Here is a 57,671-nt window from a genome sequence, read left to right on the forward strand (position 1 = left end):
GACCACGTCGTCATCGATTTCAACAAATTGACCTAATAGGGCGAGGTTGGTGCACCCATCAGGGATAACGTTTGGCCGATCGCCAAGTTCACGCGGCATGAATTGCGCGGTACAGTATGGCATCATGGCCGTTGACATGTAAGTGTGAGCTAAGACTTCATCTTTGATGTCCAACATCCCTAAATGATAGAGCAGTTCGGTCATAATTTCATCATCGGTACAGTCCCACATCCGTTTCTTAATGTAGTTCCCGGTATTTTCACCATAGAGGCCGTATCCCCAGCCAACTTCCTCATCGTTAGCTTGGTAAGGGAAGAATGGTTTGTGATGAATTTCAAATGAAAGATCCCAATTTGAATCCTTAAATGTCATCAAACCACCGGTACCAGCTGGACTACCAGACATCGTTTCGATCCGTTTGAAGAATTCAGGATAATCCTTAACGGTTGGGAAGAATGAGATCCACTTGGTTTTATCAATTTGACCAAGGAACTTTTCGGGGTGGCCGAACTTGGCATCTTTGTTAGCAAGGTTCTTCCAAATAGTGAACGTCCCCATATCAGTAGTGTCGCGGTTGGTTTCAGCGACGGTGTGGTTATCACCAAAGGTACTGTTTTCACTGATTGAACCGGTCGTAACGAAGACGAGATCTTGTGGTGCAACGGGAACGTCCGCCTTGATGCCGTTCTGGGAGGCAATAATCGTATTGACGGTGTTGTTGGCATCGTCTAGTTGTAAATCGGTGACCGTGAAGTTATTAACGAACGTTACCCCTTTGTCGGTTAACCAGCGTTCGATTGGCAAAATAATGGCATCGTATTCGTTGTATTTAGTATGAATGAAGCCTTCCAAATATTCGTGACGCGTGATAAAAGTAAATCGTTGCCAGTAACGCCGGCATTCAATGGCGCTGTGGTAATGTTTGAATGCTAATTGACTGTGGAAACAAGTCCAGAAGTTTGTCTTGAAGAAGCCCTCGTCGAAGAAGTCATCGAGACGCTTGTTAGCAAGTTCTTCCTCAGATGAGCTGATAATCTGACGCATCGCTTCAGCGTAGCGTGGTTCCAATTTGTAGTCGTGATAGTGGCTGTCGATTTCGCCTTGGTTGATGATGACCCGGGCTTCACTGTGAATTGGTTCATCACGGTTAAAGTCAACCACGTCATCGAGTACCGTTCGACCCGGATTTTCTAATGATGGAATCTTACTGCACAAATACCATAAGCATTCCATATAAGGTTCGAGTTCGCGTTCAGCACGGCAGAGGTAGCCGGCATTTTGTTTCGTGCCGTCCATCGAGCCACCGACAACTGGTTTCTTTTCATAGATTGTGACGTTGCGAGCGGGCATTTGGGCGTCATCAATTAGAAAAACTGCGGTGGCTAAGCCAGCAATCCCGCCACCAACGATGTTTGCACGGCGATCGTCAATGCCGGCTGGTTTGAGTGGTCGATACATAGTTTGATAAATGTTCATTGTAAAAACCTTCTTCAATTGGATTTCTTGCTTGTCTTTACAATAGGTCGTGCTTGCCGTGAGAACAATTGACAAAAAAAATAAACTGTCAAAATTTTGACAGTTCACAAAAATTGTAAATCTTATTTAGTATAACGTTGAAGTGCTTTTTGAAAATCGCCCTGAATCAAGACACCGGTTTGTTCCACAATGTCTTTGGGATCAGCTTTGAGGCCGCTTTTAAGCCAGTCAAAGATTAACGCAATGAAGGCTAAGCTATAGAAATGAGCGATGAAATCCTTATGTTCTTGGGCAACGTTCAGTCCCTGTGCTTGGCGTTCAACAACGGCGATGATGTACTGATCAAGGACTTGATAGATGTATTTTTCCAATACATCGCGGTAGGCGGACTGGTAGGTGTTGATAACCAAGTATTGATTCTTTTGAATGGTCAACATGACGTTAAGAAAGCCCTGTTGCCAGTTATCGTAATCAGCAACATTAGCTAGTAATCTAGCGGTTGTGCGTTTGGCCGTCCACTCAACGAGTTCGTAGATATCAGCAAAGTGATTATAAAATGTCTGACGAGTTAGGCCGCAATCATCGGCAATGGTTTGAATCGTGATCTTATCGACGGGTGTTTGTTGCAATTCGCGAATTAAAGCGTTCGATAGGTGTTCTTTTGTGTTGATATGCATGAATCAGTAGTCCCCCTCTACAAGGTTAGCTGCAGCTTATTATACAATGATTGGACCGATTGGTGAACACTTTTTGAAGCCACTGGTTAAGGTATTTTGAATGTAATTAAAGCAGTGGTGGCACAAAGATTGGACTGCTATCAGTACACATCCAGCGGGTTATCCCGAATGACCTGTGAATTTTGGGGATAAGTGTTGTGAAAACGGCCTTTTTAGTTATCCACAGGTCGATAACTTTCGTAACTGAGTTGTCCACAGTCGGTTGGTCATGTCCGGCGGTACCCGTGACTGGCCCGGTAGTCGTTGGGGGTCATGTCAACGGCGCGTTTGAAGAGGGCAAAGAAACTACTAATATTTTTGTAGCCCAATTCAACTGAAATTTCTTCAATCGTTTTATTCGATAGGGCAAGCATGCGCTTCGCTAGCTCAATGCGAATGAAGGCTAACTGTTCACTGAAACTTTTGTTGAATAAATTCTGGCATAATCTTGAAAAGTAATTCTTATTATAACCAAAATGTTCAGCGGTACCGTGCAATGTTGCGTCCTGATTATGCAGGACTAAGTAATTAAAAATCAGTCCGGATTGGGTATCGGCGCTGGCGTGGTGAATGTCGGTGCCGGGGAAATCTGAGTCTGAAATGGAGATGGTTTGTTCATGATTGCGTAACAATTCAGTTAGCAAAAGTCCCGCACTCATCTCGCGTTGGTAGTTTAAGAAGACGTCGTTTAAATCTTGCCGTTCAAGTTCGGCTAGTAGGTCAAAATAGCTGTGCTTAATTTGATCCACTTGGTGGCGGTAAACGATGTAGTGTAATTCGTGTTCGCCGGCATTCATGAGGTCGTGGACCATTGGATTGTCCCCCACAATTACCATATTCAAGGGCGTAGGCGCATGGAGACATTCTGAAAAGACACGTAGGTTGGCCGGTGCGGCTAAACTTTTGAGGGTAACGGGATTTTTAGATGACATCATAATCACGTCAAATGGCGCTAAGGAAACGTATTTGCCGTTCAGGTCCAATTCACAGGGAGACAAGCTTTCAATAAAACGAATGTGAAAAGGTTCGCTAATGTTTTCATTTTGTGGGCGAATTTTGAAATTTGTGTCATTGAAATCAGTTGTTTTCAACGTTAATGCGGATGTAATGAGATAGTTTTTAGCCAAAAGTACCCCTCCATTTACATAAAGGTAACATTTTCATAGTAATAAAGTTATTATACACTATCTACTTGCTCACTTTTTAGCTTTATACTGACTTTGGAAATTAAGTTAAGGAGTGAACAAATATGAAAAATACAACAATGAATACTGATGTTTTAGTTGCAGGTACGGGTGGTACCGGCTTAGCGGCTGCGTACGCCGCTGCTGAAAAAGGATTAAAAGTTTTAGTGATTGAAAAACAACCCCAAATTGGTGGGAATACGAAAATCTCAAGTGGCTTTTTCGCAATTGATTCCAAGGAACAACGGGCAGCCGGCATGAAAATGTCGACTAAAACGGCGATCTCGGAATTAGCAAATTATAATCACTACTTGTCCAATGGTGCTTTATTAGCGCGAATCGTCACTCGTTCGGCGGATACGTTAGCTTGGTTGGAAAAGTTGGGTATGGAAATCAAATTAAACCCAACAGCTAAGACGACCCAATTTGCACACCGTAACAATGATTATCGCGGCGGTTCATACCACATGTACCAACATAAAGATGAAAGTTATCAACGGATTCAGCAAACCTTGGAAGACGCCGGCGTTAAGTTCCAGTTTAAGACAACCATGACCGACTTGATCATGGCAGATGGAAAAGTTGCCGGTGTTACCGCAACGACTGATGATGGTGACCAATTAACAATCAATGCGCAAGCAGTAATTGTCGCAACTGGTGGCTACGGTGGCGATGCGAAGAAGGTTGCCAAGACCATGCACACTTCTGACTTGCGGACCTTAGGGGTTCCTAACGATGGTGAAGGCATGAGCGCAATGGTTAAAGCCGGCGCAACGGATATCGATAGTCACGCTTTGATTCATGCAGCCCAATTGGCAAAATCAAAAGTGACCCAGAAGACTTCCGCAAAACATTTGGCTGGCTTCTCATCAAACGCGTTGACGCAGTTATTATTAACGCCACAACTTTGGGTTAACAAAAAAGGTAAGCGTTTTACTAACGAGGATGTTGTTTACGACACCGTTGAATGGGCCAACGCCGCTTGGTCACAAGGTGGGAAGTACTTATTCGTTGTTGATCAAGCCACTTTGGATACTTTTACCGCTGATAAGAACGCGGAAGAGGTTTCCCAAGCTGGTCCCGGCGCGGCAACTGGTCGCGGTGACTTTACCAAACTAGCTGAAGAAGCCATTCAAGGTGAGACGGCTTACCGCGGTGCAACGTTGACTGAATTAGCAACGAAAGCGGGATTCAACGCTGATGACTTTGTTAAGACAGTTGATACTTATAATCAAGCCATTCATGACCAAGATGATCAAGAATTTGGTAAGTCTACCAAATCACTAGCTTACTCGGTTGAAAAGGGCCCATTCTACGCCTTTATTAGTCAGGCGGCCTACCTTGGGACTGTCGGCGGTGTCCGGGTCGATGAGAACCTCGCCGTATTAGATAATAATTTCAAACCAATCCCAGGTCTTTATACGGGTGGTGCTAATGCTGGTGGCTACTACGAAGGCCATAGCTATCCCGCTTTTGAAGGGTTAGCTTCTGGATTTACATGGACTTCTGGCCGAATTGCCGGGACGAGTGCGGCTGACTATGTCAAAGCAGCGACTGCAACGGTGTCGTCACATTAGTTAAGGGGGATTTTGATTATGGACACACCAAGTAAAGCATATATTTCGAAAACTAGAATTGGTGTTTTGGCAGTTAGTACGATGGGGATGGCAGCGTTAGCGATTACGCCATCCTACGCGGCGATTGCGAAAAACTTTGCGCTGAGTAATACCAGCGTTCAAATGCTAACCTCACTACCGAACCTATTTATGATGTTGGCAGGATTAATTATTGGGAAGCTGACTGCCAGCAAAATCAATCTTAAAACGTTGACGATCAGTGCGATTATACTAGTTGTTATCGGGGGATTCTTACCACTCGCTTTTCATACCAGCTTCGCGTTCTTACTCCTTTGTTCATGCTTAGTCGGCTTGGGGCAAGGCGCGTGCACGAACTTATCGCAAGTTTTGATTTCTCAAATGCTGCCTGAAAAGGAACGGCAATCGACGATGGGCTTAACGACCACCTTCACGAATATCGGTGGGATCATCTTCATCATGGGTGGTGGCCAATTAGCCGCGACGAATACGTGGGTCAACAACTATTGGATCTACATTTTCTCACTGTTAGTCTTAATCGTTACACTAGCCTTGGTACCGTTCCACCCAGAAGCAGTTAACCAAGATGATGATAATAGTGGTGAGAAGATCCAACTAAATAAGTACGTGTTCTACAGTGCCTTCTGGGGATTCTGCGTCATGTTATTAAACAACGTCTTAAATAACAACATTTCCTTATTCGTTGTGGAAGAAAAGTTAGGTGCAACGTCACAAGCGGCGTTAACGTCGACGATTTCATTAATTGGCGGGATGTTATGCGGATTGATCGTTGGGGTGATTGGGAAGAAATTCAAATATACCTCGATTTCAATGTCATTTATCATCTACGGCTTATCGTACTTGCTCATTGGCTTTGGCCATTCCTTATTGTTAGCATTTATTGGCAGTTTCTTCGTTGGTGCGGCGATGAGTATCGCAATGGGACAGTTTCCATACTTGATTTCGATTTCCGTGGGTAAGAGCAGTGTGTCAATGGCCTTGGGCGTTTACGTTGCCATCTATTCCATTGGTGGGGTTCTCAGTCCGTTTATTATTAATCCGTTGACCAGTGCCGTAAAGAACATGGGATTAAACGCCTTTTCCGTTAGTGGCATTATTGCTTTGATTTTAGGTATCGCTTGCATTCTATTAAACTTCCAGAAAAAGCTCGTTCAAGATGCGTTAAATTAAATATTTCAGTACTCGTGATGTCTACAAACTTTTGTACGGCGTTACGAGTATTTTTTGCTTCTGGTAAAATGAAATCAACGATTACGAACTTAGAAGTTACGCGAGAAAAACCGGATATGAAAGTAGGGATTAGTCATGAATTATAACTTGATGCCAATGAAGTATTTTGTCGATGTGGTTCAGACCCACGGATTCAGTTCGGCCGCCAAACGGAATTATGTTTCGGAGACGGCAGTTAGTTCCGCTATCAGCAAGTTGGAAAATTCACTAGGCCAACGGTTGCTACATCGTTCCGCGGGGCAGTTTGCGCTGACACCGGTTGGGGAACGGTTCTATCACCGTGCCGTGGATATTTTGAATTCTTATAATGAAATTTGGCGGCATCCGGATACCCATCCTGATCAGTTAGTTCGCATTCACTTTTTGCAAGGCTTAGCAGATGATGCGGCTGAATTGGCGAATCAATTTCCGGCGCGCACGCGGGTTAATTTTGATGAAGAAGACTTTAATCACAGTATTAGCCGCCTGATCAAAGGTGATTATGACATGCTGGTTGGGTTTGAGTTGGCCTTCTTAAATAATGCCAAACTGCGGACCGTGCCGTTTAAGACGATTAATTTTGACCTACTGTTTAATGCCACGGAAGTTGCGACGGCCCCCGACCCGCAAGACTTACCGGCATTAGCCCGGAAATCAACGTTTTATTTACAATATTGGCAGTCGACCGGGATCTCCGATATTCAAGAAGCGATGTTAAAGGCTTACCGCCAAGGCCCGTGGGATTATCAGCAGGTTGCCGGGGTCAATAGCTTTGCGGCTGCCTGTATGAACGTGAATTTCATTGGTGGGCTAACTTTAGTCCCAGAAAACTTTAAAATTCCGGATAATTGTGAAAATATTTACAGATGTACACCTGCGCATTTAAAACAAGCTTTTAAAGTGGTCGTTGCGATGAATAGTACGGCCAATAGTGATGTATTTAAACTATTAACTCAAGCGATAAGTTGAGGTTATCTGTGACAACTTTTATGTGTTGGCCCTAAATTGTGAATCAATATACAATATAGTTATTGAAAGATGAATTCGCATGAAAGGGTGAATTTTAAAATGAAAACGTTATCAACAGCGGTTGTCGTAGTCGGTTCTGGCTCAGCAGGAATTTCAGCGGCTTTTGAATTATACCAACAAAAAGTGCCATTTATTTTATTGGAACGTGGTGACAAGGTTGGTGGTGCCGGCAAGTTTGGTGCTCACGGGGTCTTTGCCGTTAATTCAAAGCAACAGGAAGCCCAAGGGGTTAAATACGGCTATGCAGAGGCATTCAAAGGATTGACCGATTATAATCACTATTTTGTAAACGGGGAATTGCTAGCCCGGTTCTTGAAACTTTCCGGGGCCAATATCGACCGGATGACGGCCATGGGACTGCCCGTTACGGTGGAACAAAGTGAACAAAAAGCGCATTTAAATGATCCGCTTGTCTACCATAAGTTCAACAATTTCAAAGAAAAAATGGCGAACTGGGATCAATTACCCGCTAAATTTATTGCAGCGGGCAATCAGGTCTTGACGGAGACGGCCGCGGTTGATCTGGATTACAGTGACGGGTTAAAAGCCGTCATCGTCGCTGATCAGTCGGGTACGAAGACGCGCATTGAAACCACCAAAGTGATTTTTGCGGACGGTGGTTACTGCGGTGACCCTGATATGATGACGAAAAAATACGCCGATGCCGATGAATTCTTAAATCTAGGCGAACGTAAAGCGGACGGTACGGGGATTAAATTAGCTAAAAAGTTGGGCGCCGATACGACCCATACCCCGGTCCTCTTTGCACATGGTTGCGCGCCAAGCCTTCAAATTAACCCAATGCGGCGAGATAGTAGTGTTGAAACGTTGACCAACTTGCCGATGCTATGGTTGGACAAAACAGCTAACCGGTTTGTCAATGAGGACGTCGTTTACGATTTTGCAATGTGGGCCAACGCGGCGCATAACGTTCAAGGCAAGTACTACGTGCTCCTTGATCAAAAGACGCTTGACCATTTTAAGACGCACGAAGTTCCACTAGAAGATACGTTCGAACGTCAATTTTGTGAAGTTGGGCAGACGCCCCGGACGACCGTTGGCCCGTTGCCAAATATTCAAACGGACTTTGACGCGGCTGTTCAAACGGGTGAAGTCGTTAAAGCCGATTCACTCGCGGACTTGGCAACTAAATTGAACCTCTCACTAGCAGCACTACAGCGGAGTGTTCAATCTTACAACCAGGCTGTTGACCAGCATGAAGATGACGTCTTCTTGAAGCCGAGTGACGAATTGCTATTTGGGGTGACGGACGGTCCGGTGTACGCCATCGTGGAACATTGTGCCATCTTAGGAACCTTGGATGGGGTCAATGTGAACCGCAATTGCGAACCCGTCACGACGGCGGGAGCACCAATTAAGGATTTATACGTTGTTGGTAATAATGTGAATGGCTTGTACTCTGACGGTTATCCGAGTTATGAAGGCATTGCGAATGGTTTTGCCTTTGTCTCTGGTTGGATTGCCGCACAGGAAGCTGTTAAGAGTTTGAAACAAGCGAAAGTGGAGGCATAAGGATGTTAAAAGATAAAGTTGCAATGGTAACGGGTGCTGCACAAGGAATTGGGTTTGCGATTAGTGAAGAATTTGCCAAACAGGGCGCCGATGTCGTGTTGGCTGACTATAATCCAAAAGTCACGGACGCTGCCAAGACGTTGGCTGACAAGTATGACGGTAAAATTGTTGGTCTAGTCATGAACGTGATGGATAACGACAGTATTCAAGCTGGGTTGGACAAAATCATGGCTGACTTTGGTCGCTTGGACTACGTGATGAATAATGCCGGTGGCGGGACCCTCAAACCCTTTGCAGAATTAACGGACAAGGATTTTGATAGCACCATTGACCTCGACTTACGGGGCACCTTCCGTTGCATGCGTGCTGAAATCAACCTGTTTTTGAAACAAGGTTTTGGGTCAATTGTGAACACCGGTGCGCTTGGCAGTGTTTATAATCCAGGCGGTATGGGCGCCTATAACGCTGCTAAAAACGGCATTATGGGGATGACGCAGGCCGCCGCGGTGGACTACGCTGCGGATAATATTCGGGTCAACTGTGTGGCCCCAGGGTTAACGAAGACACCGTTAAATGACGGCGGTTTTCTTGAAAAGATTTTACCAACGGTTCCAATGAAACGGTACGAAACTGCGGCTGAAGTTGCGAAGGTCTTCGTCTTTGTTGCTAGTGAAGCGACCTTCATGACGGGTCAAACGGTTTTGAGTGATGGTGGTGTCTCGGTCGGTTTGAAATAGGGGGACTAAACATGTTTCCAAAACAAAGTCAGTATGATTTAGTGATTGTTGGCGGTGGCTTAGCCGGATTGGCAGCCGCTGTGAGTGCCGGTGAAAAGCACTTAACCACCTTAGTGTTAGAAAAAGGCCGGACGATTGGTGGCGACGGGAATTACGTTGAAGGTGCGATGGGCGTTGACAGCTACTTGCAAAAGCAGGCTGGCGTTCACATTGACCGCACGAAGTTACTCCAATCGGAACTGGAGTACTCGCATTATGAAGCCAGCGCGCCCCATTTGAAGAAATTGATTGATCAAAGCGGGGCCACGATTGATTGGCTACACGACTTAGGCGTTAAGTTCAGTAAGGTCGGCGGTCAGGGTGTAAGTTGGCCAACGATTCATAGTTTTGACGGTGGCGGTCATGCGGCGGTAATGGTCTTGTTTGAGAAGGCACAAGCACTTGGCGTTGAATTTGCAATGAGTACGGGTGCTGAACGGGTCTTAATGGAAAACGGGCAAGTTGCTGGACTGGTCGTCATGAATGAAGCGACTGGTCAGACGCGGGACTTAAAGACTAGCAACGTCATTTTAGCGACCGGTGGGTACGTCGATAATCCCGAATTAATAAAAAAACGCACGCCGTTCTTTAAGCGGTTGCTCTCAGTCAGCGATGGTAAATCGACGGGTGATGGCATGCAGTTAGCCTGGCAAGCTGGTGCGGCTCATTATCAAATGGGTGCGATTCAGTATGGTGGCGGTGCGATTTATGACCGCCAACAACCACCGTTTGTCCACATGGCGTCACAATTAGCGGCGGCGGCAACGCAAGAGGCGATTCTCTGGGTCAACGAACGTGGTGAACGGTTCGTTAACGAGGATGTTAATGACAATATGTGCCATGCCGGCGGAGCCATTTTGACGCAGGCCCGGACCTTCTCCATTTTGGATCAAGCGGCCATTGACCACCTTACCCAAGTTGGGTTATATAAGGAAGTGGGCAACTCGCCAGTTTCACCGGATAAGTTTGACCAATTGCAAACTGAACTTGATCACGATACGGCTAGTGGCGCGAAGTACTTAACTAAGGCCGCTACGATTGAAGAACTGGCGGAAAAGTTGAACCTTGTTCAGTTACCTGAAACGATTGCGCACTATAACAAACTAGTCGCATCTGGCACCGATACGGACTTCGGTAAGGCAGCGCCATACTTGATCGGCTTGAGTCAGGGGCCGTTCTACGCTGTTGAGTTGGGCGTTGGCATGGCGTGTGCCCTAGGCGGCTTACGAGTAGACGAAGACAATGCGGTCTTAAACGATCACGGTTACCCGGTTTCCGGACTATACGCTGCCGGAAACGACGCAGCTGGGATGTTAGTTGGGGACACGTACGCGGTCACGTTACCTGGTAGTACGGCAGGATACGCCGCCTTTTCAGGACGTAACGCGGTCCAACAAATTAAATAAACTACTTGAGATAAAAAAGAATCAGCGACTTGCTGATTCTTTTTTTGAGTTAAAACAAAGTAGCCACTTTCAAGCTGTTCGGTTGGCACTGATTTTTGACATTAATAACAATAGACCAACTGTCTTTAGCGGCGTCAGATAGCTTTGGTGTGCTGTGGTGGTAGTAATTTTAAAGTTATTAATTTTTAGAAATTAATCTGCTGGAAACGACTTAATCAATTGATCAAGCAGTGGCGCCACCTGTTTTTTGTCCCGGGTCAAATAGGTCGCGTAAATGCCCATTTTGGCACTGTCATCGGTGATGGGCAGGGTGACGCGGCCGTCATCGTTGGCTAAAGACTCGTGGTAAGCGGGTTCTAGCGGGGCGAGGTTCGTGCTGAAAAAAGGAAAGTCGGAAAACCGGGTGATCTCAGAAAAGGCGTCGCGCTGTTCTTGATAGAAAAAGTTTGCGTCCGGAATCGCCCTTTGAATAATCTGGCGCCAGGGGCCGATGTCGTTCATCACAATAAAACTGAGATCTTTAAGCTCTGCGAAAGTAATCTTTTCCTGATTCGCTTGGTACATAAATTTGTTGAGGTGGACCGATAGCTTCTCCACGCCAATCATTTTAGAACTAAGATGCGCAGTGTTGATTTCCTGGTTAGAAAAAACGACGGAATAGTGGTGTTGCGTCAATGCAGAACTAATTGTGTCCGCTGGCAAAAGTTGTGAATCGACGGTAACGTGGTCGGAATTAGCGTACGGTGCTAACAAGAGTAGCGGCCCTGGAATGGTTGTGGCCAGTTTTAGCACCCGTTGTGTCTTGTCAAAGTCACGGGTGGTCGTCACTAAGTCGTGATTTGCTTGTAGCAGAGTGACTGCCTTTTTAGCGGCCAATTGACCCGTGGCAGTTAGGCTAACGCGGTTGGGTTGGCGGTCAAAGAGTTGAACGCCCAGGTCGGTTTCTAATTTTTGGAGGCCACGAGTCACCGTTGGTTGGGTGACGTTGAGTTGTTCGGCGGTTTTAGCAAGCGTGCCGGTGGCGGCAAAGGTCACGAGTTCTTGCAGTAAGTAGTTATCTAGCATTTAATTCACCTCAGTATACGTTACTTGTATACTAGCATGCTAAAGTAGTAATTTTCAAACAATCGGGCTGGGGTTAAAGTAATCACAGATAAACAAAAGAAAGCAGGAAAATCAAATGACAACAGTCCCAACGGTAAAATTAAACAATGGTGTCGAAATGCCCCAGCTCGGTTTCGGGGTCTTTCAAGTGCCCGATTTAGCAGAATGTGAAACGGCCGTGACCGAAGCGTTGAACGCCGGCTACCGGCTAATCGACACGGCGACGGCCTATCAAAATGAAGAAGCGGTTGGGAGCGCCATCAAAAAGAGTGGGGTCAAACGCGAAGACTTATTCATCACTTCTAAATTATGGGTTTCAGATTTTACTTATGACCGGGCTAAGAAGGGCATCGATGCTTCACTCGAACGCCTCGGCTTAGACTACCTAGACCTATACTTGTTACACCAACCTTATGGCGATACCATGGGCGCTTGGCGGGCATTGGAAGAGGCGTACCACGCGGGTAAAATTCGGGCAATCGGGGTTTCGAACTTTTACGCGGATCAATTGAAAAATTTGGAACTAACCATGACTGTTAAACCGGTCGTTAATCAAATCGAAGTGAACCCGTGGTACCAACAATCAACCGAAGTCGCTTTTAACCAAGGTGAGGATGTCCGGGTGGAAGCCTGGGCACCGTTTGCGGAAGGCAAGCACGGTATCTTTACGGACCCAACGATTGCTAAAATTGCACAGGCCCACGGCAAGACCGTTGGCCAAGTGATTTTACGGTGGCTATTACAACGCGGTATTACGGTCATTCCAAAGTCCGTGCATCCAGCGCGGATGGTTGAAAATATGTCGGTCTTTGACTTTGAATTAACCGATTCAGAAATGCAAACAATGGCTGACCTTGATCGCCATGAAAGCCAATTCTTTGATCATCGGGATCCCGTAACGATTGAACAAATCTTTGGCTCAAGTCTCAAAAAATTAAAGGAGTAATCAAATGACATCAACAATTAAATTAAACGATGGTAATGCAATTCCAGCAATTGGATTTGGCACGTATCAAATCCCGAGTGACGGCTCAACGTATCAAGCCGTAAGTGAAGCATTGAAATTGGGCTATCGGCATATCGATACCGCTGTGGCCTACTTCAACGAAGCCGAAGTCGGCCAAGCTATTAAGGATAGTGGCATTCCGCGAGAGCAAATTTGGGTGACCAGCAAATTATGGCTGCAAGACTTTGGCTTTGAGGCTGCCACCAAGGCTATCGAGACCTCTTTAACCAAGCTAGGATTGGATTACATGGATCTCTACTTGATCCACCAACCTTACGGCGACGTTCCTGGCGCTTGGCGTGCGATGGAAGCTGCCAAACAAGCCGGTAAAATCAGGTCGATTGGGGTCTCTAATATGACGCCTAAAATTTGGAACAAGTTTGTGCCCCAATTTGCGACGAAACCAGCCGTGAACCAAGTGGAATTCAATCCTTATTTTCAACAAAAGTCATTGCGGCAGTTATTAGCGACGGATGACGTTAAGTTGGAAGCGTGGGCACCATTGGGCCAAGGAAACCAAGCCTTGTTAAATGACCCGGTGATTACGAAACTAGCTGAAAAGTATGGGAAAGACGTGGGCCAAATTATTCTGCGTTTTGAGAATCAAAGTGGTGTCATCGTCTTTCCAAAGTCCGTGCACGTAGCGCGGATCAAGAGTAATCTCGATATCTTTGACTTTGAACTCACACCAACTGAAATGACAGCAATCGAACAGTTGGATACCGGTAAAGGTCGGCATGATCCGGATGCTGCCGGGACGCAGGCAAGGTTATTAGGTGCCTTCGATGTGCACGCAAACGACTAAATCAGAAAAACAAATGCAGGTGACGCTCAAATCGGGGCGTCACCTGCATTTGTTTATTTGGGTAAAGGCAAGTTCAGATTGGCTGAGAGCTGTTTCAAAAACGCATTCGCGGCTGGTGATAAACGTTGATTTTTGACCCAGATTAAACTAATGCCAACGGTGAGCCGTGGTTTGAGGGGCACAAAGGTTAAGTCCGATTGGTTCGTGTTAATAACGCCGTCGATGCAAAGGGCGTAGCCGACACCCGCCGAGACTAGCAGCGATGCGTTATACAGTAAATTATAAGTGGCCACCGTTTTAAACTTGGGGGTGCTATCGCCAAACCAGTCTTGCAGTAAATTATTGACGCCGCTCTGGCGCGAAACAATCAGATTTTGGTGTTCCAAATCAGTGAGCGATAAGTGGTCTCGCTTCGCAAGTGGTGAAGAATTTGGGACCAGCAGTCCCCAGCGACTTTCACCGGGAAGCCGCAGAAAATTATAATCACTTTTATCAACGGGATCCATGACAATTCCAAAATCAAAGTTCCCGGATTTTAGGTGGGTATGAATATCGTTAGCGTTAGCACTATTAATATTAAAAGTAATGTTGGGGTACGTCTCTTGGAGCGTATTGATGGCCTGAGCAATGTTTAAAAAGCTGCGGGATTCGGCGCTACCAATCGTTACCGAGCCACTAATATCCGAGGTCTCGTTAATGTTTTCGACGGTTTTATCCGTTAAATCAAGAATTTGATTGACCCGGTGAGAGAAGTATTCGCCGGCTGCCGTCAACTTGATGGTCCGGTTACCGCGGTCAAATAACGTTACTCCGAGTTCAGCTTCTAACTCACGCAACTGCCGGGAAATCGTCGGCTGGGAAACGTGGAGCTGCTTAGCAGCCCGGCTGATGTTCAGTTCAGTAACGACCGTTTGAAAATAACGTAATACTCTTAATTCCATGAGGAGCCTCCTTGATATAACTAAAAAGCATGATTGTTGATTTAATCTAAGCATTAGACATGGACTGTGTCAAGCCGTATTCTAAGTGCATAGCTTGTTGAAGCAAAAAAGTTACTCAAAATAAATTTAGGGAGTTCATATCAATGATTAAAAATAAAGTTGTTCTGATTACCGGCGCTTCAAGTGGAATTGGTGCCGCCACCGCCATGTTACTTGCAAAGAAAGGTGCCAAGTTAGTTTTAGGCGCCCGGCGCGAAGCAAAACTCCAACACTTGGTTAAAGAAATTGAAGCTGCCGGTGGGACCGCCGTTTACCAAACGCTGGATGTCACTGACGCTGACGCGAATAAGCGGATCGTTCAATTTGCAAAGGACACATTTGGTCGCCTTGACGTTATCTTTCTGAATGCTGGCCTGATGCCAAACTCACCACTCTCAGAATTAAAAACCAATGAATGGAACCAGATGGTCGACGTTAACATCAAGGGTGTCTTAAATGGGATTGCCGCGGTTTTGCCAACCTTCAAAGCGCAAAAGTCAGGCCACGTGATTACCACTTCTTCGGTTGCTGGTCTTAAAGCTTATCCGGGTGGTGCGGTCTACGGTGCAACGAAGTGGGCGGTTCGCGACTTAATGGAAGTTTTACGGATGGAATCGGCACAAGAAAACAGTCATATTCGGACGGCAACCATTTACCCAGCTGCAATTCGAACGGAACTGCTTGAAACGATTACCGATCCCGAATCAGCCAAGGGTATGGCTGCCGTTTACGATCAGTATCAGATTGGACCAGACCGGGTTGCCAACGTCGTTGCGTTTGCCATTGACCAACCAGAAGATACCAACGTTAACGAATTTACGGTTGGACCAACCGACCAGCCATGGTAATGGGTGACTAAACGATGACAAACAAATGGACAGCCGCCCAATTAAAGTGTTTTGCAAGCGCCGATGATTTTCGAGTCTCACCTTTTTACAGTGACGGTAAAACCTATGGGACGCCAACGTGGATTTGGTCGGTCGTTGTGGATCAAGATTTATATATTCGGGCTTGGAACGGCGTTCGGTCACGCTGGTATCGCTCGGCGACGACCCAATGCGCGGGACGGATGTTTCTGGCCAAGGCTAACCATGAAATTTCATTTGAGCCCATTAGGGATGCCAACTTGAATGATCGAATTGACCAGGCTTATCAGCGTAAATATGCGGATAGTCCGTATTTAGGGCCAATGATTCAAGCCGGCCCACGCCAATCAACGTTGAGAGTGGTTCCACGCGAAGATTAATTAAGGTGCAAATAATAATCAGTGGTAATTAAGGAGCGGAAATATGAGTATTAAGAATAAAGTTGTCGTGATTACCGGGGCATCGTCAGGAATTGGGCGTGCAACTGCCCGGTTATTAGTGAAAAAGGGTGCCAAAGTCGTTCTGGGGGCGCGGCGTGTTGAGCGACTTGCAGAAATTGCTGAAGAACTTAAGGATGAAGCTGGCGAGGTTGCTGTCAAAGCAACGGATGTTTCAAAGCGGCAAGAAGTGGCAGCGTTACTTGACGTTGCCATGCAACGATTTGGCCGCATCGATGTTTTGTATAATAATGCGGGTGTGATGCCGCAAGGAATGCTGAGCGACCGGGATTACGATGGCTGGAAGCTTGCGGTTGATACTAATATCATGGGTGTGTTGAATGGAATTGGGGAAGTGCTACCAATTTTTGAAAAACAACAAGATGGGTTAGTAATTGCAACGGATTCAGTGGCCGGGCACGTTGTTTATCCGGGGTCAGCGGTGTACAACGGGACCAAGTATGCGGTACGCGCGATTATGGAAGGACTACGCCAGGAAGAAAATAAGCAGGGCATTCGGTCAACCATTATTTCCCCAGGCGCAGTTAAAACGGAGCTAGTGAACAGTGTTCGGGATGAAAAAATCCAAAAGAACGTCCAAGCGCTGCTTGATTCACCTGAAGAAAGTGGCTTAGCGCTTAATCCTGAAGATGTTGCCAACGCCGTTTTGTATGCGATTGATCAACCAAAACACGTGGCTGTGAGTGAAGTCTTGATTCGACCAGCACAGCAACCGGCATAAAACTGATTAGGTTAGAGGGACGAAATCTGAAATAGGGTTCGTCCTTTTACTTTTACACAAAAACTAGGTATCGGTGTTTTTTCATCAATACCTAGTTTTTCTTGTAATCAAATTAATCGTTACTAGTCATTTTGCGACCACTTTCCCAGTACGTTTTCCTCGGTACGACCATTTGCTGGGACTGGAGGAGTTGAGAGTGCCGTAATTGCAGCGTACGTTTCTTCTGATAGGGTTATTTTTAACGACGCAAGTGCGGGTTGTAGTTGGGACACGTTTCTAGCCCCAATCAACGGTGCCGTGATTGATGGGTTATGCAAAATCCACGCAATGGCGAGTGAAATGGGATCGTAATGCGCTTTTTTAGCAAAACTGGTAAATTCAGCCGCCAGTTGGTAGTCGTTCTGATACCTGGCGTGATTAATTTTATCGGTCGCCAAGTGCCCAGTTTGATCCGCAGTTCCAGTACGGCCGTACTTACCCGTAAGCAAACCGCCGCCTAATGGGCTGAACGGTGTTACTGCCAAATGATGCTTAATGGCCATTGGCAAAATGTCAGCCTCGATTTGACGCTTAGCCAGATTATAAAGTGGCTCGATGACTTTCACTTGCGACCAATGGTTAAGTTTTGAAATGCCAATACTTTCCATAATTTGCCAGGCCGCCCAATTACTAACGCCCAAAGCTAAAATCTTACCGCTCTTTTTCAAATCGTTTAAGGTGTCGATGACTTCTTCGATACTTGTTGCTGTGTCAAAATCGTGAATAAGGTAGACATCAACATAGTCTGTTTGTAATCGTTCAAGACTCTGGTCGATTGCATTTAAAATGTGTTTTCTAGACATTCCAGATTTCTGGGTGTTAGAAAAGAAGCCCTTAGTCTGAATAACAAAATCATCCCGATTGCGTTCATGGATCAATTGGCCTAAAAATTCCTCAGATTTTCCATTACCGTAGATGTCGGCCGTATCAAAATAATTAATACCGGCGTCGACGCTGGCGTTGAAAACTTCTCTAGCAGTATTGAAATCAGAACGTGTCCCAAATGACATCGTACCAAGTGCTAATTTTGATACTTTTATCCCAGTATCGGATAGTGTTGTATATTCCATGTACAAAATCCTCCTAGCTAATGACTTCGATCAGCGCAACGCCCACGAACATCACAATAATTCCGACAATCTGAATTGGAACAATTTTTTTAACAGTTGCGCCAAGCAGGCCAAACTGGTCAACAACCAAACTGCCGAGCATTTGACCTAGTAGAGCAAATACCACAAGTGCGCCAGTTCCGATAATTGGCACAAGGTAGGCGTTACCGAATACAAACAAAGCGCCTAAAAAGCCACCAATCCAGATCCACCAGGGCTTTCCTTGCCCAAATGCCAGCCTAATATCGGTAAGTTTACGTTGAAAAAGGCCCACAATGATTAGGAGAATGATTGAGCCCACGGCAAACGAAATTAAGGCGGCGTGCATTGATGAATGCAACACGAGGCCAAGTTCACCGTTGATTGCCGACTGTGAGGCGACTAACATACCGGCAAGCACGCCCGCAATTTGCCACAGCCAAAGGGATTTAGGCTGGTCTTTGGCTTTGCTCGTGCCAAGTGTTGGGACAACGACAATTAAAATGACACCAACGATTAAGACTAACGCACCGATGATTTTTAAAAAATCGAGGGGTTTTTGAGCGACCCGAAACCAGCCAAAGTTATCAATGAGTAAACTCATTAAAATTTGACCTAAGATGGGCATGATGACGGTTTGGACACTCCCTAAAATGGGAAACAATAGGATATTTGCGGTTAGGCCAATGACGCCAACAACGCCGCCTAACCAAGCCCACCAAGGGATAGTGCTCATCACACGGGATGAAATCAAAAGTGATGAATGGGTCAGTAGGGATGTCAGGACTAAGAATACAGTTGCGATTAAAAATGAGATCATTGACGATAGGTAGGGTGATTTTACGAAAATTCTGAGTTTTGAGTTGACGGCTGTTTGAACGGGCAGAAAAATGCCAATAAGGATTGCTAAAGAAAATGTCATGGCTTTATAAATACCTCCTGAAATGTGTTGTGATTACGACAAGTGATATAATAAAGCCTAAACTATGGTTTAGGGCAAGCGTGAAATGAAGAAAATTAAGCATACATATGCAATCAGTGAAGTTTCACAAAAAATAGGTGTTCCAATTTCCACCATTCGTTACTACGATAAGCACAATTTGATTCCACACCTGAAACGTGATGAAAATAATCAACGCGTTTTTAGTGAAGAGAATATCTATATGCTATTGATGGTCATTGGGTTAAAAGAAGTCGGCGTTAAGCTTAAAGATATCGCTGCGTATGTCAAAGCCGATGAAAGTGATAACGCAACGCTTGATTTTCGGTACGACTTTTTGGTTGAGCAAGAAGCAAGTTTGAAAAAACAAATTACCTCGCTACAGGTGGCACTGGCTTATTTGGAGTTCAAAGAATGGTATTACAAAACTTCGATCGAAGCGAAGGATTATCGGTTGCATTTGCGTGATCACTCAATGGAAATGGATCCACGGACGTTTGATGACTACGTCAAAGAAACCGGAGCCTTTAAGGATACCGAAGCGTTCAAAAAGTACTTATCTGAGCGTAATATTGATGAACAGTTGCGTGAACTTTAATGAATTATTAGGCCTAAATATTAGTAAGAATAATATTTAGCTTTTAAATCGGGGTCAGGCATGGTATGATTGCTTTCATAGGCGTTACCCATGGTCGGGTACGTTCGAAAATCCTGACAATTGCGTTGTGAGGTGGAGAGTCCTCGGATTTTATAATCCGGGGGCTTTTTTGTGGTGTAGTTAGCCGAAACGTACGCAACTGGTTTGCCTTTTGGTGATAACGATTGAATTTTAAGTCAGTCGCTTTACCAACTCCCGTTAAGAGATGATTTAAAATGGTATTTTTCCGGTGGCTTTGTTTTGAAAAGTTAGTTGCTAGTCGTATGTTAACGCTGTTAAGAAAATACAAAGGACTGATTATTTTGAAGACACCGGAGCCAACCGACTGGCAGCAGATTCAGCACCAGGTTGTTAGTAGTTTAAAGACGGCGCGTCGCCGCCTATGGGCGAATGTCGTCGTTTACTTTGCACTGTTCTTAGTAGAGTACTACTATGCGCGGCTTGGACATTCACAAACGTTACGGGCGGATGCGTTTAATAATTTATCTGGAATTGTCTCAACGGGACTCTTATTAACGGGATTATACATTGCAACTGAAACTCACGATGACGATTTATTCGGGGCCCCAATCTCTCCAGCTGAACAGAAATCAATGGGTCCCCGCATACAACAGTCTCGCTTCCGCTTTGAGACGATTTATACCCTGATTACCGGGATTATTATGATGGGACTTGCACTGGAAATTATGTTTCAAAGCGGGCAGACATTGCTAGCCAAGGTACCGCCAAAGACGCCGTTACCGATTGCTGGTTTTGGTGCGGCGTTTTCAGGTCTCACCCTCTTGATCTTGTGGATAGTCAACCACCATTGGAGCCAGAAACTAAAAAATGCCGCTTTAACGGCGGCTAGTCGGGACACCTTTAGTGATGCATTGACGAGTCTAGTGACCGTGGCAACGGTATTTGGAACGACTTGGTTAAAAATTCCGTGGTTGGATAGTGTGGCTAGTATGTTGCTAGGTATTTTTATTTTCCACGCTGGACTGCATATTTTCCAAGAGAGTAGTTTGAATTTAGTCGATTATTTCGACCCATATTTGGAGAAGCGGTATCAAATGCAGATTGAAAGCCTCAAGGCGGTAAAGCGGGTGACCTTCTTACGGGCACATTACGATGGTAATTTGATTCTGTTGGATGTCACAATCGCTGTTGATGGTGAGTCTACGGCGGTTCAAATTTATGAATTAAGCCAAGTAATCAACACGATGATGTGGGCGCAATTCAGTGTTATGGCGACGAATGTTATGACTGTTCCAGCTGATTTAAATCCGGTAGTAAATGATTAGGGTTGATGTGGTTAACATCGCGGCGTGGCTAATAAGGGTAGTGGTTCTAGTTGTTGATATGGCCTTGATTTGTTAAGCTTAGGTTAATGGTGATTGACACAACGGTTAACGGAGGAACGCGATGATTAACGTCTTAGCCAGCGGTTTTCTATTTGTGGGTGGTGCGATAATGATGACGGTAGTCTACTTTGGCAGAATCGTCCCAATTTTGGGCGCTGTTTGTACCGCAATTGGCGCAGGTTGGCTATTATACCAGCTGTTTTTAGAAGATAACTAAGTGGTAATATGAAAAGCCAAGCAGAAATTTTTTTGGGGGGCTGCTGAAAAATTAAACAGTCATTTTAAAATGCCCCACTCAAGCTTAAAAATAGCCAGCAAAGCGGATAAGTTCTCCCACTTTGCTGGCTATTTGACTACCTATTTTGTGAATCTATTTCTAAAAATCTCGGATTTCTGACTTCTTCAGCAGCCTCGAATTCTTCTGGTTGGCTTTTCCTATTACGCTCATTTTTGCGTGGCAATCAAAGAAACCAGTCGCGTAAACGGTCGGTTATACTATCGTGAAATTTATCGTACCAAGACGGATTGGCGGTACTGATTTCGTCGTACAGGCTGTCGTTCATTTTCGTCAAAATTGCGGACAGTTGGTCTAACTCGGTGTCAGTCAAGTTCTTCAAATACTCTGGCACCTTTGCGGATTCCTTGGTGGCACTTTTTCGTCCGGCACTGGTCAGGCGAATGACCGTTTTGCGCCGGTCAGTCGTCGACTTTTCCTTGGTTACTAACCGTTTTTTGACCAGCTTATTCACAAATTCTGCGGTGGACTGTGCCGTCAGATTTAGCTGAGTAGCGAGATCTTTTTGTGAGAGTCCGTCGGTTTTGGATAGGGCCAGCAGGATTTTTCCCTGTCCTTGGAATAACGATTGGTGTTCACCCTTATCCGCGTGGGTGCGGTGATAAATTTCATCAGCCGTGTGTTTGACCATGTTGAATTCGATCAATTTACCGGCTGCGTTTTTTTGTTTGATTAAATTAGGCATTGAATCGCCTCCATACTGCCATTATACCTGACAACGTTTTGAAATGGCATCCAGGATGTTAACGAAAAGATTGACAAATTAATCAGGGGGCCTTATGATGTTTTTTGTTCAGGGGGACCTGATTAAAAATAAAGCGTAAGAGGGAATTAATATGACAACGATTAATGCGATTGAAGTTAGCCATTTAACGAAGCGGTTTGCACAAAAAACGGTCGTTGATGATATTTCATTTAGCGTAAAACCCGGGGAAGTCTTTGGCCTACTTGGCCCAAACGGCGCGGGGAAAACGACGACTTTACGGATGATGACGACGTTACTCAAGGCCGATGCGGGCCAGGTTAAAATTTTCGGTCACGATACGGTTAAAGAGGGGCGGTTAGCACGTTCGATGTTTGGTTTGACCGGCCAATACGCCTCCGTCGATGAAGATATCTCTGCACGGGAGAACTTAATGATTTTTTCCCGGTTAAATGGGCTTTCACGTCAAGATGCCAAGGCACGGACGGCTGAATTACTCGCAGAATTTTCGTTGGAAAATTCCGCGGATAAGGCGTTGAAAAACTTTTCTGGCGGGATGCGGCGCCGGCTGGATTTGGCCGTTAGCTTGATTACCCGACCGGCCCTCATTTTTTTAGACGAACCCACCACGGGACTTGATCCGCGGACCCGCACACAGATGTGGACGACCATCCGCAAGCTAGTGCAAGAAGGTTCTACGATCGTTTTAACGACGCAGTACTTAGACGAAGCGGATCAATTAGCTGATCACTTGGCCGTCATTGACCACGGTAAGGTTGTGAAAATGGGGACCCCGGCTGAACTCAAGCAACAAATCGGCGGGACGAAGCTAGCCTTCACCGTGAACGACCAGGCGCAAGTGGCCCGGGCATTTACGTTACTAGGGACACAAGTGACGAGTGCCGTTCAACAAACGGGTCAGCAACTGAGTGTTAGCTTAAAACAACTGACCCAGCTCACCCCGATTTTAGAGGCGCTCACCCAGGCTAAGATCGCCATCAGCCAATTATCCGTCCAAGAACCGTCACTCGACGACGTCTTTATGAATTTGACCGTCGGCAAGAACTAAGAAAGAGGCATGCAAAATGGAAGTACAAACACACAGTGGTAACGTTTTGATGAATACCGCAACGATGGCTTACCGCAACTTACTCAAAACCGTCCACAATCCGGACCAGTTCATGGACGTGATCGTCCAACCGGTGATGTTTATGTTAATGTTCACCTACCTATTTGGTGGGGCGATTGCCGGTGGGGTGCAGGCTTACCTACCCACGATTGTTCCTGGGATTTTGATTCAGACCATGTTATCCGCGTCTTCTGGTTCGGGCGCACAAATTCGAGAAGACCTTGATTCGGGCGTCTTTGACCGGTTTAAGTCGTTACCGATGGCGCACATTGCGCCGCTTGCGGGGCAACTCTTTGGTGATATCTTGCGCTTGGTGATTGCGACAATCACGTCACTGACAACGGGCTACTTGATTGGTTGGCGCCCGGACGTTAGCTTTGGCTGGATTATCGTGATTGGCCTGTTAGCCATTTTGACGGGCTGGGCGTTGTCGTGGTTGTTTGCGTTGGTCGGGTTACTCGCCAAGAGTGCGGGGACCGTACAAAGCTTTTCGTTGATTACGATGCTGGCGCTGTCCTTTATGTCGAACGCCTTTGTTCCGTTGAAATCGTTAACCAGGCCATTGCGCGTGATTGCGAACTTCAATCCGGTAACTTACGTGATTACGGCTATCCGGCAAATCTTGGCAACCGGAAGCTGGACGCACGAAGCGTTGTTAGTTTTAGGGTTTGATATCCTGATTGTGGCCATTTTTGCCCCGTTAACCGTGTGGGCTTATGACCGCAACTAATGTTGAATGGTCCGTACTTGCTGCCTTAAATCGGAACGCTTTTAAAACTATCCTTAGTAGTATAGGATTGAATTAAAGGTGGCTAATTATGGTAACGAGTGAAAAACAAATTGAGCATATTAGTGTACGGGGCGGCAACGTCCATAACTTAAAAAATATTAATGTCGATATTCCATTGAATCAGTTTGTGGCGATTTCTGGTCCGTCGGGATCGGGGAAAAGTTCTTTAGCCATGGGCATTTTGTACGCGGAAGGGTCGCGGCGCTACTTAGAGGCGCTATCGACTTATACTAGACGACGAATTGGCCAAAGCAAACGGTCGCAGGTGCAGGAAGTCAAACACATTCCGTCCGCAATTGCACTCCGGCAACGGCCAAGCGTTCCTTCTGAACGGTCAACGGTGGGCTCAATGAGTGAGTTATTCAACGTCGTTCGGTTGATTTTCTCACGTTTGGGTTCCATGGTCTGTCCCAACGGGCATCGGATTGCACCTAGTTTAAAGGTGGCCCAAGCGATGGACTTGCCGGGTGGCGTGGACAGTAAGATGGGCTACGTGACTTGCCCAGAGTGCGGGGTCGAATTTATGGCCAAATCCGCGGAAGACTTTGCCTTCAACTCTGGTGGAGCCTGTCCTGAATGCCACGGAACCGGGAAAGTGCGTGAATTAGACGAAGCCAAACTGATTGGTGATGAGAGTTTAAGCCTTGCCGAAGGGGTCGTGGCTTCATGGCACTTGCCAGGCCGGAACTTCATGCCGACAGTGGCGGAAACGCTGGGCGTTCGCATCAATGTGCCGTATAAGGATTTAACGGACCACGAAAAAGACATCGTGCTCAACGGTGCGAAGAAACAGTACCCGGTTGATTTTCGAACTTCGACGGGGCGGGTTTTCCACACCGATAAGACGTTATATGAAAATGCCCACGCAGCCGTTTATGATTCCCTTAAAACGGTTAAAAGTGACCGGGCAATCAATCAAGTTAATCAATTTTTCCACTTCTCAGTATGTCCAACTTGCCACGGGACTCGGTTAAATCCAGAACTATTAACCCAATTAGTTGGTGGCAAAAACATTGCTGAAGTGGCGGACCTTACGCTGGGAACGTTATCCGATTGGGTCTCTAAGTCCAAAGAAAGTTTACCCCAAGAAATGACCGGCATGGCGACCATCCTATTTAAGAACTTAACGGATACGTTACGGCCACTCCTTGAATTAGGGTTGGACTACTTAACGCTATCGCGGAATGGGAATACTTTGTCCACCGGTGAACTTCAGCGGCTGCAACTAGCTAAGACGATTCGCACGGAGACGACCGGGGTCTTATACGTTTTGGATGAACCGTCGATTGGGTTACATCCCGATAACGTCAAGGGGCTCATCCGAATCTTTAGGGAGCTGATTGCGCAGGGCAACTCGTTAGTGGTCGTCGATCATGAAGTCGATATCATTGAAGCAGCGGATTGGGTGATCGAGATTGGTCCCGGTTCGGGGGATGCTGGCGGAAACGTTATTGCTGAAGGCACGCCTCAAGATTTGGTGGGCAATCCGCAATCGCTAATTGGCCCTTATATCTCTGGTAAGGCTGACATTATGCATGAAAAAGTGCCCGTGGCTAAAAAGGCGAGTGACCTTGACACTGATTTCGAAGTTAAGGATTACTTTAACTTACGCGATGTGGCGGTCTCAATTCCTGGAAACGAGATAACGGCGGTGACCGGTTTTTCCGGCGCTGGGAAAACCAGTCTGATTTTAGATAGTCTGGTGCCAGCCATCAAAGCGGTTAACGAAAAGGCGGCTTTGCCGAAACAAGTGACAAAGCTGAAGACCCATTTAACGGACGTGGTGTCCGTGGATGCAAAACCCATTGGGAAAAACACCCGTTCAACGATTGCGACTTACACGACGATTATGGATAATTTGCGCCGGCTGTTTGCGAGTTTACCAGCGGCGAAAGCGAAAAAGTATGGCCTGGCTTATTTTTCATATAACAATAAGCAGGGGGCGTGTGAACAGTGTGGGGGACTAGGGACGATTACCCTGGATATTCAATACTTGCCAGACATGGAAGAAGTCTGCCCTTACTGTCACGGCGCGCGTTACAAGGATGAAATTCAAGCAATCAAGTGGCACGACTATAGCATTGTTGACCTGTTGAATTTGTCGGTTCGCGAGGCGTTGAGTGTCTTTGAAACGGTTCCGAAAATTGAAAAACAGCTACAGTTGCTTGATGAGATGGGATTAGGTTACCTGCACTTAGGTGAAAGTACGCCTAGTTTATCCGGTGGTGAAGCGCAACGTTTAAAGCTCATGAGCCATCTGAACAAGCGCCAAAGCAAGACGTTGTTTATTTTTGACGAACCGTCCGTTGGGTTACACCCGCAAGACGTGCAAACGTTGTTGGGTGTCATCAATAGCTTGAAGGCGAAGGGTGCGACGATTATTATCATCACCCATGACCTTGACCTGATGACGAACGCTGATTATTTGATCGATTTGGGCCCAAAGGGTGGTCAGGCCGGTGGTCAGTTAATGGCTAGTGGTAAACCTGAACAGCTAATTAAAACGAGCAAGAGTTTGACGCTGGACTATTTGAAGGCGCACTTTGAGAAGTTCGATTTAGCGTATTAGCAGTTAAATTGATTTTACCCGCTAAAGTGACTAATTTAAGATAGTCAATAGTATAAATACACACTAAGCCTAGCCCTGCCAAACTGGTGGAGCTAGGCTTAGTGTGTTTTGTGATTCTAATTATGGAACAGGCTGTAGTATCTTTTCTTGCTGTTAATATAAAAATAATAATAAAAATAAGGTTAAACCATTATAAAATTCGGCCGATGTACGAATTACCTGTTAAAATAGTTATGTAGGAACATAAAAATATTATTGTTTGATAAGCAGTGTGGCTATTTTTTGCATTTATCGTTATACTATGAAACTTATATATAAGGTCTGGTTAATTGAGGTCACTGTTTCAATCTGAGCTGTACATAGGACAATGATGATGGCATTAGTCTTTAAACACTAGCTAGTTTGAACGATGTAACGGTAGCGGTACGGCGTGAAGTAGCCAGATGCGGGTTGTGCTTAGGGGTTGCCATATAAATAGTGCGTGAAAACTGAATAAGGGGATTGTAATCATGAATAAAAAAATCACAGCTACGTTAATTATTACTGCGGCGGCGTTAGGATCCGGTACTTTTAAGGCTAAGGCTGATACGGTTAATCAAAGTAGTGCGGGCAAAGCTTCATCCGTTAGTACTGTTACACAAACTAGTAGCGCTAAGACCGCTACTAGTGCGGCGTCTCAAACGCACGCGGCCGTGAGTCAGGCGCAAAAAAACGTTTCTGCTGCTACTAGTAGCGTTTCAACGGCTACTGAAGCTCAGTCGACTGCTCAAGTTGCAGCCAGCAGTGCGGCTCAGGCAGCTTCGGATGAAACCGCTAAGTTAAGTCAACTTTCCCCGGATGAGCTGAATCAAGAAAAAGTTGCTGCGACTAAAGCAGTGACTGACGATACGGTTAAGGTACAAACAACGACCACTGATTTAACTGCGGCTAAGAGCCAAGCAGCTAGTGCGACTTCTAACGTGGCGGGTGCGACGTCAACGGCTACCGTGGCGACCAGTGATTTACAACAAGCTAAGGATACGGCTGGCAGTGCCCAGGTAGCAACGAGTCAGGCGAACGTGGCGGTTAATGCGGCTGAAGATAATGTTAATCAGTTGCAAGAACAGCTGGATGCGCAACCGAAAGTTAAGGTTGACGGTCAAACGTGGAAGAGTCTAAATGCTGAAGAACAGGCTGTTCATCGATTGCCACTGTTGCAACAGTTTGCTGCGGAAAAAGCTTATGAGTCGAAAGCAATAGTATTTATGGACCAAGTTAAAGCCGACAATAGCTATACGGCTTCTGAGGTTGACAAGGCGACTAAGGTTGCTAATTTGAATGCAGTAACTCAGGAACAGTGGGCGGATTTGACCAGGTTTGCCTTGGTTGTGATTAATCAACTGTTGGCACAGTGGAATGGTGACAATAGTCATAATATTACAAGTACACTTGAAGATATAACGTTGGGTCAACAATTTGTGCGTGAATATGGAGGAAATACCTTATTAGAAGATTTACTCAAAAATCTTAGCCAACAATATGATTTCGATTCTGCTACTGATGATAATGTTAATCCTGGTAGTGATTTTACTTTGGCAGATGAAATAAGTGCTGGAACGCTGACGATTGGAAACATGAAAGAAGTAATCTATCGAACTACCATGAAATGGACAGAAGTTCCTGACCTGCCTGATTCAGACATCTTATCCGATAGTTATCTTGCGCTTGGTATTGATGACCATGGCGAAATTCATGAGATCATTCATACGCCGTTCAATACACCTAATTCAGCGAATACCACGTTGATTACACCCGTGGATTTTGCTGCTCAACTAGCGACGGCCAAAGCCGATTTAGCAACCAAGACAGCGGATGCTAAAACAAAAGCTATTGCACTTGACCAAGCCAACGCAGCGGTAGCTGATGCGACGGATCACAATGAGCAGGCCCAAGCAGCATTGCAAGCTGCACAGCAGGAATTGGCGGCCAAGGTGGCTGACGTGCAAACTTTAACGGCACAGTTAACGGCCGCACAGATACAATTAGCTAAGGATCTAGCTTGGCTAGCAAGTCTAAACCAAGCGATTGCAAATTTGAAAGCCGCCATTGCTAAGCAGACTGAAGTGGTGGCCCAGGCTCAGGAAATGGTTGTTGCCACGGGAAAAGCACTCAATGATGCCAATTCGGCGTTAGTTGCTGCTAAAGTGGCCTTACAACGTGCGCAAATGCAATTAACTGCGGCTCAAGCAAACGACGTGAATAATCACCCTAGTCAACCAGTAGTCACAACGCCAGCCAAACCAGTCGATGTTCCTGACGAAGTAGAAAAACCGAGCACTGTTCCCGATAATGGTAGTCAATCAGTGGTCACGGCTCCCACCAAGCCAGTTGATGTTCCTGACAAGGTAGTGACGTCCCCAACGCAACCAAGCGTTGTTCCCACCAACGGAAAGCAGCCGGTGGTGAAGGTCGCAACCAAGCCAATCGGTGTTGCTGATAAGCCAATAACGTTTCCGACGCAGCCAACTAGTGTTTCCAGCAACGGTAGTCATTCGGTGACGATCACTTCAACGCGACCAGTCAGTGTTAATAGTCAGCGCCAACCAGAGACTAACGAGCAAGTAACTCGGCCTGAGAAGAGTGTGGTGCTACCAAGTGGCAAACCGGCTAGAACGTTACGGGTCTTGACGCCAGCGAAGCTTCAATACAAGCACGAGCGGGTGAATATTGGGTCATACCGACCTAATATTGGCGGCACGGTGGTCATGCCAATCCATCAGTCGAATAGTTCGATTCAAGGTGCGACGTTGCCACAAACTAATGAAAAAAATACCGGCAATCAGGGCATATTTGCAGGTGTGCTAGCGTTATTATTGACCACTATTTCGTTATTTGGATTTAAGCGGCAACGATAGCATAGTATTTAGTATTAATGATCCAATCAATATTGATAATGTGCTTTAAAAAGTATGCGAAACTACCTTTTGGCCCACGTTGCGACGATAGCAATAGGAAAAGCCAATCACGGGCGTGCGGGCAGCTTTAAGTCACCCATCAGTTAAAACGAAGCATGACCAGACGGCGACTGCCGCGACACTACCACAGACTAATGAAACGAATATGTCGTGGGTAGCAGGACTAGGCGACTTGTTACTAGCAAGGTTAGCTGCCATTGCTTGGCGAATGCGCCGTAACTAAATCAGCGCAAAATAGAAACGTGCCTGCATAACTGCGGACACGTTTTTTGTATGACGAATTTACAATTGAGTGCGCTAAATTTTTAAAAAGAAGCCCCGTGGCCTCTTGTGACGTCTAAAATCTTAACACTAGTACACTACGTCTGATTCGGCTGGGCTAATGTCAGCAAGTAACAGTAAACGAGGTCGTCCATGTTTTTTAAATTGAAACCACTGCAACGCTCCAATTTTTCAATGCGGTAGAGGAGCGTGTTGCGATGCAAAAATAAGTTCGCCGCGGCTTGGCGGACGTTTCCCTGAGTCTGATAGATCGCGGCAATGAGTTGGCGGTTATCTGGATCAGCTAACCAGTCGGGGGTTACCCCGGTGAGTGCTTGGCGGTGGGTTGTCGCCAAATACGGCAGCATGCTCCGGCTGAGCGTGCCGACCGCCTGTTTATGTGAATGGTGAAAGAGCTGCTGCTCGAACGCGTAGGTGCTTGGCAAGTTGGTCACGGCAGTTTGCCGACTGCCGATGAAGATATGGGTGTTGGTGTAAAAATCGTTATCCAATAAGTCTAATAAACTTGATAAGTCTGGTTGTGACAGGTCGCTGATGGGAACGTTCAGCAGGAGGTAACCGGCATTTTGAGAAGTAAAAGCAGCGTGCAAAACACCGTCGAACAACCCGGTCAGTGCCGTTAACCACTGGCCATGGTGCTGGTTATCATCGGTAAAGCGGACTTGAAAGTGGAGCAGCTGTAATTGTTTAGCCATCGTTTGTGGTGCCGGACTTGCTGCGCCGGTCAAAAATGCGGTCCACGGATCCGCAGGGGATAGTTCTGGCGCGGTTTTCGTTAACATTTCCAAGAGTGCTAGTTCGCGCTGCCCCAGGTCAGTCGTGTCGATCCATAAATAGCTATTGGTGGTTAAAGCAACACACACAACGTTTGCGCGGTCGCAAGGTACTGATTGGACGGTAGCCTGTGGATAAAGCTGTTGTAAGTGTTGTCCATCCATGAAAAAACCTCCCCAAAAGGTTGACGCAGTTAACTCAAAACGTCGGCGGTCGATGCGCGGACCACCAATTTAACGTTAACGATGGTTTGCTCGTTAAACGTATGGTCAGGATTGTTAATTTGGTCTAGTAAAGCTTCAACGGCCTTAGCACCGAGGTTGGCAAAGTCTTGCACGACCGTGGTGAGGGCCGGATTGTTTTTTTCAGCGGCCGGCAGGTTATCAAATCCAATCAATGCTAAGTGTTGCATGATTTTGGGATTGAGTTCCTGGAGCTGGTGCATGGCGCGTAAAGCAATGACGTCATTTTCGGCAATGAGCGCGGTGATGCCCTGCGCGTGGATATAGGCTTGGAGTTGTCCGGCGTCACTACAAGCTTGGAGCGCTTGCGCCCAACGGAGCGGCAAGGTTGGGTCGACTTTGTTAAGTGTCAGTTCGTTGAAGTAGCCCATGAAGCGGTCGCTGACCGTGCCCGTAAAGGTTTGCCAAAAAGGCGTTGCGGGCAGAAAAGCAATCCGCTGATGGCCGAGTGCTTGTAAATGGTCACAGGCACGACTACCGCCGGCGACGTTATCACTAACGACACTGGGGACGGCTAATGCGGACGGTCGCTTGTCGAGTACCACTAGGGGCAGCCGTTGTGCGTGGAGTCCCATTAGAACGGGCATTTCGGTTGCTAAGTTTTGAGGATAATAAATAATCCCGGCGTAACTTTGGGCCAACGTACTCATGTCGAGCTTTAGAAAATCCTCATTGGCCATTAATTTCAATTCCCAGGTGGTGTCTTTGAGGGTCGCGTGAATCCCACTTTGATAGTCCCCAAAGGCGGTTGTCTCCGGAAAAGGAAGGACTAGTAGGATTTGTCGCTGCGTGGTGCTTTTATGGGGCTTAACGTACGTCCCGCCACCCCGAACCCGATAAACGAGGTCAGCGGCGGCCAAGTCATTCAGGGCCCGTTTGGAGGTAATGCGGCTGACGCCGTATTTAATGGCAACGGCGTTTTCACTTGGCAGGCGGTCGTTAGGCGCGTACTCGCCACGTAAAATTGCCATTCGCAATCGTTGATAAAGTATTTCGTATTTAGCCATAAGAATCCTCCAGTTGGTATAGTCTGCCCAATAACTTTTTGTGGTCATTACGCTTTAATGGTTTGATTCTAACCGCTTACATGGTATATTTCAAGTGCAAAAACATACCAGGATGTCTATAAATTAAAGGTTTTTATGTCAAAAAATGAAGGTCACGGACAAGCACTGATAGCGATTGGTCATTTTGATAATTGATGATAGTCAAAACGTGGGATAACTGGCAGTTTACGCTGTCGTTTATCCCACGCTTATCATTATTATTCAGCCTGTAACATCCGGTACTGGGAATCGTAGAGCTCGTAGTATTCGCCGCGCTTTGCGATTAGATCAGCGTGACGCCCGGCCTCAACGATGTGGCCGTCATTAATCACTAAAATTTGATCGGCCTGTTGAATGGTGGATAACCGGTGGGCAACGATGAAACTCGTTCGACCCTTGAGCAGTTCGTTTAAACCAGCCTGTAATAGGGCCTCGGTTTTGGTATCGATGGCTGCGGTGGCTTCGTCTAGGATCAGAATACGGGGATCTGCTAAGAGAACGCGGGCAAACGCTAATAGTTGACGTTGTCCAGCCGACATACTGTCACCGCGTTCTTGGACCTCCGTCTGGTAGCCAGTTTTCAAAGTCCGAATGAAGGTGTCGGCCCGGGCGAGCTTTGCCGCGGCAACGACTTCTGCGTCAGTGGCGTCGAGGCGGCCGTAGCGAATATTATCCATAATAGTTCCGGAAAAGATGAAGGTATCCTGCTGCATGACGCCCATTTGGGTCCGCAATGAATCTAAAGTGACCTGGCTGAGATCGACGTTATCAATCGTAATTTGGCCACTATTAACGTTGTAGAATCGGGACAGAAGGTTGATAATCGTTGACTTACCGGCGCCGGTTGGCCCAACGAGGGCGATTGTTTGGCCGACCTTGGCGTGAAATGAGACGCCGTCGAGGTTTAACGGGCCATCCTCATCGTAACGGAAGCTGACCTGATTGAAGCGGACATCGCCCTTAATTGGCGGCAACGCAAAGGCGTTGGGTGCGTCGGTGACGGTCGGTTGTTCATCCATGGTTTCAAAGATGCGTTCCAAGTAAGTCGTGGCGGTAACCAGTGAGTTGTAGAAGTTACCAATGTTAATGACCGGATTCCAGAAGTTATTAATGTAACCCAGAAAGGCAATCAAAGTCCCCGTACTAACAACCACGCCGAGTTGTTGAATACCGATGAAGTAGATTAAAGCCGTGGTCATGGTCGAAATGTTTTGCACCCCGGGGCTTAGCGCGTATTGGATCTTGACCGCGCGCATGTAGGCGTCACGATTATCGTTGACCACGGAATCAAAGGCGTTGATGGCGTGTTCTTCCTGCGCAAATCCTTGGGTGACCTTGATGCCAGCGATACTTTCGTGAATGAAGGCGTTCAAGTTAGACTGTTTGTTACTGAGGGTGCGAAAAGCGGTCCGTTGTCTTTTTTGAACGTAGTAGGCCCACAACAGTAAAAATGGAATGAGAACCAGGCTATCCAACGTCAGTTTCCAGTTGATGGCGAGCATAAAGATCAGGGTGATGACGAGTGAAATGACGTCGGAAATTAAGTTCACTAACCCGTTTGCCAATAAGTCGCTCAAAGTATTGATGTAGTTAACGACTCGGATCAGAATTTTTCCGTGGGGACGCGAGTCAAAGTAAGCAAAGGGCAACTTTTGCAAGTTTTTGAATAAATCGGTGCGCATGTCGATGAGCAAATTTTGCCCGATTTCGGTAATCGCCCAGATGCGATAACGAAAGCACCCGAAGGCCACGAGCAAGCTCACCAAGAAAATACCGCTCAGTTCCCATAGAAGTTGAAAATTGCGTTGCGGGATGGCTTGGTCAATGGCGACCTTCATCAAGTAGGGGCCTAGAATGATGGCAATGTTCCCGATTAAAATGGAACCGAGGACGACCAACATGCGCCACGTGTATGGCTTGAGGTACTGGCCGAGCCGCGCGTAATCGTGCCAATTGAAATGGGCCTTTAATTGTTCGTCTTCGTTAGACGTGTTCCGTTTCGCCAAGGGGATCAACTCCTTTCGCTTCTTTGAGTAAGCCTAATTGGCGGCGATACGTTTCAGCGTAGTAACCGTCGGCAGCGAGTAGGCCGTCGTGGGTGCCGCGTTCAACGATCCGTCCCTGACGAAGCACGATGATTTGATCCGCGCGGCGCAACGAGGAGGTCCGCGAAGCAATAATGAAGACCGTCTTATCCCGCGTGACCTTGCGCAGTCGCCGTTGAATTGTTGCCTCGGTCTCCATATCGAGGGCGCTCGTCGTATCGTCCAGAATCAGGATACGGGGATCTTTGACGAGGGCGCGGGTCAAAGAGATTCGTTGTTTCTGACCGCCGGAAAGCCCGACGCCGCGCTCGCCAACGACGGTGTGATACCCATCCGGCATCGTGTTGATAAAGTTATTGGCGTCGGCAACGTCGGCCATCTCACGAATGAACTGTTCGGGTGCTTGGCGGTTACCGTAGTTAATGTTGTCGACGATGGAATCGGAAAATAGGAACAGGTCTTGAGTCACAATGGTCGTTTGGTGGCGGAGTTCCTGAGGCGACCAGTCCCGAACGTCTTGGCCATCAATCAAAACGTGGCCGTGCGTTGGGTCGTAGAAGCGGGCAATCAGGTTCATCAGGGTTGATTTACCCGACCCCGTTTCACCTAAAATTCCCAGCGTCTGGCCCGGTTCAACGGTGAAGTTGATGTCGGTGAGGACGTTAACTTCGGGCGCGTCCGGGAAAGCAAAGTCAACGTGTTGAAAGGTGACAGCGCCCTTAATTTTAGGTGCGGCAATGTCGGTCGTTGGTGCAATGACCGGTTGCGTCTCAAGCATGGCTTGAATCTTAATTGTCGCGGCTGAAAACCGTTGAATGTCATTGATTAGCCACCCGCTCATCCGCATGGGCTGGTTCAGCATCCAGAGAAAGCCGTTGAACGAAACGAGCGCGCCCAAGGTCATGTGATGATGAATGACTAGGCTGCTCCCGAAGAGCAAAACGATCACGGAAAGTAGGGACGCGAGGAAATCCAAAGCGGGCAAGTAGCGCCGCGAGACTCTGGCTGAGTCCATGTTCTTTTCACGGTAATCCTGGTTGAGTGTTTCGAACTTATGAACTTCGAAGTCTTCCCTAGCGAACGCCCGAATAACCCGGTTACCGGAAATGTTTTCTTCGACCATCGCGTTTAAGCGGGCAAAGCTTTGCCGAATATTGAAGAAGACGGTGTGGGCTTCGTTGCTCATCCGGGTAGTAAGCCAGGCGATTAGGGGTGTCACAATGACTAGTGCCAGCATCAGTTGCCAGTTAATGCGGGCCATGACGATGACGGCGGTCAAAAACCAGAGCATACATTCTAATGAGTTATAGGAGACCCAACATAGAAAGTGGCGGATGGCATCGGTGTCCCCCGTTAAACGGGCCATGATATCGCCGTTCGTTACGGCATTGAAAAAGGTGTAATCCAACGATTGCAGTTTGGTGAACAGGTCGTGGCGAATATCGAAGAGTGAATTTTGCCCGATGCGTTCAAATAAAATAATGTAGCAGTAACGAATGAGGGTCCGGAAAAGGGTGACGCCAATCATAGTGGCTAGGAGCGGGATTAACAAATTGAGTTGGCGTTGCGTGATGACGCGGTCAACGATGACCCCGCCAAGCAAGGGAACAACGACAACACCAATCGCGTTGATCACAACTAAAATCAGCGCTAACACGAGTTGCCAGCGGCTACGCTTGGCGTATTGCCAGACCCACTGGTAAGGATTCATAACGGGGAGCCTCCTAAGGCGAAATTTGGTGAGTAACGGTTCTTTAGGGTTCTAGTATGCTGGTAAATCCGGATAATCTGAATGGACGATTTTGTCTGAATACATGGCTTTTTTTGCAGGGAGGTGGCCGGATGTTAAATCTGAGCGAGTTAATGCCGGACGTGCTTTACGCTTTTTCGTACCGGAACGAGGAACCTGGGACTTACGTTTATCATGACCATACTTTTTTGGAACTGTCGATTATGTTAGAAGGTTATTCTGATTACAACGTGGAAGGGCGGTGGCGGCGAGTTGATGCTGGGCAAGCCTTGCTATTTAATCCGGGGGTCCACCATCAGGAAACGCAGCCACCAGCCTCCCAAAGTTTGCAACTACACGTTGGTTTTCGGCACGTGGCGTTGCCGGGGCAGACGCCGGACCACTTACCGTTTGCTGACAGTTTGGTCAACCTAGGCCCGTTGCGACCAGAATTCATGGCGTGCGCACAGCGGGTCGTCACCGAAAGTCAGCGGCCTGCTGAGCTGGGTCACGCCGTTTTACTGCAAGCCTTGGTCGTGGAATTGCTCTGCTTATTATTGCGGGCATTACCGGAAAATCCGGTTAGTAGCGACTACTTAGCGTTACAAAGTGAGACGACTGATAAGGAACACGTGGCGTTAGTTAGTGCCGCCACCTATTATTTAGAGGCGCACTACAGTGAGGACTTGACCTTGAGCGATTTGGCGACCAGTCTACACGTGAGTCCGGCCTACTTATCACGGACGTTCAAAGGGGTTCAGGGCGAAAGTCCCATTAACTATTTGACGAAGCTGCGGATGCGCCGGGCGAAGGACTTGTTGCTCAAAGACCAATTAGCGGTGGGCGAAGTGGCCCGGGCGGTCGGGTATCAAGACCCGTATTACTTTAGCAAGTTATTTAAACGTTATTTTGGGACAGCGCCCAGCTTGATCAATAAAGGGGATACTTAAATTATGAAATGAAAACGCTTTTGGCTTAGAAGGCTGATTGGCAGCGGACTTGGTATAAGCGGCGCAACAACTTTAACGGCAATCAAGCGTCCAACCCTCGTCCAAATTTAGTAGGTATGATATATTTCAGGCGGATAAATATATCAGGTTAAACCTTAATTAGTCGAAATGAGGAGGAGCAAATATGATAGAGTGGCGTGGATTGACCGCTGAACAAGTTCAAGCCGTCCAAGTAATCGGATTGGGTGATGACTTAGCGGCGCATGCTTTAAAGGTGACGTGCCAAACGGGTGAGGCGGGAATTGCCATCACGCGAACCGGCCAACAGGTGACCTTAACTTACGGTAGTCAGGTGGATTTGATGCGGGGTGCCGCGTTACTTGCCGGCAAGATTAAGAAGGCTGATGATTTCACCATCGAGCAGAGGCCCCAGTTTAAAGTCATGGCAGCGATGCTCGACGTGGCCCGTAACGGTGTCCCCACGGTGGACATGGTAAAAATGATGATTCGGCGACTTGCTAGTATGGGCTATAACGAACTCTGGTTGTATTTAGAGGATTTATTTGAAATTCCTGAAGAACCCTATTTCGGTCGTCAACGGGGGCGCTATAGTCAAGCCGACTTACACGATATTGCGTTGTATGGGGACCAATTTGGCGTTACCGTGGTGCCCGCTGTTCAGACGTTGGCACACATGCACAACGCACTTAAATGGGATGCCCACAACTCGGTCAGGGATACGGATGATACGCTGCTGGTCGGTGCACCCGCAACGAAGGCTTTTTTAACCAACCTCTTACGGGCTGCGAGTGCCCCGTTCACGACGAATAAGATTCACGTGGGAATGGATGAAGCCTACCAACTTGGGCGAGGAAAGTACTTGGATGATAACGGGTTTACCGACCAGCAAACGCTGATTTTAGATCAACTGAAGCTGGTCGTTGAACTGACTCGGGAGCTTGGACTCAAGGCGTACATGTGGAGTGATCTCTGGTTCACCTTTGCGTCACCAAAACATGAAATGTATGACCCAAATGTGCACTTTGACGCTGACTTCAAGGCCAGCTTACCGCCGGTGGGTCAAGTGTACTGGGACTATTATCATGAAGATGAAGCCACCTACAGGGATCGGTTTGCCCAGCACTTTGAACTGAGTGACGACGTGGTCTTTGCGGGTGGCATCTGGACTTGGAGCGCCCTCGCACCCAATCAAAGCAAGATGTTGGCGACGGTTCGCGCCGGTTTAAATGCGGCCAAGGCCAGTGGGGTCACGCAGGTGGTGGCAACGATGTGGTTTGATGACGGTGCCGAAGTGCCCATCAGCTCAGCTTGGTACGGACTACAAGCTTTTGCGGCGTATCAATACCATCCGGACGTACAGCCACAAACCATCGATGAAGAATATGAATTGACGCAGGGAGAATCACCGGCGTTTTATAAGCTATTGGATCAATTCGATAATTTTACGCAGGCGGTCAACGTGGATGCCGATAACGTCAGTAAAATTGTTCTTTACGAAGACTTATTACTCCAACGGTACCGGGAAAACTTGCAAAGTATCGGGCTTGAAACGCAGTATGAACACTTGATTACGGCCCTCAGTCAGTGCCAAGTTCGACCGGATAATCGATTAACGTTAACCTTTTACCGGCAACTCGCCCAGACGGTATTACTTAAACAGCGGGCGTTACAAGCCGTTGCTAAGTTAGGTACGGCGACAGCCAATGACCAGCAAGCCACGGCAGCGCTAGTTGCAATTGAGACGTGCCAATCGGCGTTACGTCAATTACTTGACCTATTTCGGCAAGTTTGGCATCAGCAGCGGCGGGGCAACGGTTTTGAAATCATCGACGTCCGTCTGGGCGGTCAGATTGCCCGTTGCGAAACGGTTTGCTGGCGAATCAAGGCCTGGCAAGCCGGACAAGACGACTTGCCAGAATTACACGAACCATTGTTACCAATGGACAAACGCAGTAACGGCTTAGTCGGCCACGGCCTCTACAAAGAGATCGTGAGTGCCTGTGATATTTCGTTCTGATTAAGGTGAAAGATTTAAATTCATCAACACTATATCAACAGTAACTAAAGTTTGAAAGCATTAAAATAGGCACAATCAAAGGTTAATGACCAAAAATAGGATGCTTCATCGCTCCGCCGGACAGAATCAGTGGGCTGTGGGGTCGACTACAGCCAAAGTACGGGCTTCCGCCTCGCTTGAAAGCCTAAAGCCCAAGTCTTTCAAGACGCCCCGCCATGTCGCCTGGCATATACTGCCAGGCAACATGGCCGACACTGCCCACTGGTCCTGCCGGCTGCACTAGGATTGGTTAAAAATAAGCTAAATCAATGTTTATAGAAGGATCACCTTAGCTGAAGGTCGACCATGATGAATCTGCCGGGAAAGTGGCGTTGACCGGTGTACTTCCGGTTTACGCCACCGACGTCTTGCGAGACGTGGGCTAGCGGCTTGCAAGCGAGGACTAAGACCGTTTCTCAGGCTTAGTCCGGTCGCCCCGGCAGGTGAAATTATGGGCGGCCGGAAGCGGCAAGTTTACCGACTGCGCTAAAGATAGTTTTACTATTGTTATTTCTGTCGAATATTCAGAAGGTTGGTACGAATGGCCCGGAAAAAGTGTATCTTTTTGCAAGTATTCCGGTTCTGTAACTTAATGTCATCAGCGCCAACCGGAATAACTAGTTTAGACAGCGCTTAAAGCAGTAATGAAAATTAGAATTGGCAATTTAGAAACCAACAACGGCCATCGGTGAACCCCACTGATGGCCGTTGTTGGTTTTTGTACAAAAAATATATCTAATTTTGTTTAAATCTTAAATTTGTTGGTATTTCCCTTAAATTAGTTGATTGTTGGCTATAAAGAAAGCGGTTACTATAGCAAGTGTAATAAATGAAAGGAGGGAGAAACGATGACGCAAGACCCAGCCGTTACAGAAGCAGTGCCATTACCGCCGATTAAGAAAAAGAAGTCCTTTCAGCGTTTTTGGGATAACCGGGTGTACTTATTAATGGTCGCACCTGGTTCACTGTTTTTAATCGTTTTCTTCTACATTCCAGTGTTGGCTAACGTTGTAGCCTTCCAAGATTTCCAATATTCAGAACAAGGATTTATCTACAGTGTGCTCCATAGTCCTTGGGTCGGGTTCCAGAACTTTACTTTCTTCTTCAAGTCCGCGGATTTCTGGCTAGTGATTCGTAACACGATCGGGTATAACATGACCTTCCTGTTACTGAACTTCTTCTTTGCCATCTTCTTCGGAGTTGTCATGAGTCAGATGCGGAATCAACGTTTGCTGAAAGTTTATCAAACGTCGATGTTGTTCCCATATTTCCTATCGTGGGCAATTCTGGCTTACTTCGTTTACGCGTTCTTAAGCACCGATAAAGGGATCTTCAACCACATTATCCAAGCGATGGGTGGAACGCCAATCGATTTCTATAACACGCCGTGGGTTTGGCCGTTTATCATTATCTTCCTCGGAGTCTGGAAAGGGATCGGGTACAACAGTATTCTGTACTTCGCTACCGCCATGGGGATTGATCCGTCTTACTACGACGCGGCCATGATGGATGGTGCGAACAAGTGGCAACAGATCAAGAACGTTACGTTACCACATATCTTACCCGTTGCAACGCTGATGTTGATCTTAAATATTGGTGGGATCTTCCGGAGTGACTTTGGACTATTCTACTTAATTCCACGTTCATCGGGCGCCTTAATCAACGTCACGCAGACATTCGATACGTTCATTTACCGGGCGTTAACGACAACTAACGATATTGGGATGTCCACCGCCGCCGGATTATTACAATCGGTTGTTGGGGCCTTACTCATTTTCACTAGTAACTGGATTATTCGTCGGAAGCGGCCAGAATCAGCACTCTTTTAGGAGGTGACGCCATTGCGTAAAAAAAAGCACATTTCAGCAGTTGAAATTCGCAAGTTCGGACCTGGCGCCAACCTGTTTTTCAACGTTTTTATCGGGATTTTCGCCTTATCCTGTATCCTGCCTTTCTTCTTCATTATCATCTTGTCTCTGACGAAGGAAGCGGATATTACCACTTATGGGTATCAATTCTGGCCTAAGCATTGGACGTTTGCTAGTTACCAATACTTGTCAAAAATGGGCCACCAAGTCCTCGTTTCACTGGGTGTGACGGTCTTCGTCACAATCGTGGGGACGATTATGAACAGCTTGTTTAGTTCAACTTATGCCTATGCGATTTCGCGGCGCGACTTCGCCTACGCAAAATTCTTTACCATCTTCGCTTTAATCTCGATGCTCTTTGTTCCTGGGATGGTGCCAACTTACTTGATTGTGACCCAAATGCTGGGCTTGCAAGATAATATTTGGGCGTTGATCTTACCGATGAGTTTTGGGGTCTACAACGTGTTAATTATGCGGACCTTCTTCAAAACGTCGATTCCAGAAGCAATCATTGAGTCTGCCCGGATGGATGGTGCCAGTGAGTTCCGAATTTTCTGGACAATTGTGGTACCGCTTGCCATTCCTGGGATTGCAACTATCAGTTTATTTACGTCGCTAGGTTACTGGAACGATTGGATGAACGCCTTGCTGTACATCAACAAGGACAGCGTTACGCCACTGCAGTACTTGTTAGTCAAGATTCAAAACAACATTCAGTACATGACGCAAAACATGGCGAACAACGGCGCGGTCGCTGGTGCAACCAGCGTGCCATCCGAAGGGATGCGCTTCGCAATCGTGGTAGTGGCAACGTTACCAATTGCGTTGACCTATCCATTCTTCCAAAAGTACTTCGTCAAAGGGATGACGATTGGTGGGGTCAAAGGTTAGTTCGAACACTTTAGGTTGGGTATAAATTTATTGCTGGTGAGTTGGCTGGTTGGTGACGCTAATGATGATGATTAGTGCCATTCAAAAATTTAAATTCTGAAATTATGTTGATCATTTTAGATGAACTGGTTAGCTGACGCTCATGGGCTCATTCCAAGGAGGATGAAACGTATGAACAAGTTTGTAAAAGGGGCAGCGGTTGTTAGTGTTGCTGCGCTAGGTACCATCGCACTTGCGGGTTGTGGAAAGTCAGATAGTGCTTCATCAGGCAAAACGACCACGGTTAACATGTATATGCCTGGGGACAAGCCAAAGAACTACGATGCAATGCTCAAAAAGGCCAACAAAGAAATTCATAAAACGTATAAAGATATCAACGTTAAGATGAACTTTATTGGCTGGGGTGATTACGAACAAAAGTATAACGTTATGGTAACGTCTGGTAACAGCTATGACTTAGCGTTCTCACAAAGCTATACTAACAACGCCCTCAAGGGTGCCTACGCCGATATGACGGATGAACTGAAAAATGGGGTGGCTAAAAAGGCCTACAAAGAAGTTAATCCATCATACTGGAAAGGCTTAAAAGTTAACGGCAAGATTTATGGCTTCCCAGTTAATGCCAACGTTTACGCGCAAAACATGTTAACTTTCAACCAATCCTTCTTAGACAAAAACAACATTAACATCAAGGGCGTTAATTCATACGCAAGCATGGAACCTGCTTTAGCTAAATTCCACAAGCAAAACCCTGGGGTCGCTGCCTTCGCCATTGGTCAAGGTTTCAAAGCGTCACCAGCACATATGGACTTCCCATTGGGTAACGGTTTACCATTCGGTATCGATTCCAGTGGTAAGAACAAGAAGATCGTGAATGTCTACGATACCGCTGAAATGAAGGGTATTTTAAAGACGTTGCATAGCTATTATGAAAAGGGATACATTCCAAAGGACGCCGCAACTTCAAGTACGCAATACAACTTGCAAGACAACACGTGGTTCGTTCGTCAAGAAACCCAAGGTCCTTACGATTACGGCGATACAACTTTGGAAAACAGCGCCGGTGGCAAGAAGATGCAATCTAAAGCCATCACTGACCCATACAAATCTTCTGCACAAACGCAAGTTGCCGTTTGGAACATCTCCAAGACTTCTAAGCATAAGACTGAAGCAATGAAAGTGTTGAACTTAATGAACACGAACAAGAAGTTGCTTAACAACATTACTTGGGGACTTGAAGGCGACCAATGGAACTTCACGAACGAAGACAAGGGCAAGATTAAGTTAACTAAGAAGTACAAACCAGGTTACTTTATCGGTGCGTGGATGATGGGGAACAACAAGAACTTGTACACCCTTGATACCACAACGAACGCCATGATCAAGAAACGTGATGATTCAATCGCTAACTCCAAGACTTCCGCAGCGTTAGGGTTCAACCCAGATACGCGGGCATTGAAGACTGAAATCACGAACCTCTCCAACGTTATGAGTAAGTACCTCGATATTCTTAACACCGGTACCGCTGATCCAGAACCAACCATCAAGAAGATGGACAAGGAACTGAAGACGGCTGGTTATGACAAGGTTCAAAAAGAATTACAGAAACAGTATGACGCCTTCTTGGCTAAAAAATAGTCAACCATGAGTCACACAAAGAGGTCGGGCCAATTGCGCTACGACTTCTTTGTCTACATAGCTCTTTTAATAATTTCAGCACAGTGATGATAGAGCCGCTCCGTCGGGTATTACCATCAAATACTCAGTGCTAATCAGAATAGCCTCCAAGTGGTTAGTTTTCACTGATACAAGCGTAATTAATTTTTGAATTTAGTTTTCAATAACTTCAGAAAGGATGATCGAGATGAGCGAGCATTGGTGGCAGCGTGCAGTTGTTTATCAAATTTATCCCCGGAGCTTTCAAGATAGTAACGGTGATGGTATCGGTGACTTACCCGGCATTATTAGTCGGTTGGACTACCTGCAACAATTAGGGGTGGGCGCGCTCTGGCTGAGCCCGGTTTATCAAAGTCCCAACGCGGACAATGGGTATGATATTTCTGACTATCAAGCCATTAACCCGGAATACGGGACGATGGCCGACATGGAACGCTTAATTGAAGAAGCCCGGCAACGCGATATTCGCATTGTGATGGATTTAGTCGTGAACCATACGAGTGATGAGCACGCCTGGTTCGTTAATGCACGGACGGGGATGGATAGTGCAACGCGGGATTATTACGTGTGGTCGGACCCAATCGACGGCCATGAACCCAATGACCTCACTTCGGGTTTCATCGGCGGTTCCGCGTGGGAGCGCGATTCAGCGAGTGACCAGTACTTTCTGCATTTATTTTCAGCCAAACAGGTTGATTTAAACTGGCAGAATCCTGAGTTACGCCAAGCCGTCTATGACATGATGAACTTTTGGATTGATAAGGGCATCGGTGGTTTTCGGATGGATGTCATCGACATGATTGGGAAAGAGCCGTTTGAAAAACAGCTGGTTAACGGCCCGCATCTGCATGATTATTTACATGAAATGAACCGCGCAACTTGGGCTGACCGGGACTTTTTAACGGTCGGCGAAGCTTGGAGTGCGGGACCTAAGGAAGCCTTGCAATATAGTCGTCCTGCCCACCAAGAACTCAGTATGATTTTTCAATTTGGCCATTTATGGGCGGATCGAAAGGTGGGCGGTGAGAAGTGGGAAACCCATCCCGTATCCGTGCCACAATTGAAGGCGGCCTTATATGCGTGCCAACGCGAATTAGCAACGGATGGGTGGAACAGTTTGTTTTGGAATAACCACGACTTGCCCCGTGCCGTTTCACGCTTCGGGAGGCCAACCGGATCCAACCGCAAACTGAGTGCCAAGATGTTAGCCATTACCTTGCACGGCCTGAAGGGCACGCCCTACATCTATCAAGGTGAGGAGATTGGCATGACCGATTGTCCGGTCACAACGATTGAACAAGTTGACGACGTCGAAGCGCGGACCATTTATCGGCAGCTGCGTGCTCAAGGTGATTCGGCGACGATGGCGATGGAAAAGATCAACCGGTTTAGCCGTGATAACGCCCGCACACCAATGCAGTGGGATACTAGCGTAAACGCTGGTTTCAGTACTGGTCAGCCGTGGTTAGCAATCAATCCCAATTATCAAACCATCAACGTGCGGGCAACTTTAACTGAACCAGATAGCATTTTTGAGACGTATCAGCAATTGATTCAACTTAGAAAAACGCAGCCGGTGCTACAGACTGGGGACTTTCAAGCTCTGGCTGTTCCCGACGACGTAATTGCCTACACCCGGACGTTAGGCGAAGTGACGTGGTTAGTTTGCAGTAACTTCGGGGCTGAACCGGTAGCCGTAACGTTACCTGAACGATCAGCTAGACGGTTAGTGGGAAATTATGATGATTATCCCAACCAGTTGGGTGATATCCAACTGCGACCATATGAGGCGTTCATGGTGCTCTTACAGTAATAGTGGGATAAACTAAAAAGCCAGTTTCAAAACGAGAATGTAACAGAACCAACGAGGAGGAATTAGCATGGGACGTGCAGCTGATCGGATTTTTACCCGCATATTTGTTTTCTTGATCATGACCGTGTATTTCTGGATTTTGACGGTCGCTGGTCTGATCGTATTAGGAATTGGGCCCGCCTTTCGGACGATGAGTGAGATGTACATGGATAACGAGTGGGATTATAAAAAATATTCCTTTAAAACGGCTTGGGGTCGATTCAAGACTGACTTCTGGCAAGAAAACTTGCATACTTGGATCTTTTTAGGCACCGGTATCGTGCTGGCTTATAACTTGTATTTAAGCACGACGGTCAGTCAGGCGTGGATGCTATTTGTTCAATTTATCATCGTTGCGGCGTTGATTTTCGATTTCAGCTTGGCGATGTTTACAACCATGATTCGGTCCCGTTACGACGTGACCTTTAAAGACGCGGTCAAATTAGCCGTTGTTCAATTCTTCAGTAGCTTCATGCAGTTGTTAGTGTTCATTGTCGTGACGATCACGATGATCGTTATTTCCTTGAAGTGGCCAGGGCTAATTATTTTCTTGAGTCCCGGAATCTATATGTTTGCGACCGACGTGTTGTCACATCAGTGGTATGCCAAAATTGATAAAATGCTCGAGGCGGTTTAAATGCATGTTCATGATCACATTTTGCGGTCAAGTTTTGCCCGCTTAATTAAGGTCTATACAACCATCATTTCAGTGATGGTTGTTTTGGCGACCAGCGTTTTTGTGACAGTGAGCGTACGGACCTATGATTCAGAAATTCGGCAAGCAGAAACGACGGCGACCGCACAAGTTAGTCAGGCGGTGATGCAAAATCAACAAGTGATTTCACAATTTGCGACCCAACTCACGACTGCGACTGGTAATTTACCTAGTATCGAGAAGTACTTTGATTCATCAATAACGGCATACAGTGATTATGCCATTAATAAGAGCATTCACGGGGGGCCGTACTTTTTCTGGCCAACTGAATCCCGTCAATTCTTTGTTCAACATGACCAAGCCAGCCAGTTGACCCTGCGCCTTTTAAACCAGAAGAAGGTTTTCGTGGCGACGGCAGCCAATCCCGGGGGTGGGCTGTATGCGGCGAAGGATGTTAAGCAAAAGTTTGCAATCAGTGCCCCGTTAGTCAATCAGTACACCTTAGAGACTGATGGTGTGATCAGCTTGAGCTTCGATCAAAGTGATCTAAATCAGCAGTTACGGCAGATTCCGGGCACGCGGGCGCTGCAAATTGCGGTTGAATCGGATGCGAATGACGCGGTTTTCTATTTTGCTGGTAAGGACGTCAAAGCAAGCTCTAAAAAAGCATTTAAACGGGCGTTGGATGCCAATAATACCAACAACTTAAGTGGCTACCGTGTGAGTACCAAAGTGTTACCATCCGGGTACCGTCTGACAACGGTTATCAATCGCGCGACCTTGCGTACCCTACTGATTGACCACGTCTTGCCGTTGGTCTTACTGGGGTTAGTGCTATTATTTGGACTCAGTATTGGGCTGTGGTTAACTTTTCGGCGTTATCAGCACCAGTTAGATTCCATTGTGGATACGGTCAGTACCGTTTCCGCTGGTAATTTGGATGCGCGGGTGCCCGTTGATTTGAAACCCACGGATTTACGGACGTTGGCGGATGGTATCAACGCGATGTTGGAAGAGATTCATCAACATATTAATACCATTTATCAATTACAAATTGCCCAGCAAGAGGCCAACCGGAAGGCGTTACAAGCCCAAATTAATCCGCATTTTATGTCCAATACCTTGGAATATATTCGGATGGCGGCGCTAGATGCGGATCAGCCGGAATTAGCCAACGTAGTTTATAGTTTTGCCGCGTTGCTACGAAATAACACCGATTTGTCACCCCGTACGACGATCAAGGATGAGTTGAAATTTATTGAAAAGTACGTCTTTTTATACCAAGTTCGGTTTCCTGACCGGCTCGCCTACCAGTTCCAAATTGATCCGGCGATAGCGACCGTGGAAGTGCCTAAGTTCAGTTTGCAACCGTTAGTCGAAAATTATTTCGTCCATGGTGTGGATTTTGCTCGTCAGGATAACGCGCTGAGTGTCAAAGCATGGTGGGAAGGGCCACTGGTCAAAGTCAAAATTGTGAATAACGGGCGGCCCCTGACCGCGGCGGAAGTCACGGCCATCAATCACAAGATGCGTGAGCCGTTGAACGCCGAACAACAGCAATCGATTGGGTTACAAAACGTTTATTCCCGGATGCTTGATACTTTTGGCGACTCGTTTACGATGGCGATTGCTAGCGATGGTCAGCAGGGCGTCATGATGACCATGGCATTTGCGATTAAGGAAGACTAGCTGATTATTATGTGGGTCGTATTTGAATGTAGTTAAATAAATTGAATGAGTAAGGTGATTATTATGAGTCAAAAACTAGGCAGCATTGAAGCGGGCGGCACTAAATTTATTTTAGCCGCAGCGGATGAAGCGTATCGGGTTAGTGCTAAAAAACGAATTCCAACTGAAGATCCCGCAACGACTTTAGCTGGTTGCATTGCCTTTTTTAAGGAAAATCCGGTCGACGCAATTGGTCTCGGTTCGTTTGGCCCCATCGGCATCAAACCCGGAACGGCCGACTATGGTCATATTCTAGCTACCCCGAAGTCTGGTTGGACGGGAACCGATATGGTTGGCACGTTAAAAGCAGCGTTACACGTGCCAGTTTACTTTACGACTGACGTGAACGCGTCGGTTTATGGCGAATATATTGCAGGCAGTGCCAAAGACGTTGATTCGGCCGTTTACTTCACGATTGGAACGGGCATTGGCGGGGGTGTCATCCAAGATGGGCACTTCATCGGGGGATACTCCCACCTTGAAATGGGTCACGCCCCGGTCATGCTGCATCCAGATGATCATTACGAAGGCTTTTGCCCATTTCACGGTAATCGCTGCTTTGAAGGGGTCGCAGCTGGTCCAACAATTGAAGGTCGGACGGGGATTCCTGGAGAAAAGTTAGACCGGGATCATCCGGTGTTTGATTTCATCAACTACTACGCTGCCCAGATGGCTTTCAGCGCCTTTGTGAATTACGCCCCCGAAAAGATTATTTTTGGTGGTTCCGTTGTTGATGATGACAACATCATTAAAGTCCGAGAGACTTTTGACCAACTTAACCATAACTACGTGCAGATTCCTGACGACCTAATCGTGCACAGCCATTTTGCCGATAACGCGTCGGCAACGGTGGGCGACTTTGCGTTGGCTGCATCGTTATTGAAGTAATTTAAAATCGCCAGTAACCATTTTTCGGACTGTTTGCCAGTTGTTGGCCGACTTTTTGTACAATGTGCCTATGGTTAATGACAACGTTTTCACTTAGAATAAGAACTGTTAAAAGTTGGTATAAAATCGTTCCTAATACTGAATAATCTGGTATAAAAATAAGTGTATTTTGAGAAAGTCTGGTATATATTATGGTTGAAATCGATCTAGATCATATTTACAAACGCTATCCCAATGCGACTAAAAACTCGGTTAATGATTTTGATTTGCACATCAAAGACAAGGAATTTATCGTTTTCGTTGGACCATCAGGCTGTGGTAAGTCAACCACGCTCCGGATGGTTGCTGGTCTGGAAGATATTACCCAGGGAACTTTGAAAATTGGGGATAAAGTCATGAATGATATTCCCCCGCGTGACCGTGATATCGCGATGGTTTTCCAAAACTACGCCCTGTATCCACATATGACAGTGGCCGGTAACATGGCCTTCGGGTTGAAGCTGCGTAAGTATACAAAAGAAGAGATTGATAAACGGGTGGAAAATGCCGCCGAAATTCTAGGGCTAACTGATTTCTTGGACCGTAAGCCAGCTGATTTGTCCGGTGGGCAACGGCAACGGGTTGCGTTAGGCCGGGCAATCGTTCGGGATGCGCCCATCTTCTTAATGGATGAACCGTTATCTAACTTGGATGCGAAGTTGCGGGTCTCCATGCGGGCGGAAATTGCAAAATTACACCGGCGCTTGGACACGACCACGATTTACGTGACCCATGACCAAACGGAAGCGATGACGATGGCTGACCGCGTGGTTGTTATGTCTACGGGGGAAGTACAACAAATCGGGAGTCCGTCCGAAATCTATGATCGACCACGGAACATGTTTGTGGCCGGGTTCATTGGCTCACCAGCCATGAACTTCTTCAACGTCAGCTTTAAAGATAACGTGATCGATAATCACCAGGGCGTTAAATTACACGTTCCTGAAGGGATGGCCAGCACGCTAAATAAGCGCGGCTACAATGGCAAGGATATCGTTTTCGGGATTCGCCCAGAAGATATTCATACTGAAAGTGTGTTCATCGACACTTGGCCAAAGCAAACGGTTAAAGCAACGATCAACGTGTCCGAACTATTAGGGGCAACGAGTCAGTTATACAGTCAAGTGGGCGACACGGAATTCGTGGCGAACGTTGACGCGCGTGATTTCCATCAACCAGGCACCGTCATTGAAATGGGTTTTGATATCAATAAGGCGCACTTCTTTGACAAGGAGACCCAAAGTTCAATCATGCTGGATGAAGAAGAAGAACAGCAACCGACGGAAGCTTAAACGACCAATTTTAAAATAAATTTAGTTACCGCTGATTCGTGGCCTGTACTGTAATTTGATGACCACGGGTAATAGCAAATCATTATCCCACCTCCAAGGGAATAATTGATAAATATAAAGGCGTTCACAGATGATCTGTGAGCGCCTTTACTGGTGTAATTTAGTCAAATAGTTGATTATGTTAGTATATTACCTTAACTGTGATTTTAAAAGATGATCAGTGGGCGCGCTGACCTTGGGTTTTTCTAGATTTTGATGGTGAAAACATTGCTGAAAATGAAGGACGGCATGTGACGCCAAACGTAAGCGGTACCAATTTTAGAGTTGGTTTTGTAGAGGGGGCTTTAAAATGTATAGTGTCATGTTAGTTGATGATGAATACATGATTTTAAAGGGTATGGCCAAAATTGTTGATTGGGAAGAAAACGGATTTAAAATTGTTCAGACGGTTCGTAACGGCAAGCAGGCGTTAGCAGCTTTCAAACAGCAGCCGGTCGATTTAATTATTACCGACGTCCGGATGCCTGAGATGACGGGGCTAGACCTAATGCAGCAGTTGCAAGTATTACCGCAAGCGCCGTTGGTGATCGTACTATCAGGTTATCAAGAGTTTGATTATGTGAAACAGGCCCTTCATTTTGGCGCCGTTGATTATTTAGTCAAACCAGTTGATGCGCAGGAACTTGAAAAAGTGTTAATCAAGGCACATGGGCAATTAGAGTCGCAGACGAAGGCGGCCGCAACGCGACACTACTATTTGGAAATGCAGACGGAGCGGTTAGTGGCACAGGAACTTGATGAGGCGGGGACGGAACAATTGTTAAACAGTGCGGGTGTGGCGAATAATCCGCATAAGTTGACGATGATTTGTTGTAATAACGTCACGAATTATGATGCGTTAAGTCAGGCTTGCCAGCAGCAAGGGCAGAATTTATATTACGTGAGTCAAAATCAATTTATGATTTGTTTTGTTGGGTCGCACCTATCCTTAACGAAGTTCATTCAACAGTTGGAGGCCCAACAGCTTATTACCGGGGCATCATTTGTGACGGTGGGCGAACGGGTCAGCCAACTAGCGGGCCTCGCTGACAGTTTGGAGCAGGCCCAAACGTTAGCGGAACTTTATCAATTTTACGAAGGCCGGTCGCCATTTTTGTCAGGAGCGGCCCGCACGGAATGGTTACGGCAGGCGGAGATTCCTAAGGTGTCCCTGGATAAATTTAAGCGAGCGCTAAGTAGTAATAATCAAGCGTTAATGGTGACGTTGACGCAAGCATTGTTCGTAAAATTAAGTAACGAACACGTTGCACCGTCCTATGCGCGGCAGGTTGCCTTTTTAGTCTTGAACATTTTGAGTAACCACCAGACGTTTAGCAATCAGGACTACGAAGCGCAGTTAACGCTGATTGATAATGCCCCGACGATTGCGGCGTTGGAACAGACGGTGGTCGCACTGGTGCAACGCTATGAGCCCAAGCCACAACTGACTTATTCAAAGAACGTCCGGCAGGTTATTGCCATTGTTAAAGCCGATTACGCACAGGATTTGTCATTAACGCAAGTGGCGAACCGGCTACACTTAAACCCGGTTTACTTAGGCCAGTTATTTAAAAAAGAAATCCAGACAAGTTTTTCCAAGTATTTGAATCAGTATCGGATTGACCAGGCCAAACAAATGTTGCTCAGTACGGATGAAAGTATTAGCAATATTGCGTTAGAAATCGGCTACACGAATAGTGGCTATTTCTATAAGAACTTCCGGTTGATTTGTGACGTTTCGCCAAAAGAGTACCGCCAACAAGCTGCGGGGCAACCCATGGCCTAGACGGTAAGCTAGTCCGGTTGGTACTGATGGCACGCGGTCGTGGGACCGGATTGAGCCTAAAAAGCGGTCTCAATCCTCGCCCGGGACAATTGCAAAAGACACAATTGTCCCGGACCGTCCGTGGTTTAAGCCCGAAAAATCACCGGGCTAAGACCACCAGCACGACCGATGCTATCAGTGCCAACCTCCGGCGAAGCAGTATAGTAAAATAATCAAAAAAATGGTCCTTATATGGAATTTTCCATACGGGGACCATTTTTTGTGTGATGGCTAAAGGTCGAAAATCATAAAAACCTGATACTAGCAAGATATCAACACTAACAAAGTTGGTAAAATTGTTGCTTCCGGCCGTCCATGATTTCACCTGCCGCGGCGACCGGACTAAGATTGAAAGACGGTCTTAGTCCTCACTTGCGAGCCGCCACCCCACGTTTCGCAAGACGTCGGTGGCGTAAACCGGAAGTCCACCGGTCAACGCCACTTTCGCGGCAGATTCAGCATGGCCGACCTCTGCTAAGGTGATCCTTCTATAAACACTGATTTAACTTGTTTTTAACCAATCCTAGCGCAGCCGGCAGAACCAGTGGGCAGTGTCGGCACTGTTAGCTGGCGTTTTTTTGCCAGGTTACAGTGCGGGGCGACTTGAAAGACTCGTCCTTTGAGGCTTTCAAGCGAGGCGGAAGACCGGTTTTGTCTGTAGCCGACCCCACGGCCCACGGATTCTGCCGGCGAAGCGCCGAAAAATACTGATCTTCTAACGATAATCAGTTGTTAGGAACCAAGCCTAAGCGAGTGGCGATTTTAGTGCTGGCCATCAGTTGGGCGTGGCTAATTGTTGAGGTAGTCAACGGCTGATTGTCAACCAGCGTACTTTGCACGAAGTTGTTATGGTCATGGTTGTTGGCCGTCGTTAAGGTCAGGTCGTGGTCGGCTAAGTGCAGTGTAACCTGGTCGAATGCCGGAATACCAAGCGCGTATTCGGCGTTGGCTGGGCACACTGGGTAGAAGCCGAGGCAAGCAAAGATGAACCAGCCGGACATTGAGCCGTTGTCTTCGTCGCCTGGAAAACCGGTTGTTGAAGCGTTAAAGAGTTTCCGTAACTGTTTAACGAGGACCTGCGTCTTTTCGGGATGCCCCGTGTAATTGAAAAGGTAGGGCAGGTGGAAACTCGGTTGATTTGAGATGGCCAGCTGCCCGTAATCAACGGCGGCTAACTCTGCCATTTCGTGAATCACCATTTCGTAACCGCCGACGTGGTAAGACGGTTTGGTGTTACAAAGGGTCGTTAGTTGGGCGTCTAATTTTGATTTGCCACCCATTGCGGTCATCAGGCCCTGGATGTCGTGGAACGCGCTGAAACTATTTTGCCAAGCGCTGCCCTCAGTGTAGTCGGTGCCCCAACGGTCCGGTACGAAGTTCGGTTTGAACTGGCCATCGGTATTTTTAGGACGTAAGAAACCGGTCTGCGGATCAAGTAAGTTGAGGTAACGTTTAGACAGCCGCCAATACTTGGTGGCGACGGCCGGCTGATTGAGCGTGTCGGCGACTTGGCCGATACAGTAATCACTGTAAGAGTAATCTTGCGTCCAGTTGACACTCTCAGGGTACTTGTCGGCGGGGACGTAGCCCAGTTGGTCGTAATCCGCGCTTCCTTGACGCCCGTAACGTTTGCCGAGTGCTGGCTTAGAGTCGCTGTCTTGCATGGCGGCTAAGAGTTCGGGCATTAAGTCGGTTGCCAACCCTTTTTTGGCACTCTCCGCAATGACGGAATCCACCAGGTTGCCAGGCATCATACCGCGTTCGTCCGGTGCGAGCCAACGGGGGAGAAAGCCCGTTTCTTGGTAGCTCGTTAAGAATCCGCGTAAGAATTTTGGCATCAGTTCGGGCGCTAGGATTGAAAAGAGTGAATAGACCGTCTTGGACGTGTCCCAGAAACCGTTATTGGTATAGAGGACGCCGGGCTTGATCTGCTTAGCCATCGTATCGTAATGCTGCGGCTGGCCATCCGCGTCTAGTTCGTAAAAGCGCTGTGGAAACAGGAATAACCGGTATAAACAGGTGTAGAAAGTTTGGACCATTGCGGGATGGTGATCTTTGACGCTGACACGGCCTAAATAAGTGTTCCATAGGTTAGCGCTTTCATCTTGGAGCTGTTGAACGGTGTCTTTTTGAATGACTGCTAAGTTTTGCGTTGCCTGAGTCGCGCTCAGGTAAGACGTTGCCAAACGACAGTCCAATTGGGTCTGGGTAGTGGCTAATAGAAGGGTCAACCATTTACCTTGCCCCGTCGTAGTCGTGTGCCATTGCTGGTCGGCGTCGTAGTAGCCGGAGTGAGCTGGATCAAGTCCGGGAACCGTTAGTTCGACAAAGAGGGTGAGGCTGGGATCTTCGCCGTCGTGGTAGTCGGACACTGTGAGGCGGACACCAGTGCTTGTTAATTCAAAGTGCCCGTCATCTGGCAATTGAATCGCAATCCCACGGTGGGCCAATTCCGGGGCCTGAAAGTCGTACGTGACGGCCGCGCCGTAAGCGGTGGGTACCAGGTCAGTTTGCACGTTGAAGTGGTCATCAAATAGGGCCAAGTGATGAGCGTTAAACGTTGCTTCGTTAGGTCGATAATTACCGACTAAATCGGGATGCTCGGTAGGATCCTGCCACTGAACGGCCGTTAAAAGTAAGTGGCAGTAGTCCCCAATCCAAGGACTAGGCTGATGGGTCAGCCGGATGCCTTCGCAGCGTGGCGCGTCTGGTTGGAAGAACCAGGCGCCGTCTTCGCCATTGGTTTGCACACTAAAGTAGTTCATTCCGAATGGGACCCCGACGTAGGGGAGGCAATTACCGCTTGAGCGGTGGGACGTGTTCGCCGTTCCTTGGCGAATATCGAGTTCATCAATCTTCAAAATTTAATCCTCCTTGGGAATTTTAGGTAACGTTTTGGTTGAAGCGCGTTTAATTAACTTAACTGGTAGGCGAACGACACTAGGCTGGTTGGGCTGATTGAGCAATAATTCAACCGCCTTTTTGCCCATCCCCTTGAAATCTTGTGCGATGGTCGTCAACGCGGGATAGGTTAAGCTGGCGGCTTGAATATTATCGAAACCGACGATCGACAGGCGCTGCCAGATGGTTGGGTCAACGGCCCGCAAACGGTTCATCAACTTAATGGCAATCAGGTCGTTTTCGACGACGATGGCAGTGATGTGGTGTTGATCTAAATAGGTCAACCAATCATCGGGGGTCAGTTGATTTAAGGCCGTCAGTTCATGAATAGAAACGACGGGTTTGAGCCCAGCTTGGTGAAGCGCCTGTAAATAACCAAAGTAGCGTTCGTAGACGGAACTTGGTAAAACGGCCCGTTCCATTTGAGCGTAAAACAAGATTTGGTGATGTTGCTGCTGAATCAAGTGGTTGGTCGCGAGTTGGCCACCGTTAAAGTTATCCGCAGCGACGACGGGAAGTTCGAGTTCGGGGAGTGACTTGTCTAGCAAGACGACCGGAACCTTTTCGAGCTTCAATAGGTAGAGTTGTTCAGCTTCTTGGTACAGATCCTGTGGTAAATAAATGAGGCCGGCGTACTTATGCTTAATTTCGGAAGCCGTTAGCTGGGCAAATCCGCGGGGGTCCATGGTGACGGCCTGGTAGTGCTTGGCGTTGGCAGCCGCACTGATACCGGAAGCGTAGTCCCCGAGACCGGCGTTAGTCGGAAACGGTAAGACGACTAATAATTGCTTGCTGGTTAAATTGGCTTTATGTGGTTGAACAAAGCTACCACTGCCTTGCCGGCGATAGATCAAATCGCGGCTTTCTAACTCAGTTAGGGCCCGTTTGGAGGTAATTCGACTAACGTCATAGGTTTTAGCTAGTTGAAATTCGGTGGGAAGCTGCTCGTCTGGGTGCAGCTCACCCGTTAAGATTTGGTGCTCTAAATCGTGATAAATCGTTAAATAGCGGGGTTCTTTACGTGCCATTGACGCCATTCCTCCTTTGGTGATTGATTTTAATGACAATATATCATTTTTGATGACAAAAGGGAAGAAAAAGTCGTGATTTGATATATACAACTGAAAACAGCATGTTATAATCAAGACAAATGATATATCAAATAAGAGGTGCAACGATGACAACGAACTATGTCGATCAGGATGTTCAAGCTTTTGTCACTAAAATTGACCAGTTAAGTCAGCCACTCAGCCCACAATTGGGGACGGTTTTTCAAAAGACCTTTTTAAACACGTTAACCACGACGATCTCAGACGATGCGCAGGGGTATGCGTTCATTTTGACCGGTGATATTCCAGCAATGTGGCAACGAGATTCGACCGCACAAGTCCGACCGTACTTGGCGCTAGCGCACGAGCAACCACGAATTGCACAGCTAATCACCAGAGTCGTCCAGCGGCAATTCTTCAATATGGCGATCGATCCCTACGCTAACGCCTTTAATGAAACCGCTAACAGTCGCGGCCATCAATCCGACCAAACCGAGATGGGTCCCTGGATCTGGGAGCGTAAGTTTGAAATTGATTCCCTGTGCTATCCGGTCCAGCTCGCCTACCTCCTTTATAAAAATACGGGCGCAACCGCACAATTTGACGCTAACTTTGTGACGGGTGTTAAGAAGTTATTGACGACGTTCGAAGTCGAACAACATCACGGCACGTCACCGTACCGGTTTATCCGGACGCAGGATCACCCGGAAGACTCCTTGCCAGGGGATGGCCACGGAAGTCCGGTTGGGGACACTGGGATGATTTGGTCAGGGTTTCGGCCGAGCGACGACGCTTGTGAATACGGCTATTTAATCCCGGCCAATATGTTTGCAGTGGTCATTCTTGGCTATTTACAAACGATCTTCTGTAGCGTGCTCGACGACCCGAATATCGTGGCACGAGCACAACGCCTGCAGGCCACCGTTAAAGCGGGGATTGAAACTTACGGCTACACGCTGAACGCGAACGGCGAAAAAGTTTACGCCTATGAAGTTGACGGTCTTGGGCACGCGACGTTGATGGACGACGGCAATGTGCCGAGCTTACTCAGTGCACCGTACCTCGGTTACTGCGACTTGTTAGATGTGAATTATCAGCGGACGCGGCAGACCTTGCTTAGTCCCGAGAATCCTTATTACTATAGCGGGCCACGTGGTGCCGGTCAGGGAAGTCCCCACACGCCTAAAAATTATATTTGGCCGATTGCCATTGCGATGGAGGGGCTCACGACCAGCCACCGCGACCAACAATTAGCCGCCTTGCAAACGTTGATCACAACAACGGGTGGCACCGACTTAATGCACGAATCTTTTGATGTTAATGATGACCAGCACTTTACCCGGGCCTGGTTTTCATGGGCAAACATGATGTATTGCGAACTATTATTGACGACGCTGGGTTTCAAAATAGAAAGGTAGTTAAACCACTATGACCAAGAAAAAAGTTTTCATTATTTCACACAGCCATTGGGATCGGGAATGGTATATGCCATACGAACAACACCACATGCGACTAGTCACTTTGATTGATAACTTGCTGGATATTTTCAAAAAGGACCCGACCTTTGATAGTTTTCACTTAGATGGTCAGACGATTGCCCTTGATGACTACTTGGAAGTGCGGCCAGAGCGAAAACCTGAATTAGTCGCAGCCGTTCAAGCGGGAAAACTCCGTATCGGCCCCTTCTATATTTTGCAGGATGACTTTTTGATCAGTCCGGAATCGAACGTTCGAAACATGATCATCGGGCGCGATGAAGTGCAAAAATATGGGGCTGGCGTGCCCTTGGGCTATTTCCCGGATACGTTTGGTAACATGGGGCAAACACCACAAATGATGGCGCTAGCCAACTTAAAGACCGCCGCTTTTGGACGTGGGGTGACGCCGACTGGTTTCAATAATCAAACTGGCGAAGCTGATTTTGAATCACAATACTCGGAAATGTGGTGGCAAGGCCCCGATGGCAGCAAGATTTTAGGGTTACTCTTCGCTAACTGGTACAGCAATGGGAATGAAATTCCAGTTGATCCCGCCCAAGCGAAGGTTTTCTGGGATCAAAAATTAGCCGATGCTGAGAAGTTTGCGTCTACCGGGGACCTCTTGATGATGAACGGTGTCGATCACCAGCCAGTTCAAACAAACGTGACGAAGGCCATCAAGGTCGCTAACCAGCTTTACCCGGACTACGAATTTATTCATACGAACTTTACGGACTATTTGGAGACGTTGCGGGCGGACCTACCCGAAGACTTGAGCACAATCGATGGGGAACTGACCAGCCAAGAAACGGATGGCTGGTATACCTTAGCGAACACGGCGTCTAGTCGGGTTTATTTAAAACAAACCAATACCGCCACGGAACGTCTGATTGAAAACCAGGCGGAACCATTGGCAACCATGGCTTATCCGGCTGCGGATTATCCACA

The 57,671-nt window shown here is 47.1% G+C and carries 46 protein-coding genes (2 of these 46 cut by a window edge); 32 read left to right on the forward strand and 14 right to left on the reverse strand.

The annotated features are described in order from the left end of the window. The 3 genes from AAA939_RS00295 to AAA939_RS00305 all read right to left on the reverse strand — a co-directional run. Nucleotides 1-1,476 carry the 5' portion of an oleate hydratase gene (locus AAA939_RS00295; protein ID WP_338230383.1) on the reverse strand. The gene continues 324 nt to the left of window position 1, outside the view, so 1,476 of the gene's 1,800 nt are visible here — the first part of the coding sequence; it begins with the start codon at nt 1,474-1,476; its stop codon lies beyond the left edge, outside the window. Nucleotides 1,477-1,598: 122 nt separating this feature from the next. Next, on the reverse strand, nt 1,599-2,153 hold the full coding sequence (locus AAA939_RS00300) for a TetR-like C-terminal domain-containing protein (protein ID WP_338207635.1): 555 nt from the start codon (nt 2,151-2,153) through the stop codon (nt 1,599-1,601). Nucleotides 2,154-2,419: 266 nt separating this feature from the next. Next, entirely contained in the window at nt 2,420-3,319 is a 900-nt protein-coding gene (locus tag AAA939_RS00305; RefSeq protein ID WP_338207634.1) for a helix-turn-helix domain-containing protein, read from the reverse strand. Nucleotides 3,320-3,441: 122 nt separating this feature from the next. Here AAA939_RS00305 and AAA939_RS00310 point away from each other — a divergent pair, with 122 nt between their 5' ends. The 6 genes from AAA939_RS00310 (at nt 3,442) to AAA939_RS00335 (ending at nt 10,945) form a co-directional block, all read left to right on the forward strand. After that, nucleotides 3,442-4,953 (forward strand): FAD-dependent oxidoreductase, encoded by a 1,512-nt coding sequence (locus AAA939_RS00310; RefSeq protein WP_338207633.1) that lies wholly within the window; start codon nt 3,442-3,444, stop codon nt 4,951-4,953. Between the two features lie 18 nt (nt 4,954-4,971). Beyond that, nucleotides 4,972-6,162, forward strand: a complete 1,191-nt coding sequence (locus AAA939_RS00315; protein ID WP_338207632.1) for an MFS transporter — start codon at nt 4,972-4,974, stop codon at nt 6,160-6,162. A 135-nt stretch (nt 6,163-6,297) separates the two neighbouring features. Continuing rightward, entirely contained in the window at nt 6,298-7,170 is an 873-nt protein-coding gene (locus AAA939_RS00320; protein ID WP_338207630.1) for a LysR family transcriptional regulator, read from the forward strand. Between the two features lie 99 nt (nt 7,171-7,269). Further along, nucleotides 7,270-8,763, forward strand: a complete 1,494-nt coding sequence (locus tag AAA939_RS00325) for an FAD-dependent oxidoreductase (protein ID WP_338207629.1) — start codon at nt 7,270-7,272, stop codon at nt 8,761-8,763. A gap of 2 nt (nt 8,764-8,765) precedes the next feature. Then, on the forward strand, nt 8,766-9,500 hold the full coding sequence (locus AAA939_RS00330) for an SDR family NAD(P)-dependent oxidoreductase (protein ID WP_338207628.1): 735 nt from the start codon (nt 8,766-8,768) through the stop codon (nt 9,498-9,500). Nucleotides 9,501-9,511: 11 nt separating this feature from the next. Further along, nucleotides 9,512-10,945, forward strand: a complete 1,434-nt coding sequence (locus tag AAA939_RS00335; RefSeq protein ID WP_338207627.1) for a vinyl phenol reductase — start codon at nt 9,512-9,514, stop codon at nt 10,943-10,945. Nucleotides 10,946-11,137: 192 nt separating this feature from the next. Here AAA939_RS00335 and AAA939_RS00340 read toward each other — a convergent pair whose 3' ends face one another. Further along, nucleotides 11,138-12,010 carry a LysR family transcriptional regulator gene (locus tag AAA939_RS00340; protein ID WP_338207626.1) on the reverse strand — a complete coding sequence of 291 codons (873 nt, stop codon included), beginning with the start codon at nt 12,008-12,010 and terminating at the stop codon, nt 11,138-11,140. Nucleotides 12,011-12,125: 115 nt separating this feature from the next. Between AAA939_RS00340 and AAA939_RS00345 the strand changes: the two genes are divergently transcribed. Together AAA939_RS00345 and AAA939_RS00350 are read left to right on the forward strand one after the other, a co-directional pair. Beyond that, nucleotides 12,126-12,995: an aldo/keto reductase gene (locus tag AAA939_RS00345; protein ID WP_338207625.1), complete on the forward strand. Its 870-nt coding sequence runs from the start codon at nt 12,126-12,128 to the stop codon at nt 12,993-12,995. Nucleotides 12,996-12,999: 4 nt separating this feature from the next. Next, entirely contained in the window at nt 13,000-13,860 is an 861-nt protein-coding gene (locus AAA939_RS00350; protein WP_338207624.1) for an aldo/keto reductase, read from the forward strand. Between the two features lie 53 nt (nt 13,861-13,913). On the opposite strand, the gene AAA939_RS00355 is transcribed toward AAA939_RS00350, so the two are convergent. After that, nucleotides 13,914-14,801, reverse strand: coding sequence for a LysR family transcriptional regulator (locus tag AAA939_RS00355; protein WP_338207623.1), 888 nt, complete (start codon nt 14,799-14,801; stop codon nt 13,914-13,916). A gap of 143 nt (nt 14,802-14,944) precedes the next feature. Here AAA939_RS00355 and AAA939_RS00360 point away from each other — a divergent pair, with 143 nt between their 5' ends. From AAA939_RS00360 to AAA939_RS00370, 3 genes are read left to right on the forward strand one after another with little or no spacing between them, the layout of a single operon-like run. Continuing rightward, the gene (locus AAA939_RS00360; RefSeq protein WP_338207622.1) at nt 14,945-15,688 is read left to right on the forward strand and encodes an SDR family oxidoreductase; all 744 of its coding nucleotides are present in this window, start codon (nt 14,945-14,947) and stop codon (nt 15,686-15,688) included. 14 nt (nt 15,689-15,702) lie between these two features. Then, nucleotides 15,703-16,086 carry a DUF2255 family protein gene (locus tag AAA939_RS00365; RefSeq protein ID WP_338207621.1) on the forward strand — a complete coding sequence of 128 codons (384 nt, stop codon included), beginning with the start codon at nt 15,703-15,705 and terminating at the stop codon, nt 16,084-16,086. A gap of 43 nt (nt 16,087-16,129) precedes the next feature. Continuing rightward, a complete protein-coding gene (locus AAA939_RS00370; RefSeq protein ID WP_338207620.1) occupies nt 16,130-16,885 on the forward strand; it encodes an SDR family oxidoreductase in 756 nt (251 codons plus the stop codon). A gap of 122 nt (nt 16,886-17,007) precedes the next feature. On the opposite strand, the gene AAA939_RS00375 is transcribed toward AAA939_RS00370, so the two are convergent. Beyond that, complete coding sequence (locus AAA939_RS00375; RefSeq protein ID WP_338207619.1) at nt 17,008-17,994, reverse strand: aldo/keto reductase; 987 nt, start codon at nt 17,992-17,994, stop codon at nt 17,008-17,010. A 13-nt stretch (nt 17,995-18,007) separates the two neighbouring features. Then, a complete protein-coding gene (locus AAA939_RS00380) occupies nt 18,008-18,934 on the reverse strand; it encodes a DMT family transporter (protein ID WP_338207618.1) in 927 nt (308 codons plus the stop codon). A gap of 85 nt (nt 18,935-19,019) precedes the next feature. Here AAA939_RS00380 and AAA939_RS00385 point away from each other — a divergent pair, with 85 nt between their 5' ends. The 3 genes from AAA939_RS00385 to AAA939_RS00395 all read left to right on the forward strand — a co-directional run bounded on the left by AAA939_RS00385 (nt 19,020) and on the right by AAA939_RS00395 (nt 21,173). Beyond that, the gene (locus tag AAA939_RS00385; RefSeq protein ID WP_338207617.1) at nt 19,020-19,550 is read left to right on the forward strand and encodes a MerR family transcriptional regulator; all 531 of its coding nucleotides are present in this window, start codon (nt 19,020-19,022) and stop codon (nt 19,548-19,550) included. 275 nt (nt 19,551-19,825) lie between these two features. Then, complete coding sequence (locus AAA939_RS00390; protein ID WP_338207616.1) at nt 19,826-20,896, forward strand: cation diffusion facilitator family transporter; 1,071 nt, start codon at nt 19,826-19,828, stop codon at nt 20,894-20,896. Nucleotides 20,897-21,017: 121 nt separating this feature from the next. Then, the gene (locus tag AAA939_RS00395; protein WP_338207615.1) at nt 21,018-21,173 is read left to right on the forward strand and encodes a hypothetical protein; all 156 of its coding nucleotides are present in this window, start codon (nt 21,018-21,020) and stop codon (nt 21,171-21,173) included. A 244-nt stretch (nt 21,174-21,417) separates the two neighbouring features. Here AAA939_RS00395 and AAA939_RS00400 read toward each other — a convergent pair whose 3' ends face one another. Then, complete coding sequence (locus tag AAA939_RS00400) at nt 21,418-21,936, reverse strand: MarR family winged helix-turn-helix transcriptional regulator (RefSeq protein ID WP_338207614.1); 519 nt, start codon at nt 21,934-21,936, stop codon at nt 21,418-21,420. Between the two features lie 151 nt (nt 21,937-22,087). Between AAA939_RS00400 and AAA939_RS00405 the strand changes: the two genes are divergently transcribed. The 5 genes from AAA939_RS00405 (at nt 22,088) to AAA939_RS00425 (ending at nt 29,619) form a co-directional block, all read left to right on the forward strand. Next, nucleotides 22,088-23,023: an ATP-binding cassette domain-containing protein gene (locus AAA939_RS00405; RefSeq protein ID WP_338207613.1), complete on the forward strand. Its 936-nt coding sequence runs from the start codon at nt 22,088-22,090 to the stop codon at nt 23,021-23,023. A 16-nt stretch (nt 23,024-23,039) separates the two neighbouring features. Continuing rightward, entirely contained in the window at nt 23,040-23,813 is a 774-nt protein-coding gene (locus AAA939_RS00410) for an ABC transporter permease (protein WP_338207612.1), read from the forward strand. An 88-nt stretch (nt 23,814-23,901) separates the two neighbouring features. Next, nucleotides 23,902-26,442, forward strand: coding sequence for an AAA family ATPase (locus AAA939_RS00415; RefSeq protein WP_338207611.1), 2,541 nt, complete (start codon nt 23,902-23,904; stop codon nt 26,440-26,442). Nucleotides 26,443-26,951: 509 nt separating this feature from the next. Continuing rightward, nucleotides 26,952-29,336: a hypothetical protein gene (locus tag AAA939_RS00420; protein ID WP_338230385.1), complete on the forward strand. Its 2,385-nt coding sequence runs from the start codon at nt 26,952-26,954 to the stop codon at nt 29,334-29,336. Between the two features lie 115 nt (nt 29,337-29,451). Beyond that, entirely contained in the window at nt 29,452-29,619 is a 168-nt protein-coding gene (locus tag AAA939_RS00425; RefSeq protein ID WP_338207608.1) for a hypothetical protein, read from the forward strand. 136 nt (nt 29,620-29,755) lie between these two features. Here the strand turns inward: AAA939_RS00425 and AAA939_RS00430 are convergent, their stop codons facing one another. The 4 genes from AAA939_RS00430 to AAA939_RS00445 all read right to left on the reverse strand — a co-directional run bounded on the left by AAA939_RS00430 (nt 29,756) and on the right by AAA939_RS00445 (nt 35,496). Then, the gene (locus AAA939_RS00430; protein WP_338207607.1) at nt 29,756-30,616 is read right to left on the reverse strand and encodes a helix-turn-helix domain-containing protein; all 861 of its coding nucleotides are present in this window, start codon (nt 30,614-30,616) and stop codon (nt 29,756-29,758) included. A 29-nt stretch (nt 30,617-30,645) separates the two neighbouring features. Continuing rightward, complete coding sequence (locus tag AAA939_RS00435) at nt 30,646-31,701, reverse strand: GntR family transcriptional regulator (protein WP_338207606.1); 1,056 nt, start codon at nt 31,699-31,701, stop codon at nt 30,646-30,648. Between the two features lie 257 nt (nt 31,702-31,958). Further along, nucleotides 31,959-33,746, reverse strand: coding sequence for an ABC transporter ATP-binding protein (locus AAA939_RS00440; protein ID WP_338207605.1), 1,788 nt, complete (start codon nt 33,744-33,746; stop codon nt 31,959-31,961). Next, nucleotides 33,724-35,496 carry an ABC transporter ATP-binding protein gene (locus AAA939_RS00445; protein ID WP_338230387.1) on the reverse strand — a complete coding sequence of 591 codons (1,773 nt, stop codon included), beginning with the start codon at nt 35,494-35,496 and terminating at the stop codon, nt 33,724-33,726. Before AAA939_RS00445 ends, AAA939_RS00440 begins: the two co-directional genes overlap by 23 nt. 131 nt (nt 35,497-35,627) lie before the next feature. Here AAA939_RS00445 and AAA939_RS00450 point away from each other — a divergent pair, with 131 nt between their 5' ends. From AAA939_RS00450 to AAA939_RS00500, 11 genes are all read left to right on the forward strand, one after another. Then, the gene (locus tag AAA939_RS00450) at nt 35,628-36,464 is read left to right on the forward strand and encodes an AraC family transcriptional regulator (protein WP_338207603.1); all 837 of its coding nucleotides are present in this window, start codon (nt 35,628-35,630) and stop codon (nt 36,462-36,464) included. Nucleotides 36,465-36,648: 184 nt separating this feature from the next. Continuing rightward, nucleotides 36,649-38,502 (forward strand): beta-N-acetylhexosaminidase, encoded by a 1,854-nt coding sequence (locus AAA939_RS00455; protein ID WP_338207602.1) that lies wholly within the window; start codon nt 36,649-36,651, stop codon nt 38,500-38,502. Between the two features lie 887 nt (nt 38,503-39,389). Beyond that, complete coding sequence (locus AAA939_RS00460; RefSeq protein WP_420914904.1) at nt 39,390-40,370, forward strand: ABC transporter permease; 981 nt, start codon at nt 39,390-39,392, stop codon at nt 40,368-40,370. Nucleotides 40,371-40,382: 12 nt separating this feature from the next. Continuing rightward, the gene (locus tag AAA939_RS00465) at nt 40,383-41,300 is read left to right on the forward strand and encodes a carbohydrate ABC transporter permease (protein ID WP_338207601.1); all 918 of its coding nucleotides are present in this window, start codon (nt 40,383-40,385) and stop codon (nt 41,298-41,300) included. 171 nt (nt 41,301-41,471) lie between these two features. Then, nucleotides 41,472-42,938, forward strand: coding sequence for an ABC transporter substrate-binding protein (locus tag AAA939_RS00470; RefSeq protein WP_338207600.1), 1,467 nt, complete (start codon nt 41,472-41,474; stop codon nt 42,936-42,938). Nucleotides 42,939-43,164: 226 nt separating this feature from the next. After that, entirely contained in the window at nt 43,165-44,790 is a 1,626-nt protein-coding gene (locus AAA939_RS00475; protein ID WP_338207599.1) for a glycoside hydrolase family 13 protein, read from the forward strand. 67 nt (nt 44,791-44,857) lie between these two features. After that, entirely contained in the window at nt 44,858-45,466 is a 609-nt protein-coding gene (locus AAA939_RS00480; protein WP_338207598.1) for a YesL family protein, read from the forward strand. Then, nucleotides 45,467-47,173 (forward strand): sensor histidine kinase, encoded by a 1,707-nt coding sequence (locus tag AAA939_RS00485; protein WP_338207597.1) that lies wholly within the window; start codon nt 45,467-45,469, stop codon nt 47,171-47,173. Nucleotides 47,174-47,236: 63 nt separating this feature from the next. Beyond that, the gene (locus AAA939_RS00490) at nt 47,237-48,100 is read left to right on the forward strand and encodes an ROK family protein (RefSeq protein WP_338207704.1); all 864 of its coding nucleotides are present in this window, start codon (nt 47,237-47,239) and stop codon (nt 48,098-48,100) included. A gap of 191 nt (nt 48,101-48,291) precedes the next feature. After that, nucleotides 48,292-49,431: an ABC transporter ATP-binding protein gene (locus tag AAA939_RS00495; RefSeq protein WP_338207596.1), complete on the forward strand. Its 1,140-nt coding sequence runs from the start codon at nt 48,292-48,294 to the stop codon at nt 49,429-49,431. A 349-nt stretch (nt 49,432-49,780) separates the two neighbouring features. Next, nucleotides 49,781-51,256: a response regulator gene (locus AAA939_RS00500; protein WP_338207595.1), complete on the forward strand. Its 1,476-nt coding sequence runs from the start codon at nt 49,781-49,783 to the stop codon at nt 51,254-51,256. A 764-nt stretch (nt 51,257-52,020) separates the two neighbouring features. Here AAA939_RS00500 and AAA939_RS00505 read toward each other — a convergent pair. Both AAA939_RS00505 and AAA939_RS00510 read right to left on the reverse strand, forming a co-directional pair. Beyond that, nucleotides 52,021-54,156 carry a GH92 family glycosyl hydrolase gene (locus AAA939_RS00505; RefSeq protein ID WP_338207594.1) on the reverse strand — a complete coding sequence of 712 codons (2,136 nt, stop codon included), beginning with the start codon at nt 54,154-54,156 and terminating at the stop codon, nt 52,021-52,023. A gap of 3 nt (nt 54,157-54,159) precedes the next feature. After that, nucleotides 54,160-55,224 (reverse strand): GntR family transcriptional regulator, encoded by a 1,065-nt coding sequence (locus AAA939_RS00510; protein WP_338207593.1) that lies wholly within the window; start codon nt 55,222-55,224, stop codon nt 54,160-54,162. A 149-nt stretch (nt 55,225-55,373) separates the two neighbouring features. On the opposite strand from AAA939_RS00510, the gene AAA939_RS00515 reads away from it, so the two are divergent. Beyond that, entirely contained in the window at nt 55,374-56,663 is a 1,290-nt protein-coding gene (locus AAA939_RS00515; RefSeq protein ID WP_338207592.1) for a glycoside hydrolase family 125 protein, read from the forward strand. Between the two features lie 10 nt (nt 56,664-56,673). Beyond that, nucleotides 56,674-57,671 carry the start of an alpha-mannosidase gene (locus AAA939_RS00520; RefSeq protein ID WP_338207591.1) on the forward strand. It continues 1,714 nt past the right edge of the window, so 998 of the gene's 2,712 nt are visible here — the first part of the coding sequence; its start codon is at nt 56,674-56,676; the stop codon falls past the right edge of the window.

It is taken from the genome of Lactiplantibacillus paraxiangfangensis (assembly GCF_036246185.1).
GTDB classification, from domain to species: domain Bacteria; phylum Bacillota; class Bacilli; order Lactobacillales; family Lactobacillaceae; genus Lactiplantibacillus; species Lactiplantibacillus paraxiangfangensis.

Coding starts and splice junctions, on each gene's coding strand:
- AAA939_RS00300 (WP_338207635.1), bottom strand. CDS start 2,153: ATGCATATCAACACAAAAGAACACCTATCGAACGCTTTAATTCGCGAA.
- AAA939_RS00310 (WP_338207633.1), top strand. CDS start 3,442: ATGAAAAATACAACAATGAATACTGATGTTTTAGTTGCAGGTACGGGT.
- AAA939_RS00315 (WP_338207632.1), top strand. CDS start 4,972: ATGGACACACCAAGTAAAGCATATATTTCGAAAACTAGAATTGGTGTT.
- AAA939_RS00320 (WP_338207630.1), top strand. CDS start 6,298: ATGAATTATAACTTGATGCCAATGAAGTATTTTGTCGATGTGGTTCAG.
- AAA939_RS00325 (WP_338207629.1), top strand. CDS start 7,270: ATGAAAACGTTATCAACAGCGGTTGTCGTAGTCGGTTCTGGCTCAGCA.
- AAA939_RS00330 (WP_338207628.1), top strand. CDS start 8,766: ATGTTAAAAGATAAAGTTGCAATGGTAACGGGTGCTGCACAAGGAATT.
- AAA939_RS00335 (WP_338207627.1), top strand. CDS start 9,512: ATGTTTCCAAAACAAAGTCAGTATGATTTAGTGATTGTTGGCGGTGGC.
- AAA939_RS00340 (WP_338207626.1), bottom strand. CDS start 12,010: ATGCTAGATAACTACTTACTGCAAGAACTCGTGACCTTTGCCGCCACC.
- AAA939_RS00345 (WP_338207625.1), top strand. CDS start 12,126: ATGACAACAGTCCCAACGGTAAAATTAAACAATGGTGTCGAAATGCCC.
- AAA939_RS00350 (WP_338207624.1), top strand. CDS start 13,000: ATGACATCAACAATTAAATTAAACGATGGTAATGCAATTCCAGCAATT.
- AAA939_RS00355 (WP_338207623.1), bottom strand. CDS start 14,801: ATGGAATTAAGAGTATTACGTTATTTTCAAACGGTCGTTACTGAACTG.
- AAA939_RS00360 (WP_338207622.1), top strand. CDS start 14,945: ATGATTAAAAATAAAGTTGTTCTGATTACCGGCGCTTCAAGTGGAATT.
- AAA939_RS00365 (WP_338207621.1), top strand. CDS start 15,703: ATGACAAACAAATGGACAGCCGCCCAATTAAAGTGTTTTGCAAGCGCC.
- AAA939_RS00370 (WP_338207620.1), top strand. CDS start 16,130: ATGAGTATTAAGAATAAAGTTGTCGTGATTACCGGGGCATCGTCAGGA.
- AAA939_RS00375 (WP_338207619.1), bottom strand. CDS start 17,994: ATGGAATATACAACACTATCCGATACTGGGATAAAAGTATCAAAATTA.
- AAA939_RS00380 (WP_338207618.1), bottom strand. CDS start 18,934: ATGACATTTTCTTTAGCAATCCTTATTGGCATTTTTCTGCCCGTTCAA.
- AAA939_RS00385 (WP_338207617.1), top strand. CDS start 19,020: ATGAAGAAAATTAAGCATACATATGCAATCAGTGAAGTTTCACAAAAA.
- AAA939_RS00390 (WP_338207616.1), top strand. CDS start 19,826: ATGGTATTTTTCCGGTGGCTTTGTTTTGAAAAGTTAGTTGCTAGTCGT.
- AAA939_RS00395 (WP_338207615.1), top strand. CDS start 21,018: ATGATTAACGTCTTAGCCAGCGGTTTTCTATTTGTGGGTGGTGCGATA.
- AAA939_RS00400 (WP_338207614.1), bottom strand. CDS start 21,936: ATGCCTAATTTAATCAAACAAAAAAACGCAGCCGGTAAATTGATCGAA.
- AAA939_RS00405 (WP_338207613.1), top strand. CDS start 22,088: ATGACAACGATTAATGCGATTGAAGTTAGCCATTTAACGAAGCGGTTT.
- AAA939_RS00410 (WP_338207612.1), top strand. CDS start 23,040: ATGGAAGTACAAACACACAGTGGTAACGTTTTGATGAATACCGCAACG.
- AAA939_RS00415 (WP_338207611.1), top strand. CDS start 23,902: ATGGTAACGAGTGAAAAACAAATTGAGCATATTAGTGTACGGGGCGGC.
- AAA939_RS00420 (WP_338230385.1), top strand. CDS start 26,952: ATGAATAAAAAAATCACAGCTACGTTAATTATTACTGCGGCGGCGTTA.
- AAA939_RS00430 (WP_338207607.1), bottom strand. CDS start 30,616: ATGGATGGACAACACTTACAACAGCTTTATCCACAGGCTACCGTCCAA.
- AAA939_RS00435 (WP_338207606.1), bottom strand. CDS start 31,701: ATGGCTAAATACGAAATACTTTATCAACGATTGCGAATGGCAATTTTA.
- AAA939_RS00445 (WP_338230387.1), bottom strand. CDS start 35,496: ATGAATCCTTACCAGTGGGTCTGGCAATACGCCAAGCGTAGCCGCTGG.
- AAA939_RS00450 (WP_338207603.1), top strand. CDS start 35,628: ATGTTAAATCTGAGCGAGTTAATGCCGGACGTGCTTTACGCTTTTTCG.
- AAA939_RS00455 (WP_338207602.1), top strand. CDS start 36,649: ATGATAGAGTGGCGTGGATTGACCGCTGAACAAGTTCAAGCCGTCCAA.
- AAA939_RS00460 (WP_420914904.1), top strand. CDS start 39,390: ATGACGCAAGACCCAGCCGTTACAGAAGCAGTGCCATTACCGCCGATT.
- AAA939_RS00470 (WP_338207600.1), top strand. CDS start 41,472: ATGAACAAGTTTGTAAAAGGGGCAGCGGTTGTTAGTGTTGCTGCGCTA.
- AAA939_RS00475 (WP_338207599.1), top strand. CDS start 43,165: ATGAGCGAGCATTGGTGGCAGCGTGCAGTTGTTTATCAAATTTATCCC.
- AAA939_RS00480 (WP_338207598.1), top strand. CDS start 44,858: ATGGGACGTGCAGCTGATCGGATTTTTACCCGCATATTTGTTTTCTTG.
- AAA939_RS00485 (WP_338207597.1), top strand. CDS start 45,467: ATGCATGTTCATGATCACATTTTGCGGTCAAGTTTTGCCCGCTTAATT.
- AAA939_RS00490 (WP_338207704.1), top strand. CDS start 47,237: ATGAGTCAAAAACTAGGCAGCATTGAAGCGGGCGGCACTAAATTTATT.
- AAA939_RS00495 (WP_338207596.1), top strand. CDS start 48,292: ATGGTTGAAATCGATCTAGATCATATTTACAAACGCTATCCCAATGCG.
- AAA939_RS00500 (WP_338207595.1), top strand. CDS start 49,781: ATGTATAGTGTCATGTTAGTTGATGATGAATACATGATTTTAAAGGGT.
- AAA939_RS00510 (WP_338207593.1), bottom strand. CDS start 55,224: ATGGCACGTAAAGAACCCCGCTATTTAACGATTTATCACGATTTAGAG.
- AAA939_RS00515 (WP_338207592.1), top strand. CDS start 55,374: ATGACAACGAACTATGTCGATCAGGATGTTCAAGCTTTTGTCACTAAA.